Origin of the sequence: Pseudarthrobacter sp. PvP004 (assembly GCF_017876035.1) — a bacterium.
Classification (GTDB): Bacteria; Actinomycetota; Actinomycetes; order Actinomycetales; family Micrococcaceae; genus Arthrobacter; species Arthrobacter aurescens_A.
In genome coordinates this window covers 3,836,388-3,894,058 of the sequence record NZ_JAGINL010000001.1, presented here as the reverse complement: position 1 = coordinate 3,894,058, position 57,671 = coordinate 3,836,388, and the positions used below count along the sequence as shown (strand labels likewise).

Genomic DNA, 57,671 nt, shown 5'->3' with positions numbered 1-57,671 from the left:
CCGCGACGCCGGCGGCACACCCTTCGTCTTCGACCGCGACGTCAGCAACGTGTCCGGCGCCAAGGCCTTGGAAGTGGACGTCTCCAACCGCGAAGCCGTGGAAGCAGCCGTCAAAGAGGCCGCGGAGACCCTGGGCGGCCTGGACGGAGTGGTGACGGCGGCAGGCATCGATCGCTGCGGCAAGCTGGGCGACGTACCGGCAGAGGAATGGGAAAAGGTCATCGGAGTGAACCTCCTGGGCACAGTGTCCGTCATCCGTGCGGCCTTGCCGTACCTGAAGGGATCCCGCGGCCGGGCCATCACTATCGCCTCAACGCTCGGCCTCCGGGCGCTGCCCGATGCCACGGCGTACTGCGCCTCGAAGTTCGGCGTGATCGGTTTCAGCCGCGCGCTCGCCGCCGAAACCGGGGGCGTCATCGGCGTCACCACCATCATCCCGGGCGGCATGAAGACGCACTTCTTCGACGACCGCGACGAACAGTACAAGCCGCAGGACGATTCCAAGCTCAACGATCCCGCCAACGTGGCGCAGGCGGTGGTGTTCGCCCTCTCCCAGCCGTTCGGCAGCGAGGTCCGCGAACTCCTTATTTGCCCCGCAGAAGAAGGCTCGTGGCCGTAAGGTCCAGGACGTCCTGAACAACGTCGGCCACGGCGATACCCCTGATGAGCGTGTCGTCGTGGCCGCAGTGCGGTGCAGTCCATCCCACTTGGGTCACATCCGCCCCGCATGCCGGGCACCGGGTCACCCACGACATATGGACACGGTGCAAGCTCCGCCCCCGCGGGCCGGCATTGAACGCGTTGCCCACCCAATAAATCCCCACCGTCGGCGTCCCCACTGCTTGGGCCAGGTGCCGGGGACCGCTGTCGCTGGCGAGCATCACCGTGGCATCCGCCAGGAGCGCAGCCAAGTCTCCGATGTCCAGTTCCCCAGCCACGGAGCGCACGGCCATCCGGTCCTCTTCCGCGAGTTGGCGAACCGCAAGCTCCTCGACTTCCTGCGTCAGCGCCTTCTCGGAGCTGTCGCCCACTATCAACACCTGCGCTCCTACGGCTGCTGCTGCGGTCACCGCTTCAGCGAAGTACGACGCCGGCCACCGCCTCCGCGGATCGGTGGCACCAGGGTGAACCACCACCAGCGATCTCCGCTGGGGGTCCCTGAATCCCGCGATGTTCCGGTGGTGTTCCGGCCGCGGGCGCAGGGGAGGCGCAACGATCGGCGGAGCTCCTGCCAGGCCTGCGAGCTCCAGCCAGCGGTCCGGCTCGTTCTGGTAGTAGACATAGTCCAGGTTCCGTTCCAACCGCTCAGCGTCCCTGGTGCGCGTGCCCACGGAATGCCGTGCACCCAGGCGGAGCAGGAAAGGGTTGGAGAAACGCCCTCCGCCGTGCATCTGCAACGCGACATCGAACTTCTTGGCGCGCATGGCCTCGAAAAAGGCCTCTTGCTCCGCCACGTCCTCCGCATCATCCTCGAAGCGCTCCCCGTTTCGGGGGCCATCGTGGACGCCCCGCGCAACGGGCAGCATCTGGACGTCGTCAACCGGACCGTCCATCGCAGCCACCACGGCCGCATGGACCGGAGTTCCCAGAAGCGTGATGGTGGCATCGGGGTACGCGTTCTTCAACGCAGTGAGGGCGGGATAGGTGTAGATCAGGTCTCCCAAACCGCCGCCCCTGAGGACCGCGATTCGCTTGACGTCATTGAACTTTTCCAGCACGGGGCCAACGCCGGGGCTCGGATTCGTCAGCGGTTTCTCCATGGATGATTCCTTTCGCTGCCAATGCTGCGGTCTGGCTCTTCCGTAGCTCCGAGGCCGCAGTGATTCCGGGCGGAAACTCCCGGGTTCGGCGTGTGAAGCCCGTGCCGCGGGGTACCTGAGGGGAACAGGAAACTGTAAGCCCAACCGGAAGGTACCCCATGGCACGCCTATCCAATCAAGAAGGCCTGGCCAATCAAGAAGGCTTGGCTGACTGGTTGCCAGGTCGCTTGGCCGAGGAACGTCCTGTGGTGACGGTCATCGGAGATTCCATCCTGGATGGCTGGTGGGATGGAACCATTGACCGGTTCTGCCGCGAAGCCCCGGCCCCCGTGGTCCAGGTCCAGCGCCGCGACTTCGCCCCGGGAGGTGCCGCCAATACGGCGATGAACCTCGCCGCGATGGGGGCGGACGTTCGTTTCGTTTCACTGGTGGGGCAGGACTCCGGAGGCCATAAGCTCCTTGAGCAGCTCAGCTCGGCGGGAGTGGACGTATCTCACGTCGTCGCCCATGAGGGTATGACCACCACCACCAAATTCCGCGTGAGCAGCGGCGGGCAGGTGATGCTGCGTTTGGACGACGCCGCCACGGAGGTCCCCGCTGATGGCCTCCGCCAGATGGCCGCTGCCATCCCCGAAGCACTCCGAACCTCGTCAGCCGTGGTTCTCTGCGACTACGGAGCGGGAGCTTTGGACGGGGCGGTGCGGGACGCAATTTTCCATCACCTGGGTCCCGGAAACGACGGCCCGGATTCCGTGGAGGCCCGCTCTTCCAATGCCCGGCAGGACACCCTGCTAGTAGTGGACGCCCACTATCCAGGACGCTGGGCACAGCTCAGGCCTGACCTCTCTACCCCCAATGCGCAGGAAGCCGCCAGGTTGCTCGGGACGGAGTTCCCCGGAGGGGCTGCCAGGTGTCCCTTCGTGGAAGCACACGCGGACCAGCTCCTGCGCGCCTCAGGTGCGGCCGCCGTCGTCGTGACTTTGGACCGGGAAGGGACCTTGACGATCCGGCGTAACGACACCTCGCAGAAGCCGGCAACCCACCGGACCTGGGCGCGGCCCCAGGCGGAGAAGCAGGCCTCGGGCGCCGGCGACACTTTCGTGGCCGCGTTGACGATCGCCCGGGCCGCGGGATTGCCGCTGACCACCAGCGTGAACCTGGCTCAGGCGGCAGCCGATGTCGTCGTCCATCGGCCAGGTACCTCCGTTTGCACCACTGAAGAACTGGCAAAGCACCTGCGGGGGTTCGCCGATACTGCACTGACGGATGAAGAGTTGGCCCGGCAGGTGGATGAGCACCGCCGGGAAGGCAAACGGATTGTGCTGACCAACGGGTGCTTCGATGTCCTCCACCGCGGCCATACGCGGTACCTCAACCAAGCCAAGCAATTGGGTGACGTGTTGGTGGTCGCGCTGAACAGCGATTCCTCCGTGCGGAAACTCAAGGGCCCGGACCGGCCGGTCAACCACGAGGCCGACCGCGCGGCAGTCATCGCCGCACTGAGCTGCGTGGACCATGTCACGGTTTTCGATACCCCGACTCCCATACCGCTCATAGATCTCCTGCGGCCGGATGTCTATGCCAAAGGCGGCGATTACACACCGGAGATGCTCCAGGAAACCGAAGCCGTGGAACGCTACGGCGGCACCGTGACCATCCTGGATTACGTGCCCGAACACTCCACCACAGCGGTATTGGAACGCATCCGTTCCACGGGCGAAACCCCGCAGAGCTGAGGAAGCAGACATGCGTATTGTGATCATCGGTGCAACAGGACACGGCGGTACGGAGCTGCTGAAACGGCTCCAGAGGGCACGTTCGGAAGAGGGCGCGGACTTGGAGCTGGTGGGTGTCGTCCGGCGGCAACCTGATCAGGATGCCGCCCCGTATCACGGAGTGGATTGGCACACCCTGGACATCAGCGCCGCTGAGGATCAACCCGCCCTGGAAGAAGCTTTGGCAGGCGCCGATGCGCTGGTTCATCTGGCGTGGCTGATCCAGCCGAACCACAACCGGGAGATGCTCCGCCGGACCAATGTGGCCGGGACAGCCCACGTGCTGGCCGCCGCCCGCAAGGCCGGAGTGGGGCACATCGTGTGCGCATCATCCGTTGGAGCGTACTCGCCGGCTCCCAAGGACCAACGGACCAAGGAAGGGTGGCCAACGGGTGGCATCCGCAGTTCGCATTACAGCGCGGACAAGGCGGCACAGGAAAGGCTCCTGGACGGTTTCGCCAAGGAGAACCCGGATATTGTGGTGGCCCGGCTGCGCCCCGCGCTGATGTTCAGCGCAGGCGGCGGCAGTGAGGTTGGCCGCTACTTCCTGGGACGGGTTTTGCCTCGCCTGGTTCCGCGTAAGCCGTGGCTGCCGCTGCTTGCCATCCCCAAGGAGATGGTGTTCCAGGCCGTCCACACTGCTGACGTCGCTGATGCCTACTGGCGTGTGTTGGAGCGCAGAGCGGAAGGTGCTTACAACATCGCCGCCGAGCCGGTCATCGACCCCAACGCCTTGGCGTGGATTTTCAACGCCCGGCGGGTGATGCCGTTCCCGCTTCCGGTGCTGCGCGCCGTCGTCGAGGTCAGTTGGCGACTCCGGCTGCAGGTGACCGACGGTGGTTGGGTGGACATGGCGGCCAACGCGCCCATCATGGATACAGCCCGGGCGCACACTCTTTTGGGCTGGTCGCCCAAGCATTCGTCGTTGGAGTCGCTGGCGGAAATGCTGGACGGGATCGGCGCGGGCAAGGGCCGGAAGGGCTCGCCGCCGCTGACGCCGCGCTAGCCTTTACTCGGCCGACAACACCACGGTAAGAATACGGCGCAGGCTCATGGCGACTGACGCTGGTGCATTTACAGAGGACTGATCGGCTGCGGCCTCTGCCACTGCGTTGCTGAGCGCCGTGATGCTGTCCTTAGCTCGCGCCAAGCGATTGGCCAGCTCACCGTTCTCGGCGTCGCGCCAATGATCAATCACGGCTGCGGTCGCCTCCAGGGCCTCGGAAAGGTTGCCCACCACGGCATCCGGGATCACCGTGCCCGCGTCTTTTTCCCAGATGGCGCTGGCCAGGACATCGGTGATGTCCTGGACGTGGAAGGTGAGGCGTTCAAGGGTCCGCAAACCAGCGAGGTCGCCGGGAAGGCGGGTTGCACGACGGCGGGACCGGGGATTTGCTTTGGCGCTCAGCTCAGCTTGGTGCACCGCCGTCCGCACAGCTGCCGCGGTGAGTGAGAGTTCGTCGCTGCGGCTTGCCCAGGCCTCATGATTGGGCGGCCAGGACTCCTCCATTGCTCGGGCCATGTCCTTGAGTTGCCGGGATAAAGCTTCCTGATGACCTGCGATGGCGGGATCGATGTCCTCCAGGTGCAGGGGCGGGAAGACCAGCCAGTTCACAGCGAAGCCTACGGCCACGCCCAGGGCCATCTGCAGAACGTACGCAAAAGAGAATCCCTCAGCGTTGGAGTCTCCTAGCACCAGCACGAACAGTGCGGCCATGGGAATCCACTCGGACGCCGTCCCTAGCCGGGGAAGTCCGCCTATGAGGACGCCGAGCCCCACCACCACCGCAACAGCCAGGGCAGTCGGGGCGGCCACGGTGGTGATGGCGAAGGCCATCCCGATGCCTAGGACCAGTCCGGCCAGGCTTTGCAGCCCATGCTTGGCGGAATCCGCCACAGTGGGGTGCATGCTGACCAAGGCGCCCAGTGGGGCGTAATACGGATACTCGGCGGCAGACCCGGGCATGAAGGGCGCCAAATACCAGGCCAGTCCCGCTGCGACTGCTGTTTTCGCAGCGAAGAGGAGGCGGTGGCGTGTGATGGTTTTTCGAAGCGCGGGAATCAGCCGTCGCCTTAAGGGCATTTGGCTCATCAACCCAACGTTGGCAGGTCTGGCTCCACCTGTCGAGCGGAGAAAGCCGAAAGTGGGCTACAGCATCTTTTGGAAATTGTGGTGATTAGAACCTTGGTTAGCGGGTACACACCCATTGATAGTAACGATACTTACTATCCCGGCTGCTGTCCGCAGCCTGCCAACTGTGGAAAGAGAGCGATAATGACTGAGAGCAAATCGCCGCAGGACGGAAGCTTCGCGGCGCCAAACACCGGTGCCCATGCAGGCACCGAACCGTTCACGGGAAACTACCTGGACTCGGCCGATGTTGAGACTCAAACTGCTGGAACCACCGGAATCAGTGGAACTCCCGCTGGTTCGGGAACCGGTTCCGACAGCTCCGGCAAGGTGGATACCGCCAAGGAAGAAGCTGCGGGCGTAGCAGGCGCCGTAAGTGACGCCGCGGGCGGAGTCGTGGACACCGCCAAGACCGAGGCCGGACACGTGGCCCATGAAGTCAAGGTAAATGCCCGCCAACTGCTGACGCAGACCAAGGGTGAGCTGAGCGAACAGGCCCAGGCCCAGCAGCAGCGTGTTGCCGAAGGTTTGCGGTCCATTTCCGACGAACTTTCCACCATGGCCAACTCGACTGAAAACGGTGGTGTTGCCACGGACTTGGTCCAGCAGGCAGCCCAGCGCTCCTCCTCCGTTGCCCAGTGGTTGGAAGGCCGGGATCCCGGCTCGCTGCTGGATGAAGTCAAGGGCTTCGCACGCCGCAAGCCAGGAACCTTCCTGCTGCTGGCTGCCGGCGCCGGTGTACTCGCCGGCCGTCTTGGCCGGGGCATGGCAGGCAATGCCTCCGACGCGGCCTCCGCGAGCGGAACGCCCGCCACCACGGAGACGCCTCGCGCCGTTTACTACCCGACCCAGGGCGGCGCGGTAACTCCTCCGGCAGTGGACCTCCCCGGACCGACGGCAACCACCGCCGGATACGGTTCGGCCACCACCACCGGCTACGACGCAGGCACCACGGGTGGCTACGACGGGTCCACCCTTCCTTACCCGGAGACCGAGGCCGGTGGCGTTAAGGCCCAAGGCGACCCGCTGGCAGGACCGCTCGATCCCGATGACCCCCAGTATGGAGGTCACCGATGAGCAGTCCCGCCGATTTGCCTCCCACAGAAGCCCACGTGAAGGCGGAGACCCTTCCCCTCGGTGAGCTCCTGAGCGACCTGACGCGCGACGTTTCCACGTTGATGCGCCAGGAAGTGGAGCTGGCCAAGGCGGAGCTGAAGGAGTCCGCCACCAAGGCCGGCAAGGGCGCGGGAATGCTTGGCGGAGCTGCATACGCCGGCCACATCACCGTGCTGTTCCTGTCCATTGCCCTTTGGTGGGCTTTGGGCCAGCTTGTTGGCTTGGGATGGTCCGCCGTTATTGTCGCGGTCATCTGGGGCATCGTTGCAGCAGTTTTGGCAGCCAAGGGCCGCAAGGAAATCAACACCATCAAGGGCATGCCGCAGACCGCCGAGACGGTCAAAGAAATACCCCCCGCTTTGAAACCGAACACTGAGGAGACACGATGACGCAGAACCCCGACGCCCTGCGCGCCGATATCGAAGAAACTCGCCGGCGGCTCAGTACCAACGTTGATGCCGTGGCGGACAAGGTCACGCCCTCGCACATCGTCAATCGCAGGGTGGACAAGATCAAGACCGCTGTGTTCGGCGCCCGCGACGACGTCAGCGATGCTGCAGGGAACGCTGCACACCGTGCCGGGGACGCTGTTTCCGGCGTGGCCAGCAACGTTTCCGGCGCCGTCTCGGACCTGGGCGATGCCCCGCAGGTGATCACGCGGAAGGCCCAAGGCAGCCCGATCGCCGCAGGCCTGATCGCGTTCGGCGCCGGCTTGCTGGTGTCCTCGCTGTTCCCGGCCTCGGAAAAGGAGCGCGAAGCTGCCCAGGCCGTCAAGGAAGCAGCCCAGCCCCTGACCGACGAGCTGAGCCATGCGGCCCAAGAAGTCGCTGAGCACCTTCGCGAGCCCGCTCAGGATGCGATGCAGAACGTCAAGGACAGCGCCACGGAAGCCGCAGCCAACGTCAAGGACGAGGGCCAGGCAGCCGCCGCCGACGTCCAGGACCGGGCACAGACGGCCAAGGATAACGTCAGCAACCAGTAAGTTGCCCGTTGTACACAACTGACTCGCAGTTGTGGTTGTTTTGGAGCCCCATAACAACCACAACTGCGAGTCAGTTGCTGTTTCAGCGCACTTCGAGAATCATCTGCAGCAAGCGGGCTGCAGCAGGACGGGCCGCGTGTTCCTCGGACCATTGAGCCCGTGCCAAGGCCTTGCTCACGGCCTGGGTAGTGATGCCGAGCTCCTGGGCGACCGCTTTCTGCTGGCCCCGGACGCCGGGCGTGAGCAGGTCCAGTACCCGCCATTCCGCCGTGCTCCGGTGTTGCACGATGTGTCCGAGGAGCCGCAGCACGGCCTCGGCCTCCGAAGCAAGGGCTGTCAGGGGGCCGTCCACTGCGACGGGGACACGTTCCTTGCCGTTCCGCAGCCTGTCGACTGCCCGGCGGGCATATACGAGGCCATGCCCCGAAGCGTCCTTGACCAAGTTGGGTAGGGGCTCATTAATTGGTCCCACGCCGATTCCCACGTACCACTGGCCGGTCCGGAGCGCGATCAGGGCTGTGTCCACGGCTTGGTGGCTGCATTCGACAATGCCTTGCACTTCATCCTCAACCGAGCGGTCAAAGTCGAGCCGCGCAGGAATGTGCCGCAGGTCCTTGAGCAGCTGCGGCACAAGATCGCCGTCGCGGCGGCTGTCGCGTTGGTTGATGGTGAGAGTGAACATAGTGGATCACATGCTACCGGCTGGTAGCGGGTCTGCAAGGGCAAAATTCCCCTGCAGTTCAGTCAAGCGCCGTACGTCCGGTCAATACGACGGCGGGCAGCGCACCTGCCGTGGCGCGCACAGCATCATCCATTCCCGCGTCACGCAGGCATTCCCGGATCGCGATGACCAGCGGCTGCGGGTCCTCGTCGGAGGCAAACACCCAGTGGGTGTCACGGGCTTGGAAAACCAGTGCATTACGTCCGCCGGCTCCCAGCGAAACCTTCTGGCGTGCCACCATGCGGCGGTCGGGATCACTGCCGTCAGCCGTGGTCACCGCCTTGATGCTCCCGGGCACGATGTCACTCCAGGGAATCACCACCATGGTGTGCTTTTGGGAGTACTTGGCCACCGCCCCGCGGTCAAACACCAGCAATTTCCGGAAGCTTCCCAGGAGGGTCATGGACCACAGCAACAAGCCGGTGAGGATGCTCACGGTGATGAACAGTGTGGGGTCGCTGAAATGTCCGGCTTCCCGGGTTGAACGAATGGGGCTGACGAATTCTGCGATGGTCCCGAACACGAACCCCACCACCAAACAAGGAATCAGCGCCTTCCAGAAGACCCTGCGGGAGGAAGCGACATGGCGCAGCCCACCGAGCTCAGGCCCGAGCCTGCGCTCCACCCGGCGAACCAGCCAGTTACGGCCGCGCATCCGGACGCTGGCCGTAGAGGTTTGGCATGTTCCGGCGTTCCGCTTCGGCTGCCTGTTCCGCGGCAACCACCTTGGGGTCCGGGACGGGCTGCTGGCCTTGGGCGATGCCAGAGCGCCGGTCAATGGCCGCAAACTTCGGCTCCCACGTGTCGTCACCGCCGCCACTCACTGCGGAGGCAATGAGCATCACCACGAAGAACGGGAAGAAGGACCAGCAGATGGCGCGCCAACCGCCCAGCCACGCTCCCGCCGTCGTACCGTTCTTGATCCGCACGGAGCGCATGCCGGCGGCGGCGTCGCCCACACTGCCCACGGATCCCCAGATCATGCCGTAGGCAAACAACCCCACGAACCACAGGACAACGTAGAGCGTCAGCCACAAACCATCGTTGTATCCGAGCGCTGAGCCGCTGTTCATCATGGATTCCCGCGCAACGGCCAGGATCACGGCCAAAACCGCGTAGCCAACCAGGAACACCAGGGCATCCAGTACGCGGCCCCAGAAGTGCGCGCCTCCGGACGCCTTGACGAAGTACGCGCCGGTCTCAGGATGGCGGCGAACGGGGCGGCCGTTGACAGCGTCAAGCAGACCGGTGAGGGTGGTGGACTTCGGAGTGCTCATCTGGGGCTTTCGGCTCGACGGCGGTGTACGGGCTTGGGTGCGGAGCGTCAGGCCAGTCCGGCCAGACCACCGAGGACGCCGGCCAGCGAGGCCGCGGACGTTTCCTTCAGCTCCAAAGACACCGAGTCGCCGTCAACCTGCGGGGTCAGCACATGGACGCCCGACGGGCCGGTGTAAACGGTGATGGTGGGGAACTCGTTAGTGTCCGAGTTGAAGGCCACCACGGTACTCGCGGCCAGGGTATCCGCCAAGGCAGTTGCTGCGTGTTCCTCGAACTGGGCTTCCGTGTAACCAGTGGGATAGGTATCGCGTACGGCGGCCTTTTCCGGGTCAACGAATTCGGCGAGGCGCTGGGCCAGTTGGTCGCGGGTTATGACGGTGAAGCCATGCAGGCCGCCTTCATCCACTTCTTCGAGCAGCACGCCGTCGTCGTGGAGATAGCTGTAGAGCCAGCGCTTTCCCGTGGACACCGTGCGTTCCACGGAAACAACGCTGCTGCCACTGCGGCGCAGGGTAAGGGCGCCGGTGATTTCTTCGGTGGCGTGCAAACGCGAAGGCTCGGCTTCACCTTCGAAGATCACCGGGTAAACGAGTTCCTTGGCGAGCAGTCCGCGCAAGGCTACGGCGCACATCAGTTCCTTGCTTGCGTCCTGGGCAGATAGCCAGGGCAGGGCCACCAACTGTTCGTGCTGCACGCCATCCAGGGCCACAACTTCTTCGTCGGTCAGCGTGGGTAAGGGCGCGCCGGTTGCGCTGGCCGACGCCAGGACCTTGGCCGCTGCCTGCACGTCCCGTTCGGTCCAATTCATGGTGCTGGCGGTCATCCGAATATCCCTCCGACAAAGTTCCCGACTGATTTGGCGGCGTCACTGACCCCATCTGCCACCTTACTGCCTACATCTTTCGCGAAGCCCGCCACTTCCTTGGCGCCATCGGCGATGTAGCTGCCAGGGTTACGGGCAAAGTTGCTGATGGAGTCCCAGTTGTCGGCCACCAGGTTACCCAAGGCCCAGGCCCCGGCAACAAGCCCGGCACCAATCACAATCGGCGCACCAATCGGGCCCAGCAGGGCTGCGCCGCCAGCGGTCATGAGCATGATGCTGCCCACGCCGCCCACCACGGACAGGCCGCCGGCCACGCGGTCGCCCGTGCCGCGCCAGCCGTCATGCTGCGGGTTGATCATGTCGCTGATGCCGCCCACGATGTTCAGCGGTGCTGCCAAAGCCCCTGCGATGCGCAGGCCCTTGGAGAATTTGCTGGCTTCCTGGAAAGCCTGGCTGTAAGGGATGTTGGCTTTGAGGTCGGTAATGACATCCGTGACCTTTTCGCCGTTGCGAAGGGCCGTGATCCCGTCCCTCAGGACGGTCCCGCCGGCACGCCAGTTGGTCAGGATCTCCTTGGTCTTGCCGTACCTCACATGCCGGGGATCGATGACGCCGTTGGGCAGTGGCTTGACGGGCAGAACGTACCTGACGGCGGCTACCAGCGGACTGATCGCGCCCTTCGCGCCCATGGCGGTGTCGTAGACGTCCTTGAGGACACCAACCGAGGTGCCTGAACCATCATTGTGGCTGGCGAACTCCTGCTGGTTGGCGTGCTTCTTTAGCTGGCTCGCATTTTCGCGCAGCATGTTGGCGGCCTTCACGAGGCTCTGCCGGTGTTGGCTGTTCCAGTCGCCCTTGAACAGCGTGGCGTCCCGGCCCTGCCACGCCGTGGTGGAGTTGATCGCGTTGGACAACTGCGTGCTTTGCAAACTGATGGCGTCGGCAGCTTTGCCCATCACACCCGCCAGACTGCGAAGCTGCGCGATGTCCGCGCCATAGAACCCAGCCATATGGAACCCCCTGTGAATATGCATCGAACCTGTGAACATGCATCGAAAAGTCTCGTCCCAGCCTAGGCGGACCCGTCAACTGCCGCGATGGGGAGACATGCCCATGTGCATAAACCGTTAAAGAACGACGGCGGCCGGTGAGGTTCCGAGGGAACCGCACCAGCCGCCGTCGAGCGTCAGGCGTTGAAGGCCGCGAAAATCAGTGGCCTTCGGCGGAGAAGCGCTTGATGGAAGCTTCCAGCTCGGCTTCGGCAGCGGCGCGGTCGCCCCAGCCTTCAGCCTTGACCCACTTGCCGGGCTCCAGGTCCTTGTAGCGCGTGAAGAAGTGCTCGATTTCCTTGACCAGGAATTCGCTGACGTCGCTGACTTCCTGGATGTGGTCGAAACGTGCGTCAACGGGGACGCAGAGGACCTTGGCGTCTCCGCCGCCGTCGTCGGTCATGTTGAAGACGCCGATAGGGCGGGATTCCACGATGACGCCCGGGTGCAGATCGAAGTCCTGCAGGAGAACCAAAGCGTCCAGCGGGTCGCCGTCTTCGCCCAGGGTGTTCTCGAAGAAACCGTAGTGCGTGGGGTACTGCATGGAGGTGAACAGGACGCGGTCCAGGCGGACACGGCCGGTTTCGTGGTCAACTTCGTACTTGACGCGCGATCCCTTGGGGATCTCGATGGTCACGTCGTGCTTCATGGAATGCTCCTTGACGGGTGTGGGTGGGGCGCGGCAGGCAAAAGCGCCGCCGGCGCCGCCGACTACTATTGAGGATATAGCGAGAGGCCCGGGTTTCTTGAACCGGCGGGGACATTTCAAGACTGACAGGACCAAGCAGCTTCCATGATGGGCGTTAAAAACGGGGGTGCCCGCAAGCGGGTTCCCGCGGCGTGGGGGCGCTTTACATGGCCGGTGCTATTGACCACGGTCCTGCTGTGCCTCGGTGCCGTGGTGGCTGTGGGGATGTTTCCGGGCCTGCTCAGTTTCCCCAAGCCCCTACCTTCCGTTCCCGCTTGGCAGCAGGTGCCGGACCGACTTTCGGGCGCAAACAGTGTGCTTCCGCTGGATCCCAAGGCGCCCGTTCCCGTGCCTGCTGAGGTGGCGAAGCTCCTTGACGCCACGCTCAAGCCGGATGGCGCGGGCAGTATCAGCGGTGTGGTGATGGACGCCTCCACCGGTCAGGTGCTTTTTGACCGCGAAGCCACCGCCAACCGCATCCCGGCCTCGAACATGAAACTGCTGACAGCCGTCTCTGCCTTGAAGGCGCTCGGTCCCGAAACCCGTTTCACCACGCGTGTGCTCGCATCTGACAATCCCTCAACAGTGGTGCTGACCGGGGGAGGGGATGTGCTGCTGGGCGCTTCCGCTTCCGAGCCCACAGCCGTCCTGGGCCGGGCCGGACTGGCGTCCCTGGCTGCAGACACGGCTGCCGCTTTGGCTTCAGCCGGAGTGAAGGGGCCCGTTACCGTTCAAGTTGACGACTCTCTCTTCAGCGGCGCGCCCCTTAACCCGGCATGGAGTTTGGAGGATGTCGCCGCCGGTGAAACCGCGCCCTTGTACTCCTTGGCGTTGAACTCCGGTCGCTACGCCCCGGACGTTCTCACCGGACCCCGACCCCAGGATTCCGCCCTCGCCACCGCCCAAACGTTCGCCGAACAGTTGGCGGCTGCCGGCGTAGCGGTGAGTCCCGGCGTCGAACGCGGTAAAGGCATCCCCGCCAAAGAACTGGCAGCTACTGAGTCAGCCACCGTCGGCGAGCAAGTGGACCTCATGCTGGAATCCTCTGACAATTTCCTGGCGGAAGCGCTGGGGCGGATGACCGCCTTGGCGTCTGGTCATGAAGGGACGTACGACGGCGCCACTGCGGCCGTGCGGCAAAGGCTGGGGGAGCTGGGAATCGCCACGGATTCGATGCAGTTGGCCGATGTGTCGGGCCTTGCCCTGGAGAATCAGGTCACCGCCCGCCAGTTCGCCGAGGTTGTCCGTGCCATCACCAGCGGGCCGGACCCTGCATTGCGGACCGCGCTCGATGGTTTCCCTGTAGCCGGGCTCACCGGGACCCTTGACGACAGATATGTGGACGCCGGTACGTCCGAGGGCGCCGGGCTGGTACGAGCCAAGACCGGGACATTAAATACCGTGCTCGCGTTGAGCGGCTACGTGGTGGACGCCGATGGCCGGCTGCTGGTGTTCTCGTTCATCGGCAATGGCCTGGACCCGGGAGCCGCGGGCAACAAGGTGGCCTTGGACCGTTCGGCGTCGGTGCTGGCCTCATGCGGGTGCCGGGGCTGAATCCTCCGCGCGGAGCGAACTTAAGGCGGACTGTCAGTCACGTGTGGTGTGATGGACCGTATGGTGTCATCTGCCCGAGATTCGTCAGCAGGGGCCCCGTCCCTGATCAACTGGGACCTGGCCGCCTCTACGGCTGCCCGGCTTGCCCCTCCCGGCCCGGAGCTTAGCGCCGGGGAGATCGGCAAGGCCGTGGACAATCTGCGCTTCAACGCGGATATCTCCGTCCCGCACGTGCACGACATCACCGGCTTGGATGCCGCCAGGGACCTGCGTGATTCGCACGTCCTGGTGGTGGACCGAGCCTCCTGGTCCAAGGCCAATACCCAGAGCTTTTCCGTGATGCTCCAGCCCGCGCTGAAGAAGATGCTGGAGAACCGCAGCGGAGTGGCCATGACCCCGGCCGCGGCTGCTGCCAGCGGTGCCATCACCGGCACCCAGCTTGGCGCCGTGCTCGCGTTCCTGTCCAGCAAAGTCCTTGGCCAATACGATCCTTTTGCCGCGCTCGCCCCGGATTCCAACGTGCCCCCCGGCGGCCGGCTCCTGCTGGTGGCGCCGAACATCATCTCCGTGGAGCGCGAACTGAACGTTCACCCGGATGACTTCCGTCTCTGGGTCTGCCTGCACGAACAAACGCACCGGGTGCAGTTCGCGGCCGCACCGTGGCTCCGGCACCACATGCTCGATGAAATCGAAAAGCTCAGCGGCAACCTCCTGGGCAACATGGACACTTTGGTTGAACGCGCCAGCGCTGTAGCCAAGTCCCTACGGGACCGTAACCCCTCCGAGAAAACACCGGGCCGCGGTGCCATCCTGGACCTCCTCCAGAACCCGGAGGAAAAGGCGTCCCTGTCCCACATCACCGCCGTCATGAGCCTCCTTGAGGGTCACGCCAACGTGGTGATGGATGCCGTGGATTCGAGCATCGTTCCCTCAGTGAAGACCATCCGTCAGCGTTTCAACGAGCGCGGCAAGGACCGCGGCGTGGTGGAGAAGTTCATCCGCAATCTCCTCGGCCTGGACGCCAAAATGCGCCAGTACACCGATGGCGCCAAGTTCGTCCGCGAAGTTGTTGCCGTGGCTGGCATGGAGGGCTTCAACCGGGTGTGGGAATCCGCCGAATACCTGCCCACTGAAGAAGAGATCCACAACTCCAAGCTGTGGCTTGAGCGGATGGGGCTTTGAGCGTTCCTTCCGGTTCCGCTGTCGGTTCGGCCGGTAAGGGTCGACGGCGTCCGGGGCGTCTGGCGCCCGTCGTCGGGAAGGCGCGGAAGCAGTTGCAGAACGCCTTGGCCTCTGCCGGCTATCCCTCGCGTGTGCTTGTAGCCTGCAGCGGAGGCCCGGATTCGTTGGCTTTGGCAGCCGTTGCCGCATACTTTGCCAGACGCGGCCATGTAGACGGGCATCCAGTGTCCGTGGCGGGCGTGGTGGTGGATCATCAACTGCAGGCCGGCTCCGCGGAGGTGGCTGCCCGGACGGCGTCTGTGCTGCGCGAGCTGGGGCTTTCTCCGGTAGAAGTGCGGACCGTGGAAGTAGCTTCAACTGGTTTTGGTCCCGAGGCCGCAGCCCGGGATGCCCGCCACGCTGCGTTGGATTCCGCTGCTGACCACCTCGGATGTGATGCGATCCTGCTCGGCCACACCTTGGATGACCAAGCCGAACAGGTGCTCCTGGGGTTGGCTCGCGGATCCGGAACCCGATCACTCGCGGGGATGAGGCCCGCTCGGGGACGCCTGCTCCGGCCTTTCCTTGGCCTTCGGCGCGAGGAGACCCTGGAAATCTGCGAGGTTGAGGAACTGGATCCCTGGCATGATCCCAGTAACGCCGATCCCGCCTTCGCCCGCTCCAGGACACGTGTTGAAGTGATGCCGGTTTTGGAAGAGAAACTCGGCCCGGGCGTTGCAGAGTCGCTGGCCCGGACCGCGGCAATCCTGCAGCAAGACGCGGACTTCCTTGAAGATCTGGCCAACGAGACCTATCTCTCACTTGTGCAGCGCGTGGACGATGGCGCGTGGTTGCCGGAAGACGCCGTTCGTGAGCTGCCCGCAGCGCTCAGGTTCCGCGTCATCGCGAAGGCGGCGGCCGACGTCGGAGGTCAACAACCCGGCTACGGGCGCCTCCAAGCTGCGGAAGCGCTGCTTCGCAGGCAAGGCTCGGCAGGGCCTGTGGAGCTGCCCGGCCACGTCAGTGTGTACCGCTTGTCCCTCAGTGATCTGGAGCAGGAAGGGCCTGTTTCCGCGGGTGCTTCGTCCGCATTTCCGGCGGGTGCTGCCGCTGACGGCGTTCCCCGACTAGCCCCCCGCTGTGGGAAGCTAGTATTCCGGCATCAGAAACCGTCCCAACAGTAGCCGCACCCGAGCATCAAAACAGGAGCCATTGGTGGATTCAAACGACGTCCAGGCAGATCTCAAGCACGTTCTTTACACCAAAGAGCAGATCCAAACACGTATCGCGGAACTCGCGGCGCAGATCGATAAGGATTACGAAGGCCGCGACATCCTCATCGTCGGTGTCCTCAAGGGCGCAGTGATGGTCATGGCTGACCTCGCACGTGCGCTGCACAGCCACGTCAGCATGGACTGGATGGCAGTCTCGTCCTACGGCTCGGGCACCCAGTCCTCCGGTGTTGTCCGGATCCTCAAGGACCTCGACACCGACCTCATGGGCAAGGACGTGCTCATTGTTGAGGACATCATCGACTCCGGCCTGACCTTGTCCTGGCTCAAGTCCAACCTCGAATCCCGTGGCACGGCCAGCGTCGAGATTTGCACGGCCTTCCGCAAGCCGACCGCCGCCAAGGTGGAAATCGACGTCAAGTACGTCGGCTACGACATCCCCAACGAATTCGTCGTCGGTTACGGCCTTGACTACGCCGAGAAGTACCGCAACTTGGACTTCGTGGGCACCTTGGCCCCGCACGTGTACGAGTAAGCACTCTCCGCCGCTTTCCGCCGCGCCCTTTTCCGCTGTTTGCACCCGTAACCTCTGGTGCGTTTGGCGGGAGTGGGTGCGGCGTTGGTGCTTAAGGGGTGCGTGCGGCGGTTGCAGGTGCAGCAGTGGGTACCGGATGAGCCTGCCGTCGCACCCTTTTCCGCTGTTTGCACCCGTAACCTCTGGTGCGTTTGGCGGGAGTGGGTGCGGCGTTGGTGCTTAAGGGGTGCGTGCGGCGGTTGCAGGTGCAGCAGTGGGTACCGGATGAGCCTGCCGTCGCACCCTTGAGCCATTGAGCTTTTGAGCCTTTTAGCTTTCAGCCGGTGTCCGTTGATTCGTAGAGCTTCTCAGGCGGTGTCCGTTGCGTCGTAGAGCTCTGAGCCGGTGTCCGTTTGTCGCTGATGGCCGATCCTGACGGCGTGCTCGCTTTCGGACGTGGTTCCTTTCTCGGCCCTCATTTCGCCGCACCACTTTCCGCCGTTTGCACCCGTAACCTCTGGTGCGTTTGGCGGGAGTGGGTGCGGCGTTGGCGCTTAGGGGGTGCGTGCGGCGGTTGCAGGTGCAGCAGTGGGTACCGGATGAGCCTGCCGTCGCGCCGACCCTCCGCGCTAAACTTGACCATGACCGGTGCCCCTGCCCGTCTTCTGGCGTGGCTCGCCGTCATGGCGACTCTTCTCACGGCTTGCACTCCTGCCGTCGATTCCACCGTGCTCGATGCTGGGCAACCAATCGCGACCTCGTCCTCCGTGCCGCCTAGGGGTGACGCCGCCGCGGGTCCGTCAACTAGTGCCACTCAGGCTCCTTCGCCCGCACCGCCACCTGCACCTGCACCTGCTCCTGCTCCGCCACCGCCACCCGCGCCGCCAGCGGTGCCCCAGGCATTCGCCGTCAACCTCTACCAAGAGGGGGACTTCGTACCGCAGTACACCTTTGACTGGTGTGTTGCTGCGAGCATCCAGATGGCGCACAACCTCGTCGATGACACCGGAGGCGGTTCGTGGGCATCATCCGCACAGCAAAGTGAACTGTGGGAGATGGCCCGTGCGCGGTCATCCAATTCGTTTAACGGAGCCAACCCGCGAGGTTGGGCGCAGGTGCTGACCGAAGTGGGAATGGGGGCATACACAGTGGTCAGCATCGCCAACTACGAGGACACGCTGCAGACGGCGGCGCGTGCCATAGCCGAAACCGGCCGACCGGTGGGGCTGGTCATGTGGAGCGGCCGCCACGCATGGGTGATGAGCGGATTCGAATCGATGGGCGACCCCTCACAATTCCCGGAGTTCCAAGTAACGGGGATCCGCGTCCTGGATCCTCTCTATCCGTACGGAAGTGGACAATGGGGCCCGTCACCGGAGCCCAACAGCCTGCTCACCCCGGAGCAGCTGGCCACACAGTTCGTGGTCCGTGAGCCCCGACGATGGAGCGCTGACCTACCCACCGGCTACCTGTTGGTACTCCCGGTCGCCGCAGCCTGACGCAGACAATCCAGTCAAGCAGCCTTCTCCCCGATGGCTACGGTTTGGGCTGAACGAAACCATCAGGCCACACGCAGAGATCGGAGCCCGCCGTCGTTCAAGATTCGGGCGAACATGCGCGGATTCATCATGTCGGACCAGTCCCAGCGAATAACGGTAAGGCCCAGTGCCCGCAAACCGTTTTCTCGGGCCTTTTCCGCCATGACTGCTTGCTGGATGGTCTGGTTACCCCGCAATTTGTTTCTCAGGTACTTCCCGTAGCCATCGAATTCCCCCACCAAGTCGAGTTCGGGCCACCAGAAATCCGTTCGGGCGGTCCGTCCGGTCCTCAAGGTAAAAGATCCTTGAAGGCTTGGGGTGGGGAAGTTGAGCAAAATCATTTGGGCTCGACTCATGGATTCCCCCACCGATTCGGACTTGTCTGTGGACAATTCGAGAATGGTGCCAGCGCGTCGTTTTCTCGACTGACTGGTAAAAGCGGAGACAGCGTCACCCAGTTCGTCCACGTCCGACGGAGGACCCCAGGCCCTGTCCTTGTTCCAATCGTCAACCTCAAGAGCGTCGCCCCACCTCTGGTTCCGCCGGCTGGAGTCTACGATTGCCAAGGCCTCAGCAAAGTTCAGGGCGGCGGCCAGCTCCATCGTTGTGCGAACTTTGTCCGTAACACGGAAGGCGCCGAGTTGGACTGCCCCGGTGTCACAGGCCCCGAAGCTTCTCCGGATCCCGTGCTTTGACCGGCCACCTGTTGGGTCTGCAGTGACGGTACACAGGTGTTTCGGCACGCCAACTACGCCGAGCCCCCAGAGGAGTGCAGCCGTCTGCAAATTGAAGATGGGCGCAGTCCTGGTCGTATTGACCAGCGCAGCTGCTTGAAGTCCGTGCCGTTGGCGGTTGTTCAATTCCGCCCAATAAGCAGAGCGGACATATGTGCCTCGTCTTACTCGCACCAGTTCGCCACGCATGGCCCGCTTGGCGAGTTGGCGGGCATCCTGTCCGACACGTGTCGCGTCCGAGGCGAGGAGGAGTTCTGGAAAAGCCATAGGTTCTACGTTCCGGCGTTACGAGCGAAGGCGAAAGTTCAGGCTCGCGCTATGTGGAAAACACAAGGGAGCCCACACGGAAAACCAGTCTGCTGCAACTCAATGAGCACCGTGTGTGGCCGTTCGCCGGAGAAACCCCGCACCCTTTTCCGCCGTTCGCACCAGCCGTTACGGGGGCGAATGGCGCGAGTGGGTGCATCAGTGGGCGCACCGCAGCAGAGCGGACGCCCCACTCACGCCCGCCAGATAGCGCAAAAGCCCTGTTCCAGCACGCACAACGTGAGTATCCTGTGTACGCCCAGAGGGAACTTTTGGACTTTCCAGTGCGTGAATTACTGGGAACGGTGTATAGCTTGAAACTGAAGCAGCACCACTCGCGCGCAGAAGTTGCGCCTTGCAGCACTACCAGGAGGGACGGGGCAAAACCCCGATCAGATGAAAGCTAAGAGTTTCTTCAAGGGCCCGGGCATCTGGATTGTTGTCGTCGTTGGCTTGCTCCTGGTGGCATTCGCAACGCTGGCTCCGGGCGGTTCCACGCGCATTGACACCAAGGAAGGCCTCGAACTCCTTTCCCAAAGCGGGAAGGTTGAGCAGGCCAAGATTTTCGACGCCGAGAACCGCGTTGACCTGGTGCTCAAGGACAACCTGAACCTGGACGGCCAGGATAAGGGCAAGAACGTTCAGTTCTTCTACGTCACGGATCGCGGGCCGGATGTGGTGAAGGCTGTCACCAACGCCAACCCGGACAAGGGCTTCACGGACCAGCCGGTGGAGAACAACTGGTTCTCCGGCTTGTTCTCCCTGCTTATCCCTGTGCTGCTGCTCGGCGTCCTGTTCTGGTTCCTGCTTTCCCGCATGCAGGGCGGCGGCTCCAAGGTGATGCAGTTCGGCAAGTCCAAAGCCAAGCTGGTCAACAAGGACATGCCGCAGGTGACCTTCTCTGACGTCGCCGGTGCGGACGAAGCCGTGGAAGAGCTCCAGGAAATCAAGGAGTTCCTCCAGGAACCGGCCAAGTTCCAGGCCGTTGGTGCCAAGATCCCCAAGGGTGTGCTGCTCTACGGCCCGCCAGGTACCGGTAAGACGCTGCTTGCCCGCGCTGTTGCCGGCGAGGCCGGCGTTCCCTTCTTCTCCATCTCCGGCTCGGACTTCGTTGAGATGTTTGTGGGTGTTGGTGCTTCCCGTGTCCGCGACCTCTTCGAACAGGCCAAAGCAAGCTCCCCGGCCATCATCTTCGTGGATGAAATCGACGCCGTTGGACGTCACCGCGGTGCCGGTATCGGCGGCGGTAACGACGAACGCGAGCAGACGTTGAACCAGCTCCTTGTTGAGATGGACGGCTTTGACGTGAAGACCAACGTCATCCTCATCGCGGCCACCAACCGTCCCGACGTCCTGGACCCTGCGCTGCTGCGCCCGGGCCGTTTCGACCGCCAGATTACTGTGGAAGCGCCGGACATGATCGGCCGCGAACAGATCCTCAACGTCCACGCCAAGGGCAAGCCGATGGCTCCGGGCATCGACCTCCGGGGTGTTGCCAAGAAGACGCCCGGCTACACGGGTGCGGACCTGGCCAACGTCCTGAACGAAGCCGCGCTGTTGACCGCTCGTTCAAATGCCAACCTGATCGATGACCGCGCACTGGACGAGGCAATCGACCGTGTCATGGCAGGCCCGCAGAAGCGCAGCCGCGTCATGAAGGAGCTTGAGCGCAAGATCACCGCGTACCACGAAGGTGGGCACGCATTGGTTGCGGCTGCGCTGCGTAACTCCGCCCCGGTCACGAAAATCACCATCCTTCCCCGCGGCCGTGCTCTTGGCTACACCATGGTGATCCCTGAGGACGATAAGTACTCGGTGACCCGCAACGAACTGCTGGACCAGATGGCTTACGCCATGGGCGGCCGTGTTGCTGAGGAAATCGTCTTCCACGATCCCTCCACAGGTGCTTCAAATGACATCGAAAAGGCCACCTCCACGGCCCGGAAGATGGTCACCCAGTACGGCATGAGCGAGCGTGTTGGTGCCGTGAAGCTGGGCCAGGGCGGCGGTGAGCCGTTCCTCGGCCGTGACGCCGCGCAGGAGCGCAACTTCTCCGACCAGATCGCCTATGTGGTGGACGAGGAAGTACGTCGCCTGATCGACCAGGCGCACGATGAGGCATACGCCATCCTCACGGAAAACCGGGACGTTTTGGATCGCCTGGCACTGGAACTGCTGGAACGGGAAACCCTGAACCAGACGGAGATTGCCGAGATTTTCCACGACATCCGGAAGCGCGATTTCCGCGAGATCTGGTTGTCCAAGGAATCCCGCCCGGTGCAGTCGATTCCTCCTGTGGAGAGCCGCGCCGAGAAGGCTGAGCGCCAAGCCCAGGAAGAGGCCAAGCAGGCCCGCTTGGACGAGCCGCTGGACGTCGTGGCTCCGCACGCGCAGGGAGTCAGCAGCCAGGATTCCTTCCAAGCCCCGCAGCCCGACGGCGGCAACGACCACCCGCATCACGGCTAAGCTTCTGCTGTGACTCATTTCGACGACGACGACGACCTCGCCGCCGCCCACGGTTCCGCCGCGGGCTCCAAACACGACCATAAAGTGGACCGTCCGCGCATTGAAGCGGCTGTCCGTGAGATCCTCCTGGCGATAGGTGAAGACCCCGAGCGCGGAGGCCTCCTGGACACGCCCCAGCGTGTGGCCAAGGCATATGCGGAGATGTTTGCAGGGCTGCATCAGCACCCGGTGGATGTCCTGTCCACCACGTTCGACCTCGACCATGAAGAGCTTGTCCTTGTGAAGGACATTCCTTTCTACTCGACGTGCGAGCACCACTTGGTCCCGTTCCACGGAGTGGCGCATGTTGGTTACATTCCGTCACATGACGGAAAAGTGACGGGGCTGAGCAAGTTGGCACGGTTGGTGGACATCTATGCGCGGCGGCCGCAGGTGCAGGAGCGTCTCACCACGCAGATCGTTGAAGCGCTGGTGACGCACCTCAACCCGCGCGGCGCGATTGTCGTCGTCGAATGTGAACACATGTGCATGTCCATGCGCGGCATTCGCAAGCCCGGCGCAAAGACCGTCACCAGTGCGGTGCGCGGTCAACTCCATGACCCGGCCACCCGCGCCGAGGCCATGAGCCTCATACTCGGAAGGTAAGCACTATGGACTCCCTCGCTGCAGCACCCGGAACCGGCCCGGCCACAAGCCCGTTGCCGATTCTCCGCAAACCGCGCCCCGCGGCCAGGTTCGAGGACCTGCCAACGGACCGCACGCTCGTCATGGGAATCCTCAATGTCACCCCGGATTCCTTCAGCGACGGTGGCACGCACCGGACACCGGACACCGCCATCGCGCTCGGCCTGCGCATGTTTTACGCAGGCGCAGACATCATCGACGTCGGGGGTGAGTCCACTCGCTCTGGCGCTGAACCGGTTTCCCCTGAGGAAGAACAGCGCCGCGTCCTCCCCGTGATCCAGGCACTGGTGAAGGCAGGCGCGCTGGTCAGCATTGACACAATGCACACGTCCACGGCTGCCGCTGCCATCGAGGCAGGCGCTGCCATCATCAACGATGTTTCCGGCCTGACGATTGAACCGGACATGCCCGAGCTCGTTGCCCGGACCAAGGTTCCGTACATCCTGACTCATCGCCGCGGCGACGCCCTGACCATGGACAGCCTCACGGACTACAACAACGTCACGGAGGACGTGGTGGCTGAGATCAGCGGCGTCCGCGACAAGCTGTACGCAGCTGGCGTTGCGCCGGAGCAGATCATCATCGATCCCGGCGTCGGTTTCTCCAAGAACGAGGACCAGAACTGGGAGATCCTCAAGAACCTGGACCAGCTTTTCTCGCTGGGCCACAAGGTGATGGTTGCGGCTTCCCGCAAACGGTTCCTCGGTTCGCTTCTCACGGTGGCAGGTAAGTCCGCTGCGCCTCTGGAACGCGATGCTGCCACCGCTGCCATTACCGCTTTGAGCGCCACTAAGGGCGCTTGGGCTGTCCGCGTTCACGACGTCGGCCCCAGCCTTGACGCCGTCAAGGTCGCCGCCCGCATTTCGCGCTGATTGGATATCGCTGTGGACAGGATCACGCTGACCGGCGTCACCGCCGTCGGTTATCACGGAGTGTTCGATTTCGAGCGCCGTGACGGCCAGCCTTTCGTTGTGGACGCCGTGTTGTACACGGACTTCACCAAAGCGGCTGAGACGGACGATCTCCAGTACACGGCCCACTACGGCGAGGTGGCTGAACTGATCACCAAGCACATCGAGGGCGAGCCTTTGAACCTCATAGAGGGCTTGGCTGTCAGGATTGCCGAGGGGATCCTCGAGAATTACCAGGTTGCCGCCGTCGATGTCACCGTCCACAAGCCCAAGGCCCCCATTGAGGTGCCTTTTGGCGACGTCACGGTCAGCGTCCACCGGGAGCGATCATGACGTCCGGCTATACCAAGGCCATCCTGGCTCTTGGCAGCAATCTGGGGGAGCGGAACGACACCCTCTCCACCGCCGTCGCGGACCTGGTGGACCCGCCGGAGGTGCGCCTCCTGGGTGTGTCGCCGGTGGTGCAGACCAAGGCCGTGGGCGGTCCCGAGGGCCAACCGGATTTCCTCAACATGGTCATGGCCGTGGAGACCACGTTGACCCCTTTGGAGCTCCTGAAGCACTGCCACGCGGTGGAACAGAAGCATCACCGCACCCGCGAGGTGCGCTGGGGCCCAAGAACGCTTGACGTGGACATCATCGTGTTCGGTGAAGTAGTCAGCGACGATCCCGTTCTCACCATTCCGCATCCGCGGGCAGCTGAGCGTGCTTTCGTGCTCTACCCGTGGTCCTTGTTGGAGCCGCACGCCACACTGAACGGCCAGAGCGTGGCTGAACTGGCCGCCGTCGCCGCTGACATGCCGGACATCCGGCGCTTCGACGGCTTCGGTGACGTGGCCGGCGTGCCGGCGACGGGAGCAGTGGAGCAGCCATGAAAGCAATGCGCCCCGTAGTTCTGGTGCTCATCGCCGTCATCGCTGCCGTCATTGGATGGTTGGCCACGGTCACTACCAACCGTTTCAGCATGCCAACACCGGTGCTGCCGGTTTCGGCGCTCGTCACCATGGCTGTCATCGCGGTGCTGACGCTCATCATGGGCATCCGTGTCCTGCGTTGGCGCAACGGCAAGAAGAAGAACCTGCTCAATCCGATCTTGGCGGCAAGGACCCTGATTCTTGCCCAGGCCTGCGCTTACGCCGGGACGCTGCTCCTTGGCTGGCATGCGGGGATCACGGTGGATCTTCTCCGAATAGGTGGTTTGCGCGGGGGCGAAGGAATCCTGTGGAACGCCGTGCTGATGGGCGGCGGTGGCGTGGTGATGGTTGTGGTCGGACTTGTGGTGGAGCGGTTCTGCCGGATCCCGCCAGAGGATCTGGAAGGCGGTACCGCCGGACCGGAAACCCGTCGCGGCGAAACTAAAGGTGAAGGCGAGTATGCATACCGAGGCGATTGATCCTCCCGGCGTCCAGTGGCTGCGGGTATCCCCCAAGTACGTCACGGTGCGCTTGGTGGAGTGGGCCATCGGCAACGTAGTGATGTTGGCGGTCCTTAGTTTGCCTCTCATTTTCGTGCTGCTCGGCTGGTGGCGTTGGCCGCCGTTGTGGCTTGCCATCACGGTTCCGGCGGTGATGCTGGTGTTGGCGCTGTGGCGGCTGGTTCTGATTCCCCGCCAAGTACGTGCAATCGGCTATGCCGAGCGCGACGACGACCTCCTCATCCGCCGTGGCATCTTCTTCCAACGGACCATGGTGGTCCCGTACGGTCGGATGCAATATGTGGACGTTGCGGTTGGTCCCGTTGAACGCAGCTTGGGACTGTGCACGCTGAAACTTCACACGGCGTCGGCTGGAACCAATGCGCACCTGCCTGGTCTTCCTTCTGCAGAAGGGGCACGCTTGCGCGAACAGCTTTCGGCTCGCGGAGAAGCCAGGTTGGCCGGGCTGTGAGCCTGGAGAGCAACGCAACTGCGAGCCTCCCGGGGAAGCCGGAACCAACCGTCGACGGCGGCTGGAACCGCGTCCACCCTGCGTCACCGTTCGTTCGGGGCTGGGTGGCGCTTGCCGCCGTCGGGTTCTTCTTTGGCCGCGATGCTTTCGAGCGGATGCTGCAGGGCCGGGATTTCGTGGACCCGAACCTCAACGGTCGGGTGCCGTGGCTCTTGGCTGGCGGCGCCGTGGTGCTTCTGTTGACCGTTGGCGGTTTCATTCTTAGCTGGTACTTCACGCGCTACCAGGTGGCCGAGGGGTATGTCCGCGTCAACACCGGCTTCCTGTTCAAGCAGCAACGGCAGGCCCGCTTGGATCGCGTTCAGGCTATCGACATTGTGCAACCACTTTTGGCGAGGATCTTTGGGCTCGCTGAACTCAAGTTTGAAGTTGCCGACGCCGGCGAGTCGGCAGTGCGGCTCGCTTACCTCCCGCTGGATAAGGCCAAGCAGTTGCGTGCCACCATTCTTGCGCGGGCGGCCGGCGTGGTCAGCGGGCCCGAGACGGCAGAGGAAGTTCCTGAAGCTCCGGAGCACGTGGTGCTGTCAGTGCCGCCGTCCCGGCTGGTCGGGTCCCTGCTGCTGAGCGAGCAGACCGTCGGAATCCTGGTCGGCGCGGCAGTGGTGGTTGCTGTGTCCGTTTTCACGCAGAACCAGACGCTTTTCCTGGCACTGATTCCCGGCATTCTGGGTATCGGCGCCGCGTATTGGAGCTCCTTCAACAAGGGCTACAACTTCACTGCCGCAATCTCGCCGGATGGGATCCGCCTTCGATACGGCCTTTTGGACACGCAGGCGCAGACCTTGCCGCCCGGCCGCATCCAGGCGCTGATGGTGACGCAACCGCCCCTGTGGAGGATCTTCGGCTGGTACCGCATACATGTCAACGTTGCCGGTTACGGGGTTTCAGCCAGCACGGAGGGCACTTCCCGCACCATGTTGCTGCCTGTTGGCATGAAGTCCGATGTCCTGCGGATGATGTCGTTGGTGTTGCCTGATCCGGGAGTTGAGGATCCGGAACGGGTGTTCTCTGCGGGGTTGGATGGTTTGGGGCCGGCTGGAGCTGGTTCGGCACTGGTGGACGGCTTCACCACCACTCCCCGCCGCGCACGTTTGTTGGCCCCGCTTGGATGGCGACGCAACGGCTTCCTTGCCACTAAGACTGCGTTGCTAATCCGGTCCGGCCGCTGGTGGCACACGCTTGTGATGGTTCCGCATCAACGGACGCAGTCCATGGCACTGCACCAAGGTCCGTGGGCGAGGCGCTTCAAGGTGGCCGATCTTGTCCTCCACACCACGGCCGGGCCGGTTTCCCCACGGGTGTTCCAAGCCGACGTCACCCAGGCGGTGGAGCTTTTCGACCAGCAGGCGGCCCGTGCCCGGGAAGCACGGAAGCGGCAAACCAGCGAACAATGGCTGGCTCAGGTAGCTCCGCAGGCTCCGGAGGTCGCAGCCACACTTAACGAACAACCCGCGCAGCCGGAACCACCCCGCACTTCACCCCAACAGGAGGACCGCCACGATGGCTAGGCCAGGACGACTCGGCGTCGGGATCATCGGCGCCGGCAAGGTGGGTGCCGTGTTGGGTGCCGCCCTGCGCGCGGCCGAGCACGCCGTCGTCGGGGTTTCTGCTGTATCCGAAGCGAGCCGCGAGCGTGCGGAAAACCTGCTTCCCGGCGCACCGATCCTGGAGATACAGGACATCGTGGAACGCTCGGAGCTCGTTTTGCTTGCCGTCCCGGACGACGCCCTCGGCGAGTTGGTGGCGGGGTTGGCCAAGCTCGGTGCGTGGCAGCCCGGCCAACTGGTTGCGCACACCTCAGGCCGGTTCGGCGTCGGTATTCTCAACCCGGTCCGCGCGGTCGGCGCGATTCCACTGGCGCTTCACCCTGCGATGACCTTCACGGGCATGAGCTTGGACCTGACCCGTCTCATGGATTGCACGTTTGGTGTCACGGCGGATGCTGCCATGCTGCCGATCGCCCAGGCACTGGTGGTGGAGATGGGCGCGGAGCCGGTGGTGATTGCCGAGGCCGATCGCACCATCTATCACGCATCACTAGCGCACAGCTCGAACCATATGGTCACGCTGGTGGCGCAGGCATCGCAGATGCTGCGGGAGATCGGCGTCGAAAACCCGGAGTCCATGCTCGGTCCGCTGTTGCGCGCGACGCTGGAAAACGCTCTAGCGTCCGGCGAGTCTGCGCTGTCCGGTCCTGTAGCACGCGGGGATGTGGGTACCGTTTCTGCGCATGCTCAGGCACTGAAAGAGTACGACGGCGGTGCTGGCGGCGATGTCCTTTCGGCTTACCAGGCCATGGCACGGGCGACTGCCCGCAGGGCTGGAAACCGCGGACTGCTGCGCCCCGAACAACTGACCGAGATTGACGAGGCCTTGGGCGCCGAACCCGAGGCACCGGAAGGAAACTGAACAGCATGGCCATCAAACTCGTGACCACCGCGGCTGAACTGCGGGCTGAGAGTGCCCGGCTCCTGGCAGCCAAAGGTGGAAATTCGCAAGGACTTGTACCCACCATGGGTGCTTTGCATTCGGGCCATGCCGCGCTGGCCCGGACCGCTGTGGCGGAAAACGACGTAGTGGTGGCCACCATATTCGTGAACCCACTGCAGTTCGGCGACGCCGTGGACTTGGACCGCTACCCGCGCACGCTCGACGCCGACATGGCACTGCTCGATGCCGAGGGCGTTGACTTGGTGTTCGCGCCGTCCGTGGACGAGGTGTATCCCGGCGGCCAGCCCTTGGTGCGGGTGACATCCGGTCCGCTGGGTGAAAAGTGGGAAGGGGCCTCCCGCCCGGGACATTTTGACGGAGCCCTCACCGTGGTGGCCAAGCTGTTGCACTATGGGCTCCCCGGAGGTGCTGCGGCGGACGGCACGACGGCGGCCTACCGGGCCTATTTTGGCCAGAAGGACGCGCAGCAGTTGGCCTTGGTGAAGCGGATGGTCTCGGACCTGAACTTCCCGGTGGAGATCATTCCTGTGCCAATCGTTCGCAGTGAGGACGGATTGGCGCTCTCCAGTCGCAACAGGTTCCTTTCCGACGCGGAACGCGATGCCGCGTTGGTGTTGTCGCGGGCTCTGCGCCTGATCGAGTCCCGCGCGAACGCGCACGAACCGCTCCACCTCGATTCCGCCGTCGCACTGGTCGAATCCCAGCCGCTTGTGGAACTGGACTACTTCGACGTCGTGGATCCTGCCACGCTGGAGCCTCTCGCGGAGAACTGCAAAGAGACTCCGTTCCGTGGTGAAGGTTTGGCGATTATCGCCGCCAAGGTGGGGGCAGTCCGGCTCATCGACAACGCTCCGTTGTTCTCCTAACGTTTGGAATTTTTCTGCTGACGGGAATTGGATGGGCGTTTAGACTGTTTTAGTCTTCACCGGCACAGATCGCCGGACACCAAATCCAAACCTTGGGGAATCCTCATGTCTACCGACGTCACGTCCGACGCCAACGGCAAGCCTGAATCCAGCGCTTCCGGCTCTGTCACCTCCACGGAGGCGGCGCCCCCGCAGGCGCCGGCGGTCAAGGCGCCCGTGTCCCAGGCTCCCGTGTCCGGGAAGATGTCACGCGAATCAGTGACGGTCATTATCACGCTGCTGGTGGCAACCTTCGTGGTGATCCTCAACGAGACCATCATGAATGTCGCCCTGCAGCGCCTCATGACGGATCTGCAGGTGAGCGCGTCCACTGTGCAGTGGCTGGCCACGGGCTTCATGCTGACCATGGCAGTCGTCATCCCCACCACGGGCTTCATCCTGCAACGGATGAGTACGCGCGGGGCGTTCATGCTGGCCATGGGACTCTTCAGCGGCGGAACGTTGCTGGCCGCACTGGCGCCGGGATTCCTGGTGTTGCTGCTGGCGCGCATAGTACAAGCAGGTGGTACTGCCATCATGCTGCCGCTGCTGATGACCACCATCCTCACGCTGGTGCCGATGTCCAAGCGCGGTGCCGTCATGGGCAACGTCAGCATTGCCATCTCGGTTGCACCTGCCATGGGGCCAACCGTTTCCGGCATCATCCTGGACCACTTCTCCTGGCGCTTCATGTTCGTGTTCGTGCTGCCCGTTGCCCTGGCGGCGTTCGCGATCGGCGCCAAGTACCTCACCAACGTGGGGGAGCGCGAGAAGACCACCTTGGACGTGCCTTCTGTCATCCTTACCGTCCCCGCCTTTGGTGGGCTGGTTTACGGTTTGAGCCAGATCGGTGGAGCCGAGGCCGGCGTCGTTCCCGTCATCGCGTTGGTAGTGGGAGTTCTCTGCCTTGCATTGTTTGTCTTCCGGCAGCTCAAGCTCCAGAAGTCCGACTCCCCGCTGTTGGATCTCCGCGCTTTCAAGTTCCGCATGTTCACCGTTTCCACGCTGCTGATGGTCGTTGCCATGATGGCCCTGTTCGGCGGCGTGATCCTGTTGCCGTTGTACCTCCAGAACACCCTGCACCTTCAGCCTTTGGAGACCGGACTGGCTCTGCTGCCAGGTGGTTTGGCCATGGGCTTGCTGGGGCCGGTTATCGGGCGGATCTTCGACAAAGTGGGTCCCCTGCCGCTGACTGTAACGGGCTCAGTACTTATGGTCCTGACCCTGTGGCAGTTCTCGCGCCTTGATGAAGCCAGCTCCCTCGGGTGGGTCATCGCGCTTCACGTCACCTTGAGTCTCGGACTGGCCCTGCTGTTTACTCCGGCATTCACCACTGGCCTGAACCCGCTGCCGCCGCACCTTTACTCCCACGGTTCAGCGATTATCAGCACGGCCCAGCAGGTTGCGGGTGCTGCCGGGACTGCGCTGCTCGTGTCGATCTATGCTGTGGTTTCTGCATCCTCCGGTTTGGTGGCCGGCATGCAGGCAGCATTCCTGGCTGCGACCGTTATCGCTGTGGCTGCAGTAGTCCTGGGAGCCATGATGCGCAAGACGGAAGGTGCCGGAGGCCACGGAGGTCACTGACCTTGGTTAGCCACCCCTCCCTTCGGACGCTCTCTCACTTCCCTCGGGTTTGAGGGGGACGTTCTCTCACATCCCTCGGGTTTCAGCTCAGCGCTCTCTCACTTCGGTGGGGGAGCGTTGCCGTTTAAGGGTTGGGTGTTCGACGGCGGTGGTTGGGTTTGGGGGTTTGGTGGTCTTGGGGTGGGGGGTGGGTGGTGTGATGGGCTTCACGGGGTGGTGTTTTGGTGGTTTGGTGGGTGTTTTGGGGTTGGGTGGGGTTGTTTTCCTTGTGTTTGCGGGGTTTTTGGGTGGTGTTGGGGTGGATTTGGTGTGGGGGTTGGGCGCGTGTAAAGTTATTCGAGTCGCCGCCGCTGATGCGGAAAGTTAGCGACAATCTCCCTTCAAATCACCGGTTCCGGTTGTGCTTTTGTGTGCTTCTGGTTGGTGGGGGATGCCTGTGGCTGGTTTGCTTTGTGCGGCTGGTTCGGGTAAGTTTGAAAAGTTGCTCCGGAGCGATCCTAGGCCCCTGTGTGGGGGTTTTGGTGGTGCCGGTTAGTGTCTGTTGTTTGAGAACTCAATAGTGTGCCAAGTTTGTTGATACCGATTGTTTTATCAATTGGTTGAATTTATGCTGGATTGTCATGCACCCCCGTGTGTGGTGGTCTGGTTTTCAGCTGGTTTCGAATTTTGTGCAGCCGTGGTCGCCGTTATTTCCGGTGGGTGTGGTTGTGTCTGTTTGATTTGTTTTTCTTCAACGGAGAGTTTGATCCTGGCTCAGGATGAACGCTGGCGGCGTGCTTAACACATGCAAGTCGAACGATGATCCCTGGCTTGCTGGGGGGATTAGTGGCGAACGGGTGAGTAACACGTGAGTAACCTGCCCTTGACTCTGGGATAAGCCTGGGAAACTGGGTCTAATACCGGATACGACCATCTGGCGCATGTCATGGTGGTGGAAAGCTTTTGTGGTTTTGGATGGACTCGCGGCCTATCAGCTTGTTGGTGGGGTAATGGCCTACCAAGGCGACGACGGGTAGCCGGCCTGAGAGGGTGACCGGCCACACTGGGACTGAGACACGGCCCAGACTCCTACGGGAGGCAGCAGTGGGGAATATTGCACAATGGGCGCAAGCCTGATGCAGCGACGCCGCGTGAGGGATGACGGCCTTCGGGTTGTAAACCTCTTTCAGTAGGGAAGAAGCGAAAGTGACGGTACCTGCAGAAGAAGCGCCGGCTAACTACGTGCCAGCAGCCGCGGTAATACGTAGGGCGCAAGCGTTATCCGGAATTATTGGGCGTAAAGAGCTCGTAGGCGGTTTGTCGCGTCTGCTGTGAAAGACCGGGGCTCAACTCCGGTTCTGCAGTGGGTACGGGCAGACTAGAGTGCAGTAGGGGAGACTGGAATTCCTGGTGTAGCGGTGAAATGCGCAGATATCAGGAGGAACACCGATGGCGAAGGCAGGTCTCTGGGCTGTAACTGACGCTGAGGAGCGAAAGCATGGGGAGCGAACAGGATTAGATACCCTGGTAGTCCATGCCGTAAACGTTGGGCACTAGGTGTGGGGGACATTCCACGTTTTCCGCGCCGTAGCTAACGCATTAAGTGCCCCGCCTGGGGAGTACGGCCGCAAGGCTAAAACTCAAAGGAATTGACGGGGGCCCGCACAAGCGGCGGAGCATGCGGATTAATTCGATGCAACGCGAAGAACCTTACCAAGGCTTGACATGAACCGGAAAGACCTGGAAACAGGTGCCCCGCTTGCGGTCGGTTTACAGGTGGTGCATGGTTGTCGTCAGCTCGTGTCGTGAGATGTTGGGTTAAGTCCCGCAACGAGCGCAACCCTCGTTCTATGTTGCCAGCGCGTTATGGCGGGGACTCATAGGAGACTGCCGGGGTCAACTCGGAGGAAGGTGGGGACGACGTCAAATCATCATGCCCCTTATGTCTTGGGCTTCACGCATGCTACAATGGCCGGTACAAAGGGTTGCGATACTGTGAGGTGGAGCTAATCCCAAAAAGCCGGTCTCAGTTCGGATTGGGGTCTGCAACTCGACCCCATGAAGTCGGAGTCGCTAGTAATCGCAGATCAGCAACGCTGCGGTGAATACGTTCCCGGGCCTTGTACACACCGCCCGTCAAGTCACGAAAGTTGGTAACACCCGAAGCCGGTGGCCTAACCCTTGTGGGGGGAGCCGTCGAAGGTGGGACCGGCGATTGGGACTAAGTCGTAACAAGGTAGCCGTACCGGAAGGTGCGGCTGGATCACCTCCTTTCTAAGGAGCTGCTAACAACTGGTTGCTGCGCCTGCATGGGTGTGGTGGTGGTTGTCAGTGTTGCCCATTGCGCAGGCGTCTGTTCTGCGGTGGGTGCTCATGGGTGGAATATCAACGAATCAAACTTGTTTGGCATGGCCTTCACCGGTTGTGTCCTGGTGCCAGTACGGCAACCTGTGCCCCTTGTGGGTGTGGTGTTGTTTGGAACGCTGCCGGGGTGCGGGTGTGTGGGGTTGTGTTTGGCGCACTGTTGGGTCCTGAGGCAACAGGACCTTTTTGCAGCAATGCATGGGGGCATCTTCTGGTGTTTCTTTTGTTCCTGCTTCCGGTAGCACTGTTCATCGTGCACGGCCCCGCTGTGGTGTGGGTTGTGGTGGGTGGTGGTCTGGTTGACGGGGTTGTTGTTTGAGAACTACATAGTGGACGCGAGCATCTAGAACACACACGTGGCTGATCCCTTTTTTGGGGTTGGTGTGTGTGTTCTTACAGCAATTTCTTATGAATGAACCTGGCCCTTGTGGTCATGGTTCTCTCGAATAGATGATGCATGATCGGATGAGAGTCCGGTTTGTGTGTGGTCAAGTTTTTAAGGGCACACGGTGGATGCCTTGGCATTAGGAGCCGAAGAAGGACGTAGGAATCTGCGATAAGCCTGGGGGAGTTGATAACCGAGCGTTGATCCCAGGATGTCCGAATGGGGAAACCCCGCACAACGCTGCAAGGTGATTGTGTGACCCGCATCTGAACACATAGGGTGCGTGGGGGGAACGCGGGGAAGTGAAACATCTCAGTACCCGCAGGAAGAGAAAACAATAGTGATTCCGTTAGTAGTGGCGAGCGAACGCGGATCAGGCTAAACCGTTTCCATGTGTGATAGCCGGCGGGCGTTGCATGGGCGGGGTTGTGGGACTTTCCGTTCTGGTTCTGCCGGACCAGTGAGGTGAGGTGCAGGCATAGGTGAACGGTCTTGAAAGGCCGGCCAGAGAGGGTGTGAGCCCCGTAACCGTAATGTTGTGCACGGCCTGGGGAGTATCCCAAGTAGCACGGGGCCCGAGAAATCCCGTGCGAATCTGTCAGGACCACCTGATAAGCCTAAATACTTCCTAATGACCGATAGCGGACCAGTACCGTGAGGGAAAGGTGAAAAGTACCCCGGGAGGGGAGTGAAACAGTACCTGAAACCGTGTGCTTACAATCCGTCGGAGCCAGTCTGATTCTGGTGACGGCGTGCCTTTTGAAGAATGAGCCTGCGAGTTAGTGTTACGTCGCGAGGTTAACCCGTGTGGGGTAGCCGTAGCGAAAGCGAGTCTGAATAGGGCGAGTGTAGTGGCGTGATCTAGACCCGAAGCGGAGTGATCTACCCATGGCCAGGTTGAAGCGACGGTAAGACGTCGTGGAGGACCGAACCCACTTCAGTTGAAAATGGAGGGGATGAGCTGTGGGTAGGGGTGAAAGGCCAATCAAACTCCGTGATAGCTGGTTCTCCCCGAAATGCATTTAGGTGCAGCGTTGCGTGTTTCTTGCCGGAGGTAGAGCTACTGGATGGCCGATGGGCCCTACAAGGTTACTGACGTCAGCCAAACTCCGAATGCCGGTAAGTCAGAGCGCAGCAGTGAGACTGTGGGGGATAAGCTTCATAGTCGAGAGGGAAACAGCCCAGACCACCAACTAAGGCCCCTAAGCGTGTGCTAAGTGGGAAAGGATGTGGAGTTGCGAAGACAACCAGGAGGTTGGCTTAGAAGCAGCCATCCTTGAAAGAGTGCGTAATAGCTCACTGGTCAAGTGATTCCGCGCCGACAATGTAGCGGGGCTCAAGTACACCGCCGAAGTTGTGGATTTCACATAATGCCCTAGCCTTCGTGGTTCAGGGGTGTGGAGTGGTAGGGGAGCGTCGTGTGGGCAGTGAAGTCGCGGTGGAAACCAGCGGTGGAGCCTACACGAGTGAGAATGCAGGCATGAGTAGCGAAAGACGGGTGAGAAACCCGTCCGCCGAATGATCAAGGGTTCCAGGGTCAAGCTAATCTGCCCTGGGTAAGTCGGGACCTAAGGCGAGGCCGACAGGCGTAGTCGATGGACAACGGGTTGATATTCCCGTACCGGCGAAAAACCGCCCATGCCAAGCGGGGGATACTAACCGCCCGGAGCCTGCCCGCTCACCCTTGTGGTGTTGTGGGTTTTGGCCGAGCGCGGGACCTGATCCCGGGAGGTAAGCGTATTAACAGGTGTGACGCAGGAAGGTAGCCGGGCCGGGCGATGGTTGCCCCGGTCTAAGGATGTAGGGTCAGGGATAGGCAAATCCGTTCCTGTGTGCTTCGAGCACGATCCTGAGATCTGATGGGACCCCCGTTCGGGGGGATCCGGTGATCCTATGCTGCCAAGAAAAGCATCGACGCGAGGTTTTAGCCGCCCGTACCCCAAACCGACACAGGTGATCAGGTAGAGAATACCAAGGCGATCGAGAGAATTATGGTTAAGGAACTCGGCAAAATGCCCCCGTAACTTCGGGAGAAGGGGGGCCTGCCCCGTGATGGAGACTTGCTCTCCGTGAGCGGGTGTGGGCCGCAGAGACCAGGGGGAAGCGACTGTTTACTAAAAACACAGGTCCGTGCGAAGTCGCAAGACGATGTATACGGACTGACTCCTGCCCGGTGCTGGAAGGTTAAGAGGACCGGTTAGCCCTTACGGGCGAAGCTGAGAATTTAAGCCCCAGTAAACGGCGGTGGTAACTATAACCATCCTAAGGTAGCGAAATTCCTTGTCGGGTAAGTTCCGACCTGCACGAATGGAGTAACGACTTCCCCGCTGTCTCAACCATAAACTCGGCGAAATTGCAGTACGAGTAAAGATGCTCGTTACGCGCAGCAGGACGGAAAGACCCCGAGACCTTTACTATAGTTTGGTATTGGTGTTCGGAGTGGCTTGTGTAGGATAGGTGGGAGACGTTGAAACCCGGACGCCAGTTCGGGTGGAGTCATCGTTGAAATACCACTCTGGTCACTTTGGACATCTAACTTCGGCCCGTGATCCGGGTCAGGGACAGTGCCTGATGGGTAGTTTAACTGGGGCGGTTGCCTCCTAAAAAGTAACGGAGGCGCCCAAAGGTTCCCTCAGCCTGGTTGGCAATCAGGTGTCGAGTGTAAGTGCACAAGGGAGCTTGACTGTGAGAGAGACATCTCAAGCAGGGACGAAAGTCGGGACTAGTGATCCGGCGGTACATTGTGGAATGGCCGTCGCTCAACGGATAAAAGGTACCTCGGGGATAACAGGCTGATCTTGCCCAAGAGTCCATATCGACGGCATGGTTTGGCACCTCGATGTCGGCTCGTCGCATCCTGGGGCTGGAGTAGGTCCCAAGGGTTGGGCTGTTCGCCCATTAAAGCGGTACGCGAGCTGGGTTTAGAACGTCGTGAGACAGTTCGGTCCCTATCCGCTGCGCGCGCAGGAAATTTGAGAAGGGCTGTCCTTAGTACGAGAGGACCGGGACGGACGAACCTCTGGTGTGTCAGTTGTACTGCCAAGTGCATCGCTGATTAGCTACGTTCGGATGGGATAACCGCTGAAAGCATCTAAGCGGGAAGCTCGCTTCAAGATGAGATTTCCATACACATTACGTGTGAGAGGCCCCCAGCCAGACCACTGGGTTGATAGGCCGGATGTGGAAGCGAGGACTAAAGACTCGTGAAGCTGACCGGTACTAATAGGCCAACAACTTACACCACACAACACACTGCACGCGTCCACTATGTGGTTCCCGAACAACAACCGTTCCAGGAACCAACAACTAAATACACAACACCACAGTTGTAACCAAAGATTTCCCACCCCCACCCAGGAACAACCTGGCACCGGGGTTCGGGTAACAGAGTTACGGCGGTCATAGCGTGGGGGAAACGCCCGGTCCCATTCCGAACCCGGAAGCTAAGACCCACAGCGCCGATGGTACTGCACCCGGGAGGGTGTGGGAGAGTAGGACACCGCCGGACAACCATTCACGGGAAGCCCCGACCACCACGGTCGGGGCTCCCCGCATTTAACAACCAAAACCACAAGCCCCCACCACCCCGGGGGCTTCACCCATTTAAAGTGACTGCGGAGCCAGCTCGGAAAAGGGGTAGAGAGCCTGTTCGATGGGTAGCGGCATGCGGACAAGTCCCGCCGGGATACCGTAAGGCTCGTAGTACCTGTCAGCGATCCCGTACCTGTTGTCCTGCACATGCTTGAAGGTCAGTGCGAATGCGCCTTTTCGACCGTCTTGGTCGAGCTGCTCCAGGTAGCAAGCAAAACGCTCGCGGTACTCTTGAAGGCCCTGTCCACCTGCAGCCCAATCCTTATGCGAAGACTTGAAGAACCTATTGAGCCGACGGCGTTGCTTACCGGCCAGCACGCGTAGGCTTTCGGGCATGGCAATGCGCTCCGTTGATGCGGCCAAGCTATTCATCCCCCCACTAGTGGTACGAGTTTGATGAAGGTGGCTTCCGTAGCCTTGAGGACGTCGATGTTGTCCGAGAGGTTGCAAGCCTGTTGTCGGGCAATTTCTCATCAGAGATCCGCAATCTCGCCGCTAGGGTTCCCCCAGCCGACTTAGGCATTTTCCGCATCATATAAGCCAGGTCTGACATGCTGGAGCTAAAGCTGTGAGAGTGGGGGCCTCCCCCAACACCTTCTTATGCGCCGGAAGTTTTCGCTGCCTTTGCGGCGGCCTTAGCCGCTTGCTTGCTGGCACGCACTTTGACCAAGGACTCTGGGTCCACAATGTCGGCGACCGAGAGGTAGGAGCCTTCCTCACCGTAATGGCCGGCTGCTTCCCGCCATCCGTCCGCCTTCAGGTCGCATTGTTTGCCCAGCAATGCCAGGAAGATCTTTGCTTTCTGTTCGCCAAAGCCTGGCAGGGCCTTGAGGCGACGGAGTACTTCAGGGCCGTCGGGGTTTCCGCTGGTCCAGATAGCGGCCGCGTTTCCGTCCCACTCCCGATGCACTGTTTCGGCGAGGGCTTGGACCCTTGCCGCCATGGAGCCTGGGAACCTATGGACGGCAGGCCGTTCCTTGAAGACTTCTACGAAGCCGGCGGGGTCGTACTCCGCGATAGTGCCGGGCTCCAAAGAGCCCAAGCGGGTGCGGATCTTCTCCGGACCAGCGAAAGCCGACTCCATGGTGACTTGTTGATCGAGCAACATACCCGTCAACAACGCAAAGGCGTCGTCACTGAGTAGTTGGTCCGCGGCGGCATCTCCTGTGATGTGCAGTTCCATGGGTCCCATCCTCCCACCGTGCTGCGGGTCCGTCATCGGGCGTCCGGCTGGCGTCGCTGTGCCTTGGATTGTTGGCAAGTGCGCCGTGGATTGTTGGGGTTCGACGGCGGTGTGGTGGGGGTTTTGGGGGTGGTTGGGGTGGGGTTGGGGGTGGATTTGCGTTGGGGGTGTGGGGCGTGTATTGTTTTCTGAGTCGCCGGGTGCGAAACGGAAAGCCGGAAGGTGTGTACGGTTCGGTAGGCGGCCAAAAAATAACTCTTCTTTTCCAATGGCCCTGTTGGGTGCGCTGCTTTGTGGTGTGCTGTGGGTGATGTTTTGGGGGGTCTGTTGTTTGAGAACTCAATAGTGTGCCAAGTTTGTTGATACCGATTGTTTTATCAATTGGTTGAATTTATGCTGGATTGTCATGCACCCCCGTGTGTGGTGGTCTGGTTTTCAGCTGGTTTCGAATTTTGTGCAGCCGTGTTCGCCGTTATTTCCGGTGGGTGTGGTTGTGTCTGTTTGATTTGTTTTTCTTCAACGGAGAGTTTGATCCTGGCTCAGGATGAACGCTGGCGGCGTGCTTAACACATGCAAGTCGAACGATGATCCCTGGCTTGCTGGGGGGATTAGTGGCGAACGGGTGAGTAACACGTGAGTAACCTGCCCTTGACTCTGGGATAAGCCTGGGAAACTGGGTCTAATACCGGATACGACCATCTGGCGCATGTCATGGTGGTGGAAAGCTTTTGTGGTTTTGGATGGACTCGCGGCCTATCAGCTTGTTGGTGGGGTAATGGCCTACCAAGGCGACGACGGGTAGCCGGCCTGAGAGGGTGACCGGCCACACTGGGACTGAGACACGGCCCAGACTCCTACGGGAGGCAGCAGTGGGGAATATTGCACAATGGGCGCAAGCCTGATGCAGCGACGCCGCGTGAGGGATGACGGCCTTCGGGTTGTAAACCTCTTTCAGTAGGGAAGAAGCGAAAGTGACGGTACCTGCAGAAGAAGCGCCGGCTAACTACGTGCCAGCAGCCGCGGTAATACGTAGGGCGCAAGCGTTATCCGGAATTATTGGGCGTAAAGAGCTCGTAGGCGGTTTGTCGCGTCTGCTGTGAAAGACCGGGGCTCAACTCCGGTTCTGCAGTGGGTACGGGCAGACTAGAGTGCAGTAGGGGAGACTGGAATTCCTGGTGTAGCGGTGAAATGCGCAGATATCAGGAGGAACACCGATGGCGAAGGCAGGTCTCTGGGCTGTAACTGACGCTGAGGAGCGAAAGCATGGGGAGCGAACAGGATTAGATACCCTGGTAGTCCATGCCGTAAACGTTGGGCACTAGGTGTGGGGGACATTCCACGTTTTCCGCGCCGTAGCTAACGCATTAAGTGCCCCGCCTGGGGAGTACGGCCGCAAGGCTAAAACTCAAAGGAATTGACGGGGGCCCGCACAAGCGGCGGAGCATGCGGATTAATTCGATGCAACGCGAAGAACCTTACCAAGGCTTGACATGAACCGGAAAGACCTGGAAACAGGTGCCCCGCTTGCGGTCGGTTTACAGGTGGTGCATGGTTGTCGTCAGCTCGTGTCGTGAGATGTTGGGTTAAGTCCCGCAACGAGCGCAACCCTCGTTCTATGTTGCCAGCGCGTTATGGCGGGGACTCATAGGAGACTGCCGGGGTCAACTCGGAGGAAGGTGGGGACGACGTCAAATCATCATGCCCCTTATGTCTTGGGCTTCACGCATGCTACAATGGCCGGTACAAAGGGTTGCGATACTGTGAGGTGGAGCTAATCCCAAAAAGCCGGTCTCAGTTCGGATTGGGGTCTGCAACTCGACCCCATGAAGTCGGAGTCGCTAGTAATCGCAGATCAGCAACGCTGCGGTGAATACGTTCCCGGGCCTTGTACACACCGCCCGTCAAGTCACGAAAGTTGGTAACACCCGAAGCCGGTGGCCTAACCCTTGTGGGGGGAGCCGTCGAAGGTGGGACCGGCGATTGGGACTAAGTCGTAACAAGGTAGCCGTACCGGAAGGTGCGGCTGGATCACCTCCTTTCTAAGGAGCTGCTAACAACTGGTTGCTGCGCCTGCATGGGTGTGGTGGTGGTTGTCAGTGTTGCCCATTGCGCAGGCGTCTGTTCTGCGGTGGGTGCTCATGGGTGGAATATCAACGAATCAAACTTGTTTGGCATGGCCTTCACCGGTTGTGTCCTGGTGCCAGTACGGCAACCTGTGCCCCTTGTGGGTGTGGTGTTGTTTGGAACGCTGCCGGGGTGCGGGTGTGTGGGGTTGTGTTTGGCGCACTGTTGGGTCCTGAGGCAACAGGACCTTTTTGCAGCAATGCATGGGGGCATCTTCTGGTGTTTCTTTTGTTCCTGCTTCCGGTAGCACTGTTCATCGTGCACGGCCCCGCTGTGGTGTGGGTTGTGGTGGGTGGTGGTCTGGTTGACGGGGTTGTTGTTTGAGAACTACATAGTGGACGCGAGCATCTAGAACACACACGTGGCTGATCCCTTTTTTGGGGTTGGTGTGTGTGTTCTTACAGCAATTTCTTATGAATGAACCTGGCCCTTGTGGTCATGGTTCTCTCGAATAGATGATGCATGATCGGATGAGAGTCCGGTTTGTGTGTGGTCAAGTTTTTAAGGGCACACGGTGGATGCCTTGGCATTAGGAGCCGAAGAAGGACGTAGGAATCTGCGATAAGCCTGGGGGAGTTGATAACCGAGCGTTGATCCCAGGATGTCCGAATGGGGAAACCCCGCACAACGCTGCAAGGTGATTGTGTGACCCGCATCTGAACACATAGGGTGCGTGGGGGGAACGCGGGGAAGTGAAACATCTCAGTACCCGCAGGAAGAGAAAACAATAGTGATTCCGTTAGTAGTGGCGAGCGAACGCGGATCAGGCTAAACCGTTTCCATGTGTGATAGCCGGCGGGCGTTGCATGGGCGGGGTTGTGGGACTTTCCGTTCTGGTTCTGCCGGACCAGTGAGGTGAGGTGCAGGCATAGGTGAACGGTCTTGAAAGGCCGGCCAGAGAGGGTGTGAGCCCCGTAACCGTAATGTTGTGCACGGCCTGGGGAGTATCCCAAGTAGCACGGGGCCCGAGAAATCCCGTGCGAATCTGTCAGGACCACCTGATAAGCCTAAATACTTCCTAATGACCGATAGCGGACCAGTACCGTGAGGGAAAGGTGAAAAGTACCCCGGGAGGGGAGTGAAACAGTACCTGAAACCGTGTGCTTACAATCCGTCGGAGCCAGTCTGATTCTGGTGACGGCGTGCCTTTTGAAGAATGAGCCTGCGAGTTAGTGTTACGTCGCGAGGTTAACCCGTGTGGGGTAGCCGTAGCGAAAGCGAGTCTGAATAGGGCGAGTGTAGTGGCGTGATCTAGACCCGAAGCGGAGTGATCTACCCATGGCCAGGTTGAAGCGACGGTAAGACGTCGTGGAGGACCGAACCCACTTCAGTTGAAAATGGAGGGGATGAGCTGTGGGTAGGGGTGAAAGGCCAATCAAACTCCGTGATAGCTGGTTCTCCCCGAAATGCATTTAGGTGCAGCGTTGCGTGTTTCTTGCCGGAGGTAGAGCTACTGGATGGCCGATGGGCCCTACAAGGTTACTGACGTCAGCCAAACTCCGAATGCCGGTAAGTCAGAGCGCAGCAGTGAGACTGTGGGGGATAAGCTTCATAGTCGAGAGGGAAACAGCCCAGACCACCAACTAAGGCCCCTAAGCGTGTGCTAAGTGGGAAAGGATGTGGAGTTGCGAAGACAACCAGGAGGTTGGCTTAGAAGCAGCCATCCTTGAAAGAGTGCGTAATAGCTCACTGGTCAAGTGATTCCGCGCCGACAATGTAGCGGGGCTCAAGTACACCGCCGAAGTTGTGGATTTCACATAATGCCCTAGCCTTCGTGGTTCAGGGGTGTGGAGTGGTAGGGGAGCGTCGTGTGGGCAGTGAAGTCGCGGTGGAAACCAGCGGTGGAGCCTACACGAGTGAGAATGCAGGCATGAGTAGCGAAAGACGGGTGAGAAACCCGTCCGCCGAATGATCAAGGGTTCCAGGGTCAAGCTAATCTGCCCTGGGTAAGTCGGGACCTAAGGCGAGGCCGACAGGCGTAGTCGATGGACAACGGGTTGATATTCCCGTACCGGCGAAAAACCGCCCATGCCAAGCGGGGGATACTAACCGCCCGGAGCCTGCCCGCTCACCCTTGTGGTGTTGTGGGTTTTGGCCGAGCGCGGGACCTGATCCCGGGAGGTAAGCGTATTAACAGGTGTGACGCAGGAAGGTAGCCGGGCCGGGCGATGGTTGCCCCGGTCTAAGGATGTAGGGTCAGGGATAGGCAAATCCGTTCCTGTGTGCTTCGAGCACGATCCTGAGATCTGATGGGACCCCCGTTCGGGGGGATCCGGTGATCCTATGCTGCCAAGAAAAGCATCGACGCGAGGTTTTAGCCGCCCGTACCCCAAACCGACACAGGTGATCAGGTAGAGAATACCAAGGCGATCGAGAGAATTATGGTTAAGGAACTCGGCAAAATGCCCCCGTAACTTCGGGAGAAGGGGGGCCTGCCCCGTGATGGAGACTTGCTCTCCGTGAGCGGGTGTGGGCCGCAGAGACCAGGGGGAAGCGACTGTTTACTAAAAACACAGGTCCGTGCGAAGTCGCAAGACGATGTATACGGACTGACTCCTGCCCGGTGCTGGAAGGTTAAGAGGACCGGTTAGCCCTTACGGGCGAAGCTGAGAATTTAAGCCCCAGTAAACGGCGGTGGTAACTATAACCATCCTAAGGTAGCGAAATTCCTTGTCGGGTAAGTTCCGACCTGCACGAATGGAGTAACGACTTCCCCGCTGTCTCAACCATAAACTCGGCGAAATTGCAGTACGAGTAAAGATGCTCGTTACGCGCAGCAGGACGGAAAGACCCCGAGACCTTTACTATAGTTTGGTATTGGTGTTCGGAGTGGCTTGTGTAGGATAGGTGGGAGACGTTGAAACCCGGACGCCAGTTCGGGTGGAGTCATCGTTGAAATACCACTCTGGTCACTTTGGACATCTAACTTCGGCCCGTGATCCGGGTCAGGGACAGTGCCTGATGGGTAGTTTAACTGGGGCGGTTGCCTCCTAAAAAGTAACGGAGGCGCCCAAAGGTTCCCTCAGCCTGGTTGGCAATCAGGTGTCGAGTGTAAGTGCACAAGGGAGCTTGACTGTGAGAGAGACATCTCAAGCAGGGACGAAAGTCGGGACTAGTGATCCGGCGGTACATTGTGGAATGGCCGTCGCTCAACGGATAAAAGGTACCTCGGGGATAACAGGCTGATCTTGCCCAAGAGTCCATATCGACGGCATGGTTTGGCACCTCGATGTCGGCTCGTCGCATCCTGGGGCTGGAGTAGGTCCCAAGGGTTGGGCTGTTCGCCCATTAAAGCGGTACGCGAGCTGGGTTTAGAACGTCGTGAGACAGTTCGGTCCCTATCCGCTGCGCGCGCAGGAAATTTGAGAAGGGCTGTCCTTAGTACGAGAGGACCGGGACGGACGAACCTCTGGTGTGTCAGTTGTACTGCCAAGTGCATCGCTGATTAGCTACGTTCGGATGGGATAACCGCTGAAAGCATCTAAGCGGGAAGCTCGCTTCAAGATGAGATTTCCATACACATTACGTGTGAGAGGCCCCCAGCCAGACCACTGGGTTGATAGGCCGGATGTGGAAGCGAGGACTAAAGACTCGTGAAGCTGACCGGTACTAATAGGCCAACAACTTACACCACACAACACACTGCACGCGTCCACTATGTGGTTCCCGAACAACAACCGTTCCAGGAACCAACAACTAAATACACAACACCACAGTTGTAACCAAAGATTTCCCACCCCCACCCAGGACAACCTGGCACCGGGGGGACGGGTAACAGAGTTACGGCGGTCATAGCGTGGGGGAAACGCCCGGTCCCATTCCGAACCCGGAAGCTAAGACCCACAGCGCCGATGGTACTGCACCCGGGAGGGTGTGGGAGAGTAGGACACCGCCGGACAACCATTCACGGGAAGCCCCGACCACCACGGTCGGGGCTCCCCGCATTTAACAACCGTTTCCACAAACCCCCACACCTTCAAACAACAAACCCCGCTAACCCACACACTCCAACACCGCTTCCACAACATGACTGCGCTGGTTATCCGTGCGAAAGACCAGGTACTCGGTGATGGGCTGGAGAGGGTCTGCGAAGTCGAGCAGCACCAGACGAGGATCGTCGTTGAATTCGTCCTCGGCAATCACACCGATTCCAAGGCCGGCGATGACGGCAGCGTGGACCGCTTCCCTGCTGTCCGTCTCAAGTACTTCTGTGGGTTGGAGGTGTGCGTCCGAGAGTGCCCGCTCGATGGATCTGCGCGTAACCGAGCCGATCTCACGGATGATCAATGGATGGGTTACCAGCTCACGGAGGCGAATGACCTTTGCGCCGGCAAGGGCATGATCGTGTCTCACAAACGCCACCAGGTCCTGTGTGCCCAGTGCACGGGCAGTGAGATCGGGGTGGGGTGTTTCATCAGCGATGATGCCCACCTCCACTGTTCCAGCGAGTACGCGTTGGCGGATTTCCGCAGAGTTACCGCTCACGAGTTGAATGCTGACTCCGGGATTCCGTCGGCGAAAGGTGCTGAGGACACCCACTGCGTTGATAGGTGCGTCTGTGCCGAAGCGCAGTTCGCCCTGCATGACGTTCCGTGCTTTGGCCAAGACGGCCTCGGCTTCCAGCTCAGCAGCGAACAAGGTAGATGTCACCTGAAGCAGCCTGCTTCCCAGCGGGGTCAGTTCAACCGATCTCCCTGCACGCTGCAGCAGGCGGACGCCGTGGTTCCTCTCAAGGAGACGAACCTGTTCCGACAGCGTCGGCTGGCTGACGTTCGCTGCTGCAGCAGCTGCCACGTAGCTGCCATAGGTGGCCACTTGGTGGAACGCCCGCAGGTGGGTGAGATTCATAGGCATGTCCTAAGTCTTCTATAGATGTGGATGGCTGTCCCTATGAGTTATCTTCTGAGCCAAGTACCGTCGTCGACGTGATGAATGAACCCCACGTACTTGTTGTCGGCATAGACGGCGTCCGCTTTGACTCGCTTGGGGCAGCAGCCACCCCCGCCCTGGACCGGATTGCCAGGGAGGGCTTCCTGACGCCCGTGCGCGTCCACGAGAAGAATGCAACGATCTCCGGCCCGGTGTGGGCCACGGTGGCCACGGGTGTGTATGCGGACCGGCATAGGGTGACGGGCAACAGCCACCACCCCGTCGAACTCAGCGCCTTTCAGGACTTCACCGAAGTTCTCCGCGCGGCCCGTCCTGAGTTGCAGACCATGATCGCCGCCAGTTGGCACCCTCTCGCGACCCGCACGGAATGCGGACCTCTCTTTTCCTCCCGGGGGTGGGTGCCGATGCCGGACCCCGAAGAAGCAAACGACGCCGACAGTTGGGTTCGTGCCGACGACGCCGTGGCGGAGTATGCGGCACGACGCTTGAAGACCGAGAACCTGGCCATCTCTTTCGTCTACTTTGGCGAGGCCGACGTCGAGGCCCATAACAACGGAACGGGCGCCGGATACATTTCGGCTATTGAACGGTGTGACTCCCGCCTGAACGCCTTGCTCGAAGTAATTGAGGCAAGGCCCAACCGGCACGACGAAGACTGGACCATCATTGTCCTCACCGACCACGGCCACCTCGATGCTGGCGGCCACGGCGGAGAGACCGATGTTGAACGAACCGCGTGGATGGCTGCCAGCGGCACAGGCCTGTCCTCAGGGAGCACAGCCGTGAACCACTCGGACATCTTTCCTCATACACTCGCCATCTTCGGCGTCGCAGCAAGGGGCTCCGACGGTGTACCTTTCGGAGCCAGACAAGAAGCACGGCACGAAACCCTCCAAGACCCGCGGCTGAACACAGCGCCAGCCAGCCCCCACAACGCAGCAGGCTCCCGTTGACCCTCACGGTAACGGCGGCCGTTCTCTTGGCGGCGGTCATGCACAGCGCGTGGAATGCCATTGCCAAGGCCATTCCGGACCGGCTCGCGTCATCCACCATGATTGCCGTGGCCTATGGGGCCTGTGGCGTCATCGGGGCTGCCGTCTTCGGGATTCCCCTGCAGCAGTCATGGCCATATGTGCTTGCTTCGGCAGTTCTCCAGACGTGTTATCTCATCCTGCTCACCACGTCCTACAAACATGGGGACTTCTCCCAGGTCTACCCGTTGGCCCGTGGTCTTGCCGTTCTCTTGGTCACCGGAATTGCCACGACATTCCTGGCGGAGAGGCTGAGCTTCTGGCAGTTGGCGGGCGTAGCTGTTGTTGCGGGTTCCCTGCTGAGCCTGGCCCTCGTAAGGCAAAACGTGTCAGCCACCACAGACGGAAACCGCAAGGGTGCCTTCTTCGCTGTGCTCACGGGCGTGGCCATCGCGGCTTATACCTTGGTGGACGGTGTCGGAGTCCGGGTCTCAGGGCAGTCGATGGCCTATATATCGTGGCTGTTTCTGCTTCAAGGCCTACTGATTCCCGTGGTGTGCTGGCGTATGGCAAAGGACCGCCGCGCGTTCCCGCAACGGGTGGCACGGTACTGGAAGCCGGGCTTCATTGGCGGGTTGGTGTCCATGCTGGCCTATGGAATTGTGGTGTGGGCGCAGAGCCTGGCGCCTTTGGCCTTTGTGTCCGCCCTGCGAGAGACCAGTGTCCTTCTGGCAGGAATCATCGGTGCAGTGTTCTTCAAGGAAAAGTTCAGCCGGCTGCGTGGCGCCCTCACGGTGGTGGCGGCGGCCGGTATTGCCGCCATCCAGCTAGGTTAGATCGCCGCCGGAACAAAGGCATGCTTAGCCCGAGAAGAACTCCGACAACTCCGAGATCAGTTTGTCCGGTGCCTTGTTGGGCCCGTCATGGCCGAATCCGGGGAGGATGGTGTAGCTGGATCCGGACAGGACGTCGTGGATCTGGCCACATGCGACACCGAAGTAGGCGGGGCTCTTTTCCCCCACCACAATGAGCGTTTCCAAGGGCAGTTCAAGGAACGGCTCGGCGGGCATGTCGGCTGCGATGACGGCCTTGATTTCCCGGACACCACAGGTCATCAGCTCGCGCATCTGTTTGCCCAGTGGTGTTCCAGCGGCCAGTTTGTTCGCCAAGGTGAGCATGGACAGGGGCATTCGTGCGAAGGCGCCGCCGGTCTCTACTCCCTTGATGAGGACGGCGAGGGCGCGATCGTAGTCTCCCGCCGCCGTCGCGCGTTCATAGTCGGGTGTCCAGTCGGCCTTGACGCTGTGGTTGACCGAGACGGCGGGGTCGTACACGGCGAGGCGCTCGACGGGCAGCGTCCGAGCCGCGTGCAGCGCGACGGCACCGCCGAAACTGTGCCCGAACACATCGGTGCTGGACGTGTGCTTCATGACAGTTTCCAGATCCCGGATGTCAGCTTCGAGCGTGTAATCCTCGGACTGCGGGGACGAGTCACCGCGCCCCCGCCGGTTGAACGTGTGGACGGGGCGGCCAAGGGCCTCGCTGAGTTTCTGGGCGAATCGCGAGTAGTCGGTGGCTGTCACCATGGAGGCAGGAACGACGACGACTCCGGAGCCTGCCGCTGCCAGCTCACCGCCCGTGGTAAGTACTTCGAGGTGTCCGCCGTCGTGGGTCATGATGATGTCGCGCGTCATGACTCGAGCCTAACCGAGCCAGCTGACAGCAGGCAGCATGCGGGCCCGTATGTGGAAAAGCGGTCAGCGTTTGAAGTACTCCGAGATATCGGAAACGAGCTCGCTGACTGCGGCAGGGACCGAACCGTGGAAGCCCTTCGGGGAGACTTCCAGAGTGCTGCCGGGGACTGCCCTGTTCAGGCGCGCGGCTGTGACCTTGTAGAACTGCGGACTCTTCTTGCCCACCATGAAATGGGTGCCGGGTGGCAGGACGGAGAAGTCCCGCGGCGTATCAGCGGCGTCGAAGGCTGCCTTAAGTTCACCGACACCCGACGGCATGAGCTCGCGGAAAAGCCTGTTGACTTTGGTCCCCGAAACAACTGCCATGAGCCCGGCCAATATTGGCTCCGGGACCCGTGCCAGCGCAGTTCCGGGCTGCATGCCACGCTTCATCCGCGCCAAAGCCCGCCCAACATCGCCCCGATTGACGGACTCCGCGAATCCATCCAGCCAGGCGGTGTCCATGCTTCCGTCGATGTTCACTGCGGCGTCGTACACCGCGAGCTTGTCCGGTTGGTGGTGCGTGCCGGCGAATGCCTGGGCTGCGTTGAGGGCTACGGCGCCGCCCAGGCTGTGGCCCATGACGTTCCGGGCACCGGTTTCGTCCATGATGGTGCGGACATCGGCGATCTCCGTGGCCATGGAGTAGTTGGGCGGCTGCTCGGTTGACTGGCCCCGGCCTCGGCGATCGTACACATCCACGGCCCAGCCTTCGCCCAGCCCTTTGGACAAGGCAATGGAGAACGGTCGGTAAATCAGTGCGGTGAGGAACGCGCCGCCAATGAGCACCACTCGGCGTTCGCCGGGCGCGTCTTCGGTGCCGTAGCTGTACAAGGCGAGCCTGCCGCCGTCGTGCGTCTTGATGTGGCGTTCCTTCACCGGAACATCCTAGGTGGCACTGCTGGGTTCTTCCTTCACATGGTTCCCGGACAGGAATCGGGCGATCCGCGCAGCAAGGCGTTTCCCGGGCCGGAGCGGGCCTTCATGGAACTGCAGGGGCACAATCGCGAAGTCGATCGCGGGCACGGCCCCGGCCAGAATCCGGCCGGTCTCTGCGAAGTAGGACGGACTCCATCCACCGCTAAGCATGAGCGTGGGGGTGGACAGCTTCATGAAGTCGTGAAGGTGGGCGTCGGCGTCGAGAACGGCCCGCATTTCCGTAACGGCGGTGGGTAGGAGGGAACGCATCTCCAATCCCAGCCGGGTCCGGGCCGAGAGGACGCTGAGTGCACGGAGCGCACCCATCGGTAAGTAGGAAATCGGCCCGGCAGTTCCCAGGCCCTGCACCAGATGGGCCCATGCATGATCCAACTGGCCGGAGGTGACAGCGTCTTCGAGCTCGGGCCGCCACCGGCTGCTGAGGTTGCCGGACAGCGACACGGCGGCGTCGTAAGTGACCAGTTTGTTGATCCTGGCGCGGCGGGCGGCTTGCAGCGCCACAAAACCGCCATAACTGTGCGCCACGACGTCCGTGGAGCCGCTCTTCTCCATGACCGCTTGAAGGTCCGAGATCTCCGTGTCCACGGAATAGCCCGGTGGCTGCGGGGCGGAGTGCCCCCGACCGCGGCGGTTGTAGCTGTGAACCGGGCGCCCCAGCATGCCGCTCAGGGTCCGCGCGAACGGCCAGTACAGGGAATCGGTCACCAAGGTGCCGTGAACAAGCACGACGCCGGCTGGTTCAGCCGGTGCTTTCGACCCCGGAATTGAAGTGCCGGACGCCGGCCGAAAGGTGTGCACCTCAAGCTGGCCGCCGCCGTCGTTCGTTTCAACCGTCCACGTTTCCACAGCCTGAGTCTATGCGTTTCCCTGATCTGGGCGCCCGGAAGTAAAGGCCCGTAATCACCGGTAAACTTAAGGACTGTGACTTCCGCAAACACCCCCGCCCAGAACACCTCCGCAGAGCCCATCGACGCCAGCGAGCAAATGCGCATCCGTATGGAGAAGCGCGCCAAGCTGATCGAGCGCGGCACCGAGGCCTATCCGGTGGGCGTGGAACGGACCCACTCCCTGAGCGAAATCCGCGAAAAGTACGCGCACCTGGAAGCCGATGAAACAACCGGCGATACTGTGGGCGTCACCGGCCGCGTGGTATTCGTCCGCAACACCGGCAAGCTGTGCTTCGCAACCCTCCAGGAGGGCGGCGTTGACGGCAAGGGCGTCCGGCTGCAGGCAATGCTGAGCCTGGCGAATGTCGGTGAGGAAGCGCTCGCCGATTGGAAGGCGCTGGTTGACCTTGGCGACCATGTTTTCATCAAGGGCGAGGTCATCTCGTCCCGCCGCGGTGAGCTGTCCGTCATGGCTGACTCCTGGTCCATGGCGTCCAAGGCCCTGCGTCCCCTGCCGGTCCTGCACGCGGAACTGAACGAGGAAACCCGTGTTCGCCAGCGCTATGTGGATCTCATGGTCCGCGACGAAGCCCGCGAAATGGTCTACAGGCGCGCAGCCATCACCCGCTCTGTTCGCGACACCCTTGACCGCCACGGCTACGTGGAGGTGGAAACCCCCATTCTGCAGCTGGTCCACGGCGGCGCTACAGCCCGTCCGTTTGAGACGCACATGAATGCCTTCGACCAGAAGATGACGTTGCGCATCGCTACCGAGCTTTTCCTCAAGCGTGCCGTTGTTGGTGGCATTGACCGTGTGTATGACATGGGCCGCGTTTTCCGCAACGAAGGCGTGGACTCCACGCACAGCCCTGAATTCACCACGCTTGAATGCTACGAAGCCTGGGCGGACCAGTTCGTCATGGCTGAGCGCATGAAGGAAATCATCCTGAATGTGGCGGACGTGGTGGGTGCGCGCACCATCCAAACGGATGCCGGCGAAATAAACCTCGACGGCGAATGGGCTTGGATTTCGGTGTACCCGGGTATTTCCGAAGCAGTGGGCGTTGAAATTACTCCGGACACCACGGTGGACGAGTTGCTGGCAATTGCTGCCAAGCACGAGGTCAAGGTGGACCCCAAATGGGACGCCGAGAAGATGGTTGTTGAACTGTTCGGCGAGATTGTGGAACCCACCCTGCTGAACCCCACTTTTGTCTACGACTACCCGCCTTCCGCCCAGCCGCTGGCCCGCCCGCACCGTGAGGACGGCCGGCTCATCGAGGCCTGGGACCTGATCATCGGCGGTATGGAGCGCGGTACGGCATTCTCCGAGCTCATTGATCCCGTGATCCAGCGCGAACGGCTTACAGAGCAGTCCCGACGCTCCGCGGCCGGCGACGAGGAAGCAATGCAGTTGGACGAGGACTTCCTCCGCGCCCTTGAGTACGGTGCTCCGCCCATGGGTGGCATTGGGCTGGGCATTGACCGCCTGGTGATGCTTTTCACCGGTGCCGGTATCCGCGAAACCATCTTGTTCCCGTTGCTGAAGCCTGAGGGTCACTGATTATGGAGTACATCGCAGTCCTGGCGCCGTCCATTGTGGTGGGATTGATCTTCTGGTTTGCCATGAAGTCGATCTTCAATGCGGACAAATCGGAACGACAGGCCGAAGCCAAGGCGCAGGCCGAAGCGAATTTGAAAAATTCCGGACCTGCGTCCGAGGGTCCTGCAGCTAAATAGCCTTCCAATTGGCTTCCGCTAACAGAAGACAATCCAATTACGCTTTGACGCGCATGCTTGCCGTGAACGATAATCATCAAAGGAATCCGGGGAATTTCTGATTATCCAACCCTCCAAATGAGAGGCAACTCATGGCACAGAAAGTAAAAATCATCCTCGTCGATGACCTGGATGAAGGGGCTGCGGACGAGACTGTCCGTTTTGGCCTCGACGGCGTGAGCTACGAGATGGACCTGTCCACTGCCAACGCGGCCTCGCTGCGCAAGGCATTGGAGCCCTACGTCGCTAAGGCCAGGAAGACTTCTTCCGGCCGTGCAACCCGGGGCCGTGCGACAGCCGCACGTAACCAGGATTCCGCTCAAATCCGCCAGTGGGCCCGTGACAACGGCTACACCGTCAACAGCCGCGGACGTATTCAGGCTGAAATTCAGGAAGCGTACCAAAAGGCCAATTCCTGAATCACCGCTTCAATGCCCCGGCAGTCACTGCCGGGGCATTGGCATTTAAGCCGCCAGTTTTGCGGGCTCCCTCCAAGGCTTGGAATATCCTGTGAATCGCCGGGGTCGAGAAGGCCCGAATAGTGGGTACCAACAAAACGGCGGGCCCGGGGCCCCAAAGTATTACCGGCTGGCCTTCGCCCGGTGCTCTCAGGCAAGGGGAAGAGGGTGCCACTGCAGGTGGGCAGCGGTCAAGGGCTGGAAGCCGATTTATTCCACAACCACGTCATGTTTCCCCTGTGGCGAACACGCCCCAAAAGTGTTGCTCCGGCACGTAGCATCAAAGTACGTCGTAGCTAGGAGTGTGGCGAAATGTTTGAGAGATTTACGGACCGTGCCCGTCGCGTGGTCGTCCTTGCCCAAGAAGAGGCACGGATGCTCAACCACAATTACATCGGTACCGAGCACATCCTCTTGGGTCTGATCCACGAGGGTGAAGGCGTTGCTGCCAAGGCGCTCGAGTCCCTGAGCATTTCGCTCGATGGCGTTCGCGAGCAAGTGCAGGAGATCATCGGCCAGGGCCAGCAAGCCCCGTCCGGTCACATCCCCTTCACCCCGCGCGCCAAAAAGGTGCTTGAGCTCTCGCTCCGCGAAGCACTGCAGCTCGGCCACAATTACATCGGAACTGAGCACATCCTGCTCGGCCTCATTCGCGAAGGCGAAGGCGTGGCCGCCCAGGTGCTGGTCAAGCTTGGTGCGGACCTGAACCGGGTCCGCCAGCAGGTCATCCAGCTGCTCTCCGGCTACCAGGGCAAGGAAACCGCAGGCAGCGGCTCGGGCCAGGGCCAGCCTGAAGGTACTCCTGCCGGATCGGTGGTGCTCGACCAGTTCGGACGCAACCTGACCCAGGCTGCCCGCGAGAACAAGCTCGATCCTGTGATCGGCCGCGAGCAGGAGATGGAACGCGTCATGCAGGTCCTCTCCCGCCGTACCAAGAACAACCCGGTCCTGATCGGTGAGCCCGGGGTCGGTAAGACTGCCGTCGTCGAAGGCCTCGCCCAGGCGATCGTTCGCGGTGATGTCCCGGAGACCATCAAGGACAAGCAGCTGTACACGCTTGACCTCGGTTCCCTGGTTGCCGGTTCCCGCTACCGCGGTGACTTCGAAGAGCGCCTGAAGAAGGTCCTCAAGGAAATCCGCACCCGCGGCGACATCATCCTCTTCATCGACGAGATCCACACCCTCGTTGGTGCAGGTGCTGCCGAAGGCGCCATCGATGCTGCGTCCATCCTGAAGCCGATGCTCGCCCGCGGTGAACTCCAGACCATTGGTGCCACCACGCTGGATGAGTACCGCAAGCACATTGAGAAGGACGCTGCTCTTGAGCGCCGCTTCCAGCCGATCCAGGTCAAGGAGCCTTCCGTCGCTCACGCGATCGAGATCCTTAAGGGCCTGCGTGACCGTTACGAGGCACACCACCGCGTGACGATTACCGACGGCGCCCTCGCCTCCGCTGCGCAGCTGGCCGAACGCTACATTTCGGACCGCTTCCTGCCGGACAAGGCGATCGACCTCATCGATGAAGCCGGCGCACGCCTGCGCATTCGCCGCATGACCGCTCCGCCGGAGCTCAAGGCCATGGACGAGCGCATCGCGGACGTGAAGATGGAGAAAGAATCCGCCATCGACGCCCAGGACTTTGAAGGCGCTGCCTCGCTGCGCGACAAGGAGCAGAAGCTCATTGCCGAACGCGCAGAGAAGGAACGCAACTGGAAGTCCGGCGGCATGGACGATATCTCCGAGGTTGACGAAGACCTGATCGCCGAAGTTCTTGCGAACTCCACGGGTATCCCGGTCTTCAAGCTCACCGAGGAAGAGTCCTCGCGCCTGCTCAAGATGGAAGACGAACTGCACAAGCGCGTCGTCGGCCAGAACGAGGCCATCAAGGCCCTGTCGCAGGCCATCCGCCGTACCCGTGCAGGCCTGAAAGACCCCAAGCGTCCCGGTGGCTCATTCATCTTCGCCGGCCCCACCGGCGTCGGCAAGACCGAGCTTGCCAAGGCGCTTGCCGAGTTCCTGTTCGGTGAAGAGGACGCCCTCATCACGCTGGACATGTCCGAGTACTCCGAGAAGCACACGGTTTCGCGTCTCTTCGGTGCACCTCCGGGCTACGTCGGCTACGAAGAGGGTGGCCAGCTGACCGAGAAGGTTCGCCGCCGTCCGTTCTCCGTGGTCCTGTTCGATGAAGTGGAGAAGGCCCACGCGGATCTCTTCAACTCACTGCTGCAGATTCTGGAAGACGGCCGCTTGACCGACTCCCAGGGCCGCGTGGTGGACTTCAAGAACACCGTGATCATCATGACCACCAACCTTGGTACCCGCGATATTTCCAAGAGCGTGGCAACGGGCTTCCAGTCCGGCACGGACACCCAGACCGGCTACAACCGGATGCGTGCCCGGGTCACGGAAGAGCTCAAGCAGCACTTCCGTCCCGAGTTCCTCAACCGTGTTGACGACGTCGTGGTGTTCCCGCAGCTGACGCAGGACGAGATCATCGAGATCGTGGACCTGTTCGTCACCCGCTTGGAGCGCCGCCTCAAGGACAAGGACATGGGCATCGAGCTGACCCCCGCTGCCAAGGTTCTCTTGGCCACGCGTGGTTACGATCCCGCCATGGGTGCCCGGCCATTGCGCCGCACCATTCAGCGCGAGATCGAGGACCAGCTGTCAGAGAAGATCCTGTTCGGCGAGCTCCACTCCGGCGACATCGTTGTGGTGGACGTTGACGGCGAAGGTGACGACGCCAAGTTCACGTTCGAAGGCAACGCCAAGCCGCGTATCCCGGAGATTGCTCCGACCGCGTAGTCGCTACAGCACTAAGCCCCGCCCGCTCCAACATAGAGCGGGCGGGGCTTTTGCGTGAACTCCGAAGAAGGGAAGTGGGACGGCATGCGCGTACTCATGGTGACTCCGGGGACGCGGGGAGATGTCGCGCCGATGGCGGGGCTCGGTAGCCGCCTGCAGGGGCTGGGCTACGAGGTGGCCGTCGCGGCCAACCCGGCCTACGCGCCTCTTGTTGTTGAGTCGGGCTGCGAGTTCAGGCCGCTGCCCGGCGACCTGGCCGGATTGATCACGCAACCGGCCCCCGGTGCCAAAGCGTCATCCGGAAGCGTGCTCACCTTCTGGCGGAAGCTCACGGAGTATATGGACAACGCTGCCACCGGCACGCTTGCTGCAGCCGAGGCCGGGGCCGACGTGATTCTGGCCAATTCGGTGGCACCCTATGCTTACGACATCGCGGAGGCTCTGGGTATCCCGGCCATCGGCGCGCATTTGCAGCCTATCGAGCCGAGCGCGGCGTATCCGCCTGTGATCATGAATTCGGCCCAAAGCCTTGGTGCGTGGGGAAACAAGATCATTGGTGAGCGCGCAGCTGCGGGTCCGGCTCCCTACGATGCGCCCAGCGCACGCCTTCGCAGAGAGCTGGGACTGGGCAAGGAAAGCCGTGCGGCCGGAGAGCGTCGGCGGAGGAAAGCGAAGGTGACCATCCTTCATGGCATCAGCCCCACCGTCCTGCCCCGGCCTGCTGATTGGCACTCCGGCCTGGTCATGGCGGGGTATTGGTGGCCCGCCGTCGAGCCGGACTGGCAGCCCTCCGCGGACCTTGTGGACTTCCTTACCGCCGGTCCGCCGCCCGTTTTCGTAGGCTTTGGAAGCAGTGCCCACATCGACCCCGCCTTCATCCTTGAGGCAACACGCCGTGCCGGAGTGCGGGCTGTTGTCCAGGGCGCTGAGGGTGGGTTGGGTGACGACGCCATCGCCGTCGGCAGTGTTCCGCATGAGTGGTTGTTCCCTCATATGGCGGCCGTGGTTCACCATGCCGGAGCGGGAACCGCGGCGGCGGGCCTCCGGGCGGGGGTGCCGGCCGTTGGCGTTCCGGTGTACACGGACCAGCCGCTCTGGGCTTCCCGTCTTGCCGCCCTCGGCGCTGGCCCTGCGCCGATCCCGTACAAGAAGCTCACCCCGGAGCGCCTCGGTGACGCAATCATGAAAGCCGTCAGCACGCCGTCGTACTCCCTGCGGGCAGCGGAGTTGGGGGCGGCCATCGCGAAAGAGGATGGCACCGTGGCTGTGGTCGGCGCCCTGAGGAACCTTTGACCTATAGAGCCGAATATGTGAAAGTACTGTTTCACTGTGAGTGAACCAGTCTGTGATCGGCGGCACAATCCGTGTTGAATCGGATCATGGACTCTGCTGACACTCACACCCAGGGCGAGCAGCCCGAAACGCCATTTCACCACCTCGACCACTACCTCGCCATCCCGCGGGTCGGCGGCCTCACGCTGAGCCCCGATGGCAAGCGCCTGGTCACCACAGTCACCACGCTGAACGGCAAAGGAACTGAGTTCGCCACCGCACTCTGGGAAATGGACCCCAGCGGCCGGAACCAAGCCCGCCGCATCACCCGCAGCTCCAAGGGAGAGGCCGGCGCGGTCTTCGCCGCCAACGGCGACCTGTACTTTACGTCGGCGCGCCCTGATCCGGACAGCCCTGACGCCGACCCTGTAAATGCCCTTTGGCTGCTCCCCGCTGACGGAGGAGAGGCGCGGGTAGTGCATTCTCGTTCGGGTGGAATTGGTTCCGTCATGGCCGCGAAAGACGCCAACGCCACCTTCGTCAGCGCTGAGGTCCTGGCCGGATCCGCGGATGAGGAGAACGACGAGGAGCGTCGCAAGGCACGCAAGGACAACAAGGTCTCGGCCATCCTGCACAGCGGCTACCCGATCCGCTACTGGGACGCCGACCTTGGCCCGGCCGAGCCGCGGATCTTCGCGGTGGAGCAGGGCGAGGAGAAGGAGCCCGGCAAGCCGTCCACCATTGACTCCGCTGCGCCCCTCAAGCTCCGGAACCTGACGCCCGGCGTCGGCGGCTCGTTGCGTGAGGCCAAAACCGTGGTGAGCCCGGACGGCAGGACCATTTACACAAGCATGACCAAAGCGCTCGCGAAAGCCGACAGCCGCGAGGTGCTCGCCGCCGTCGACGTTGCCACCGGGACCGTCAAGGTGCTGCTGGACCACCAAGGCATGAGCTACTTCCCCGGGCCGGTGAGCCCGGACAACCGAACGCTGGTGGTGCAGAGCGAAAGCGACACCACGCCAACGCAGGCTCCCCACGTGAAACTGCACCTCTTGAACGTGGCGGGCGGCGAGACCACGGACCTTGAGCCGCTCGCACACCAGTGGGACCGTTGGGCAACGCCCCTCGCTTGGCTTCCGGACGGCACCGCGGTCCTGGTAACAGCAGACGACGACGGCGCGTCGCCGGTCTTCCGGATCGACGTCGCTGACGGTGCAGTCACCCGGGTGACAAAGGACGCTGCAGCCTACTCGGATGTGGTGATTTCTCCCGACGGAACCGAGGCGTATGCGCTCCGAAGCTCCTACGAGTTCCCCGCCGAAGCCGTGCGGATCAACCTGGCCACAGGAGAAACGGTCCGCCTGCAGGCACCTGCGGAGCGGCCCGTGTACAAAGGCCGGCTTGAGCGCGTGGATACGACAGCCGAAGATGGCTCGCGCGTTCCGGCGTACCTCGCGCTTCCGGAGGGCGCGTCCGCGGACAACCCGGCACCCCTCTTGCTGTGGATCCACGGCGGGCCGCTTGGCTCGTGGAACGCGTGGACGTGGCGTTGGAACCCGTGGCTGCTGGTGGCCAAAGGCTATGCCGTGCTGCTGCCGGATCCTGCCCTTTCCACCGGCTACGGCCAGGAGTTCATCCAGCGCGGATGGGGCGAATGGGGCAAGAAGCCGTTCACGGACCTCATGGCCATCACCGACGCGGTGGTCGCGCGGCCGGACATCGACGAGTCCCGGACTGCGGCGATGGGTGGATCCTTCGGCGGCTACATGGCCAACTGGGTTGCCGGGCAAACCGACCGCTTCAAGGCAATCGTCACCCACGCCAGCCTGTGGGCGCTGGACCAGTTCGGCCCCACCACCGACGCTGCCCAGTACTGGCTCAAGGAGATGACCGTGGAAATGGCGATGGAAAATTCGCCGCACCTGAACGTGGGCAACATCAAAACGCCCATGCTGGTGATCCACGGCGACAAGGACTACCGCGTGCCCATCGGCGAAGGCCT

At 61.7% G+C, this 57,671-nt stretch carries 45 protein-coding genes and 6 rRNA genes (2 of these 51 cut by a window edge); 36 read left to right on the top strand and 15 right to left on the bottom strand.

The features are described from left to right. A protein-coding gene (locus J3A64_RS17650) for an SDR family oxidoreductase (RefSeq protein WP_011772894.1) crosses the window boundary here: on the top strand, positions 1-619 show its 3' portion. 77 nt of this gene lie to the left of the window's left edge; 619 of the gene's 696 nt are visible here — the last part of the coding sequence; its start codon lies off the left edge, out of view; its stop codon occupies positions 617-619. Here J3A64_RS17650 and J3A64_RS17645 read toward each other — a convergent pair. After that, entirely contained in the window at positions 585-1,760 is a 1,176-nt protein-coding gene (locus tag J3A64_RS17645) for a glycosyltransferase family 9 protein (protein WP_286176381.1), read from the bottom strand. The genes J3A64_RS17650 and J3A64_RS17645 overlap by 35 nt on opposite strands. 158 nt (positions 1,761-1,918) lie before the next feature. Between J3A64_RS17645 and rfaE2 the strand changes: the two genes are divergently transcribed. Both rfaE2 and J3A64_RS17635 read left to right on the top strand, forming a co-directional pair. After that, a complete protein-coding gene (gene rfaE2 / locus J3A64_RS17640) occupies positions 1,919-3,496 on the top strand; it encodes a D-glycero-beta-D-manno-heptose 1-phosphate adenylyltransferase (RefSeq protein ID WP_210065144.1) in 1,578 nt (525 codons plus the stop codon). A gap of 10 nt (positions 3,497-3,506) precedes the next feature. Continuing rightward, entirely contained in the window at positions 3,507-4,541 is a 1,035-nt protein-coding gene (locus J3A64_RS17635; RefSeq protein ID WP_043469579.1) for an NAD-dependent epimerase/dehydratase family protein, read from the top strand. A 3-nt stretch (positions 4,542-4,544) separates the two neighbouring features. Here J3A64_RS17635 and J3A64_RS17630 read toward each other — a convergent pair whose 3' ends face one another. Continuing rightward, positions 4,545-5,627 carry an aromatic acid exporter family protein gene (locus J3A64_RS17630; protein ID WP_238324457.1) on the bottom strand — a complete coding sequence of 361 codons (1,083 nt, stop codon included), beginning with the start codon at positions 5,625-5,627 and terminating at the stop codon, positions 4,545-4,547. Positions 5,628-5,810: 183 nt separating this feature from the next. On the opposite strand from J3A64_RS17630, the gene J3A64_RS17625 reads away from it, so the two are divergent. Genes J3A64_RS17625 through J3A64_RS17615 form a run of 3 tightly spaced genes read left to right on the top strand, consistent with a single transcriptional unit; the run spans position 5,811 to position 7,764 of the window. Then, positions 5,811-6,743 (top strand): hypothetical protein, encoded by a 933-nt coding sequence (locus tag J3A64_RS17625; RefSeq protein ID WP_238324459.1) that lies wholly within the window; start codon positions 5,811-5,813, stop codon positions 6,741-6,743. Next, positions 6,740-7,171, top strand: a complete 432-nt coding sequence (locus J3A64_RS17620) for a phage holin family protein (RefSeq protein ID WP_210065142.1) — start codon at positions 6,740-6,742, stop codon at positions 7,169-7,171. Before J3A64_RS17625 ends, J3A64_RS17620 begins: the two co-directional genes overlap by 4 nt. After that, positions 7,168-7,764: a DUF3618 domain-containing protein gene (locus J3A64_RS17615; RefSeq protein ID WP_011772901.1), complete on the top strand. Its 597-nt coding sequence runs from the start codon at positions 7,168-7,170 to the stop codon at positions 7,762-7,764. Before J3A64_RS17620 ends, J3A64_RS17615 begins: the two co-directional genes overlap by 4 nt. An 82-nt stretch (positions 7,765-7,846) precedes the next feature. Here the strand turns inward: J3A64_RS17615 and J3A64_RS17610 are convergent, their stop codons facing one another. The 6 genes from J3A64_RS17610 to J3A64_RS17585 form a co-directional block, all read right to left on the bottom strand. Next, positions 7,847-8,446, bottom strand: a complete 600-nt coding sequence (locus tag J3A64_RS17610) for a hypothetical protein (RefSeq protein ID WP_210065141.1) — start codon at positions 8,444-8,446, stop codon at positions 7,847-7,849. A gap of 58 nt (positions 8,447-8,504) precedes the next feature. Continuing rightward, positions 8,505-9,140 (bottom strand): hypothetical protein, encoded by a 636-nt coding sequence (locus J3A64_RS17605; protein ID WP_210065139.1) that lies wholly within the window; start codon positions 9,138-9,140, stop codon positions 8,505-8,507. After that, entirely contained in the window at positions 9,127-9,762 is a 636-nt protein-coding gene (locus J3A64_RS17600; protein WP_210065137.1) for a hypothetical protein, read from the bottom strand. The genes J3A64_RS17605 and J3A64_RS17600 overlap by 14 nt, the downstream gene beginning before the upstream one ends. Before the next feature lie 47 nt (positions 9,763-9,809). Continuing rightward, positions 9,810-10,586, bottom strand: coding sequence for a hypothetical protein (locus J3A64_RS17595; RefSeq protein ID WP_210065135.1), 777 nt, complete (start codon positions 10,584-10,586; stop codon positions 9,810-9,812). Beyond that, positions 10,583-11,596, bottom strand: a complete 1,014-nt coding sequence (locus J3A64_RS17590) for a hypothetical protein (RefSeq protein WP_210065133.1) — start codon at positions 11,594-11,596, stop codon at positions 10,583-10,585. The genes J3A64_RS17595 and J3A64_RS17590 overlap by 4 nt, the downstream gene beginning before the upstream one ends. 199 nt (positions 11,597-11,795) lie before the next feature. Next, on the bottom strand, positions 11,796-12,284 hold the full coding sequence (locus J3A64_RS17585) for an inorganic diphosphatase (protein WP_014920365.1): 489 nt from the start codon (positions 12,282-12,284) through the stop codon (positions 11,796-11,798). A gap of 147 nt (positions 12,285-12,431) precedes the next feature. Here J3A64_RS17585 and dacB point away from each other — a divergent pair, with 147 nt between their 5' ends. The 5 genes from dacB (at position 12,432) to J3A64_RS17560 (ending at position 18,283) form a co-directional block, all read left to right on the top strand. Further along, on the top strand, positions 12,432-13,877 hold the full coding sequence (gene dacB, locus J3A64_RS17580; RefSeq protein ID WP_210066230.1) for a D-alanyl-D-alanine carboxypeptidase/D-alanyl-D-alanine-endopeptidase: 1,446 nt from the start codon (positions 12,432-12,434) through the stop codon (positions 13,875-13,877). A 60-nt stretch (positions 13,878-13,937) separates the two neighbouring features. Continuing rightward, a complete protein-coding gene (locus tag J3A64_RS17575; RefSeq protein WP_011772908.1) occupies positions 13,938-15,059 on the top strand; it encodes a zinc-dependent metalloprotease in 1,122 nt (373 codons plus the stop codon). Between the two features lie 92 nt (positions 15,060-15,151). Next, positions 15,152-16,222 carry a tRNA lysidine(34) synthetase TilS gene (gene tilS / locus J3A64_RS17570; protein WP_210066228.1) on the top strand — a complete coding sequence of 357 codons (1,071 nt, stop codon included), beginning with the start codon at positions 15,152-15,154 and terminating at the stop codon, positions 16,220-16,222. Between the two features lie 31 nt (positions 16,223-16,253). Further along, positions 16,254-16,805, top strand: coding sequence for a hypoxanthine phosphoribosyltransferase (gene hpt / locus J3A64_RS17565; protein WP_011772910.1), 552 nt, complete (start codon positions 16,254-16,256; stop codon positions 16,803-16,805). A gap of 620 nt (positions 16,806-17,425) precedes the next feature. Then, the gene (locus J3A64_RS17560) at positions 17,426-18,283 is read left to right on the top strand and encodes a hypothetical protein (RefSeq protein WP_210065131.1); all 858 of its coding nucleotides are present in this window, start codon (positions 17,426-17,428) and stop codon (positions 18,281-18,283) included. 62 nt (positions 18,284-18,345) lie between these two features. Here the strand turns inward: J3A64_RS17560 and J3A64_RS17555 are convergent, their stop codons facing one another. Beyond that, positions 18,346-19,323: a hypothetical protein gene (locus J3A64_RS17555; protein ID WP_210065129.1), complete on the bottom strand. Its 978-nt coding sequence runs from the start codon at positions 19,321-19,323 to the stop codon at positions 18,346-18,348. 435 nt (positions 19,324-19,758) lie between these two features. Between J3A64_RS17555 and ftsH the strand changes: the two genes are divergently transcribed. The 14 genes from ftsH (at position 19,759) to rrf (J3A64_RS17485) (ending at position 36,545) form a co-directional block, all read left to right on the top strand. Beyond that, positions 19,759-21,828 carry an ATP-dependent zinc metalloprotease FtsH gene (gene ftsH, locus J3A64_RS17550; RefSeq protein ID WP_011772914.1) on the top strand — a complete coding sequence of 690 codons (2,070 nt, stop codon included), beginning with the start codon at positions 19,759-19,761 and terminating at the stop codon, positions 21,826-21,828. 9 nt (positions 21,829-21,837) lie between these two features. Continuing rightward, entirely contained in the window at positions 21,838-22,473 is a 636-nt protein-coding gene (folE, locus tag J3A64_RS17545) for a GTP cyclohydrolase I FolE (RefSeq protein ID WP_210065126.1), read from the top strand. A gap of 5 nt (positions 22,474-22,478) precedes the next feature. After that, positions 22,479-23,384 (top strand): dihydropteroate synthase, encoded by a 906-nt coding sequence (gene folP, locus J3A64_RS17540; RefSeq protein WP_011772916.1) that lies wholly within the window; start codon positions 22,479-22,481, stop codon positions 23,382-23,384. Positions 23,385-23,396: 12 nt separating this feature from the next. Next, complete coding sequence (folB, locus tag J3A64_RS17535) at positions 23,397-23,756, top strand: dihydroneopterin aldolase (protein ID WP_011772917.1); 360 nt, start codon at positions 23,397-23,399, stop codon at positions 23,754-23,756. Continuing rightward, positions 23,753-24,298 carry a 2-amino-4-hydroxy-6-hydroxymethyldihydropteridine diphosphokinase gene (gene folK / locus J3A64_RS17530; protein ID WP_210065124.1) on the top strand — a complete coding sequence of 182 codons (546 nt, stop codon included), beginning with the start codon at positions 23,753-23,755 and terminating at the stop codon, positions 24,296-24,298. Before folB ends, folK begins: the two co-directional genes overlap by 4 nt. Continuing rightward, on the top strand, positions 24,295-24,816 hold the full coding sequence (locus J3A64_RS17525; protein WP_011772919.1) for a DUF3180 domain-containing protein: 522 nt from the start codon (positions 24,295-24,297) through the stop codon (positions 24,814-24,816). Before folK ends, J3A64_RS17525 begins: the two co-directional genes overlap by 4 nt. Continuing rightward, positions 24,797-25,309 (top strand): PH domain-containing protein, encoded by a 513-nt coding sequence (locus J3A64_RS17520; protein WP_011772920.1) that lies wholly within the window; start codon positions 24,797-24,799, stop codon positions 25,307-25,309. Before J3A64_RS17525 ends, J3A64_RS17520 begins: the two co-directional genes overlap by 20 nt. Continuing rightward, positions 25,306-26,877, top strand: a complete 1,572-nt coding sequence (locus tag J3A64_RS17515; RefSeq protein ID WP_011772921.1) for a PH domain-containing protein — start codon at positions 25,306-25,308, stop codon at positions 26,875-26,877. Before J3A64_RS17520 ends, J3A64_RS17515 begins: the two co-directional genes overlap by 4 nt. Next, positions 26,870-27,778 (top strand): Rossmann-like and DUF2520 domain-containing protein, encoded by a 909-nt coding sequence (locus J3A64_RS17510; protein WP_210065122.1) that lies wholly within the window; start codon positions 26,870-26,872, stop codon positions 27,776-27,778. Before J3A64_RS17515 ends, J3A64_RS17510 begins: the two co-directional genes overlap by 8 nt. 5 nt (positions 27,779-27,783) lie before the next feature. After that, on the top strand, positions 27,784-28,686 hold the full coding sequence (gene panC / locus J3A64_RS17505) for a pantoate--beta-alanine ligase (protein ID WP_011772923.1): 903 nt from the start codon (positions 27,784-27,786) through the stop codon (positions 28,684-28,686). Positions 28,687-28,791: 105 nt separating this feature from the next. Beyond that, a complete protein-coding gene (locus tag J3A64_RS17500) occupies positions 28,792-30,309 on the top strand; it encodes a DHA2 family efflux MFS transporter permease subunit (RefSeq protein ID WP_210065120.1) in 1,518 nt (505 codons plus the stop codon). Between the two features lie 730 nt (positions 30,310-31,039). Further along, positions 31,040-32,562 (top strand): 16S ribosomal RNA (locus tag J3A64_RS17495). Between the two features lie 576 nt (positions 32,563-33,138). Next, a 23S ribosomal RNA gene (locus J3A64_RS17490) occupies positions 33,139-36,281 on the top strand. A gap of 147 nt (positions 36,282-36,428) precedes the next feature. Next, positions 36,429-36,545: ribosomal RNA gene (rrf, locus tag J3A64_RS17485) — 5S ribosomal RNA — on the top strand. Between the two features lie 95 nt (positions 36,546-36,640). On the opposite strand, the gene J3A64_RS17480 is transcribed toward rrf (J3A64_RS17485), so the two are convergent. Both J3A64_RS17480 and J3A64_RS17475 read right to left on the bottom strand, forming a co-directional pair. After that, positions 36,641-36,964: a hypothetical protein gene (locus tag J3A64_RS17480; RefSeq protein WP_210065118.1), complete on the bottom strand. Its 324-nt coding sequence runs from the start codon at positions 36,962-36,964 to the stop codon at positions 36,641-36,643. Positions 36,965-37,226: 262 nt separating this feature from the next. After that, a complete protein-coding gene (locus J3A64_RS17475; RefSeq protein ID WP_014920377.1) occupies positions 37,227-37,820 on the bottom strand; it encodes an HhH-GPD-type base excision DNA repair protein in 594 nt (197 codons plus the stop codon). Positions 37,821-38,327: 507 nt separating this feature from the next. Between J3A64_RS17475 and J3A64_RS17470 the strand changes: the two genes are divergently transcribed. The 3 genes from J3A64_RS17470 (at position 38,328) to rrf (J3A64_RS17460) (ending at position 43,833) form a co-directional block, all read left to right on the top strand. Next, positions 38,328-39,850, top strand: a 16S ribosomal RNA gene (locus J3A64_RS17470). Positions 39,851-40,426: 576 nt separating this feature from the next. Then, positions 40,427-43,569: ribosomal RNA gene (locus J3A64_RS17465) — 23S ribosomal RNA — on the top strand. Between the two features lie 147 nt (positions 43,570-43,716). Continuing rightward, positions 43,717-43,833, top strand: a 5S ribosomal RNA gene (rrf, locus tag J3A64_RS17460). The 16S, 23S and 5S rRNA genes sit together here, the layout of an rRNA operon. A gap of 95 nt (positions 43,834-43,928) precedes the next feature. Here rrf (J3A64_RS17460) and J3A64_RS17455 read toward each other — a convergent pair. Further along, positions 43,929-44,789, bottom strand: a complete 861-nt coding sequence (locus tag J3A64_RS17455; protein ID WP_238324461.1) for a LysR substrate-binding domain-containing protein — start codon at positions 44,787-44,789, stop codon at positions 43,929-43,931. Between the two features lie 74 nt (positions 44,790-44,863). On the opposite strand from J3A64_RS17455, the gene J3A64_RS17450 reads away from it, so the two are divergent. Together J3A64_RS17450 and J3A64_RS17445 are read left to right on the top strand one after the other, a co-directional pair. Continuing rightward, entirely contained in the window at positions 44,864-45,778 is a 915-nt protein-coding gene (locus J3A64_RS17450; RefSeq protein ID WP_210066227.1) for an alkaline phosphatase family protein, read from the top strand. Continuing rightward, positions 45,775-46,632, top strand: coding sequence for an EamA family transporter (locus tag J3A64_RS17445; protein WP_286176380.1), 858 nt, complete (start codon positions 45,775-45,777; stop codon positions 46,630-46,632). The genes J3A64_RS17450 and J3A64_RS17445 overlap by 4 nt, the downstream gene beginning before the upstream one ends. A 24-nt stretch (positions 46,633-46,656) precedes the next feature. On the opposite strand, the gene J3A64_RS17440 is transcribed toward J3A64_RS17445, so the two are convergent. The 3 genes from J3A64_RS17440 to J3A64_RS17430 all read right to left on the bottom strand — a co-directional run bounded on the left by J3A64_RS17440 (position 46,657) and on the right by J3A64_RS17430 (position 49,314). After that, on the bottom strand, positions 46,657-47,490 hold the full coding sequence (locus J3A64_RS17440; RefSeq protein ID WP_011772931.1) for an alpha/beta fold hydrolase: 834 nt from the start codon (positions 47,488-47,490) through the stop codon (positions 46,657-46,659). Positions 47,491-47,553: 63 nt separating this feature from the next. Beyond that, positions 47,554-48,408 (bottom strand): alpha/beta fold hydrolase, encoded by an 855-nt coding sequence (locus tag J3A64_RS17435; RefSeq protein WP_210065116.1) that lies wholly within the window; start codon positions 48,406-48,408, stop codon positions 47,554-47,556. Positions 48,409-48,417: 9 nt separating this feature from the next. Then, positions 48,418-49,314, bottom strand: a complete 897-nt coding sequence (locus J3A64_RS17430) for an alpha/beta fold hydrolase (RefSeq protein WP_014920381.1) — start codon at positions 49,312-49,314, stop codon at positions 48,418-48,420. A gap of 75 nt (positions 49,315-49,389) precedes the next feature. Here J3A64_RS17430 and lysS point away from each other — a divergent pair, with 75 nt between their 5' ends. The 6 genes from lysS to J3A64_RS17400 all read left to right on the top strand — a co-directional run. Then, positions 49,390-50,919: a lysine--tRNA ligase gene (gene lysS / locus J3A64_RS17425; protein WP_210065114.1), complete on the top strand. Its 1,530-nt coding sequence runs from the start codon at positions 49,390-49,392 to the stop codon at positions 50,917-50,919. A 2-nt stretch (positions 50,920-50,921) separates the two neighbouring features. After that, positions 50,922-51,095, top strand: coding sequence for a hypothetical protein (locus J3A64_RS17420; RefSeq protein ID WP_011772935.1), 174 nt, complete (start codon positions 50,922-50,924; stop codon positions 51,093-51,095). A 131-nt stretch (positions 51,096-51,226) separates the two neighbouring features. Next, complete coding sequence (locus J3A64_RS17415) at positions 51,227-51,553, top strand: Lsr2 family protein (RefSeq protein WP_014920382.1); 327 nt, start codon at positions 51,227-51,229, stop codon at positions 51,551-51,553. Positions 51,554-51,904: 351 nt separating this feature from the next. Continuing rightward, entirely contained in the window at positions 51,905-54,397 is a 2,493-nt protein-coding gene (locus J3A64_RS17410; protein WP_011772937.1) for an ATP-dependent Clp protease ATP-binding subunit, read from the top strand. An 84-nt stretch (positions 54,398-54,481) separates the two neighbouring features. Next, a complete protein-coding gene (locus tag J3A64_RS17405) occupies positions 54,482-55,690 on the top strand; it encodes a glycosyltransferase (protein WP_210066223.1) in 1,209 nt (402 codons plus the stop codon). Between the two features lie 86 nt (positions 55,691-55,776). Next, on the top strand, positions 55,777-57,671 hold the 5' portion of the coding sequence (locus tag J3A64_RS17400) for a prolyl oligopeptidase family serine peptidase (protein WP_210065112.1). It continues 208 nt past the right edge of the window; 1,895 of the gene's 2,103 nt are visible here — the first part of the coding sequence; it begins with the start codon at positions 55,777-55,779; its stop codon lies off the right edge, out of view.

What these genes read in the sequence shown, in the direction of transcription:
- J3A64_RS17560 (WP_210065131.1), top strand. Translation starts at nt 17,426, where the DNA reads ATGACCGGTGCCCCTGCCCGTCTTCTGGCGTGGCTCGCCGTCATGGCG.
- J3A64_RS17405 (WP_210066223.1), top strand. Translation starts at nt 54,482, where the DNA reads ATGCGCGTACTCATGGTGACTCCGGGGACGCGGGGAGATGTCGCGCCG.
- J3A64_RS17595 (WP_210065135.1), bottom strand. Translation starts at nt 10,586, where the DNA reads ATGACCGCCAGCACCATGAATTGGACCGAACGGGACGTGCAGGCAGCG.
- J3A64_RS17625 (WP_238324459.1), top strand. Translation starts at nt 5,811, where the DNA reads ATGACTGAGAGCAAATCGCCGCAGGACGGAAGCTTCGCGGCGCCAAAC.
- J3A64_RS17475 (WP_014920377.1), bottom strand. Translation starts at nt 37,820, where the DNA reads ATGGGACCCATGGAACTGCACATCACAGGAGATGCCGCCGCGGACCAA.
- J3A64_RS17585 (WP_014920365.1), bottom strand. Translation starts at nt 12,284, where the DNA reads ATGAAGCACGACGTGACCATCGAGATCCCCAAGGGATCGCGCGTCAAG.
- J3A64_RS17410 (WP_011772937.1), top strand. Translation starts at nt 51,905, where the DNA reads ATGTTTGAGAGATTTACGGACCGTGCCCGTCGCGTGGTCGTCCTTGCC.
- J3A64_RS17525 (WP_011772919.1), top strand. Translation starts at nt 24,295, where the DNA reads ATGAAAGCAATGCGCCCCGTAGTTCTGGTGCTCATCGCCGTCATCGCT.
- J3A64_RS17605 (WP_210065139.1), bottom strand. Translation starts at nt 9,140, where the DNA reads ATGCGCGGCCGTAACTGGCTGGTTCGCCGGGTGGAGCGCAGGCTCGGG.
- rfaE2 (WP_210065144.1), top strand. Translation starts at nt 1,919, where the DNA reads ATGGCACGCCTATCCAATCAAGAAGGCCTGGCCAATCAAGAAGGCTTG.
- folK (WP_210065124.1), top strand. Translation starts at nt 23,753, where the DNA reads ATGACGTCCGGCTATACCAAGGCCATCCTGGCTCTTGGCAGCAATCTG.
- J3A64_RS17645 (WP_286176381.1), bottom strand. Translation starts at nt 1,760, where the DNA reads ATGGAGAAACCGCTGACGAATCCGAGCCCCGGCGTTGGCCCCGTGCTG.
- panC (WP_011772923.1), top strand. Translation starts at nt 27,784, where the DNA reads ATGGCCATCAAACTCGTGACCACCGCGGCTGAACTGCGGGCTGAGAGT.
- J3A64_RS17500 (WP_210065120.1), top strand. Translation starts at nt 28,792, where the DNA reads ATGTCTACCGACGTCACGTCCGACGCCAACGGCAAGCCTGAATCCAGC.
- J3A64_RS17620 (WP_210065142.1), top strand. Translation starts at nt 6,740, where the DNA reads ATGAGCAGTCCCGCCGATTTGCCTCCCACAGAAGCCCACGTGAAGGCG.
- J3A64_RS17600 (WP_210065137.1), bottom strand. Translation starts at nt 9,762, where the DNA reads ATGAGCACTCCGAAGTCCACCACCCTCACCGGTCTGCTTGACGCTGTC.
- J3A64_RS17415 (WP_014920382.1), top strand. Translation starts at nt 51,227, where the DNA reads ATGGCACAGAAAGTAAAAATCATCCTCGTCGATGACCTGGATGAAGGG.
- J3A64_RS17510 (WP_210065122.1), top strand. Translation starts at nt 26,870, where the DNA reads ATGGCTAGGCCAGGACGACTCGGCGTCGGGATCATCGGCGCCGGCAAG.
- J3A64_RS17420 (WP_011772935.1), top strand. Translation starts at nt 50,922, where the DNA reads ATGGAGTACATCGCAGTCCTGGCGCCGTCCATTGTGGTGGGATTGATC.
- J3A64_RS17610 (WP_210065141.1), bottom strand. Translation starts at nt 8,446, where the DNA reads ATGTTCACTCTCACCATCAACCAACGCGACAGCCGCCGCGACGGCGAT.
- J3A64_RS17630 (WP_238324457.1), bottom strand. Translation starts at nt 5,627, where the DNA reads ATGAGCCAAATGCCCTTAAGGCGACGGCTGATTCCCGCGCTTCGAAAA.
- J3A64_RS17555 (WP_210065129.1), bottom strand. Translation starts at nt 19,323, where the DNA reads ATGGCTTTTCCAGAACTCCTCCTCGCCTCGGACGCGACACGTGTCGGA.
- ftsH (WP_011772914.1), top strand. Translation starts at nt 19,759, where the DNA reads ATGAAAGCTAAGAGTTTCTTCAAGGGCCCGGGCATCTGGATTGTTGTC.
- dacB (WP_210066230.1), top strand. Translation starts at nt 12,432, where the DNA reads ATGGGCGTTAAAAACGGGGGTGCCCGCAAGCGGGTTCCCGCGGCGTGG.
- J3A64_RS17575 (WP_011772908.1), top strand. Translation starts at nt 13,938, where the DNA reads ATGGTGTCATCTGCCCGAGATTCGTCAGCAGGGGCCCCGTCCCTGATC.
- J3A64_RS17615 (WP_011772901.1), top strand. Translation starts at nt 7,168, where the DNA reads ATGACGCAGAACCCCGACGCCCTGCGCGCCGATATCGAAGAAACTCGC.
- folP (WP_011772916.1), top strand. Translation starts at nt 22,479, where the DNA reads ATGGACTCCCTCGCTGCAGCACCCGGAACCGGCCCGGCCACAAGCCCG.
- J3A64_RS17455 (WP_238324461.1), bottom strand. Translation starts at nt 44,789, where the DNA reads ATGCCTATGAATCTCACCCACCTGCGGGCGTTCCACCAAGTGGCCACC.
- J3A64_RS17440 (WP_011772931.1), bottom strand. Translation starts at nt 47,490, where the DNA reads ATGACGCGCGACATCATCATGACCCACGACGGCGGACACCTCGAAGTA.
- J3A64_RS17450 (WP_210066227.1), top strand. Translation starts at nt 44,864, where the DNA reads ATGAATGAACCCCACGTACTTGTTGTCGGCATAGACGGCGTCCGCTTT.
- J3A64_RS17590 (WP_210065133.1), bottom strand. Translation starts at nt 11,596, where the DNA reads ATGGCTGGGTTCTATGGCGCGGACATCGCGCAGCTTCGCAGTCTGGCG.
- J3A64_RS17520 (WP_011772920.1), top strand. Translation starts at nt 24,797, where the DNA reads ATGCATACCGAGGCGATTGATCCTCCCGGCGTCCAGTGGCTGCGGGTA.
- J3A64_RS17480 (WP_210065118.1), bottom strand. Translation starts at nt 36,964, where the DNA reads ATGCCCGAAAGCCTACGCGTGCTGGCCGGTAAGCAACGCCGTCGGCTC.
- J3A64_RS17635 (WP_043469579.1), top strand. Translation starts at nt 3,507, where the DNA reads ATGCGTATTGTGATCATCGGTGCAACAGGACACGGCGGTACGGAGCTG.